The organism is Pseudomonas sp. BAV 4579 (assembly GCF_009765395.1).
Classification (GTDB): Bacteria; Pseudomonadota; Gammaproteobacteria; order Pseudomonadales; family Pseudomonadaceae; genus Chryseomonas; species Chryseomonas aestiva.
The window spans coordinates 1-55727 of sequence record NZ_WHOV01000063.1; the positions used below are offsets into that span (position 1 = coordinate 1).

The 55727-nt window shown below is 66.4% G+C and carries 54 protein-coding genes and 1 riboswitch (1 of these 55 running past the window's edge); of the genes, 19 read left to right on the plus strand and 35 right to left on the minus strand.

Annotated features, from left to right (window positions below):
• The 9 genes from GSQ95_RS13685 to GSQ95_RS13725 all read left to right on the plus strand — a co-directional run.
• Window positions 1–1813: S9 family peptidase (locus tag GSQ95_RS13685; RefSeq protein WP_158973828.1), on the plus strand; the 1813-nt coding region annotated here is incomplete at its 5' end.
• 53 nt (window positions 1814–1866) lie between these two features.
• Entirely contained in the window at window positions 1867–2622 is a 756-nt protein-coding gene (locus tag GSQ95_RS13690; protein ID WP_158895396.1) for an SRPBCC family protein, read from the plus strand.
• A gap of 215 nt (window positions 2623–2837) precedes the next feature.
• Window positions 2838–3689, plus strand: coding sequence for a MurR/RpiR family transcriptional regulator (locus GSQ95_RS13695; RefSeq protein ID WP_158895398.1), 852 nt, complete (start codon window positions 2838–2840; stop codon window positions 3687–3689).
• Window positions 3690–3730: 41 nt separating this feature from the next.
• Complete coding sequence (gene ddpX / locus GSQ95_RS13700) at window positions 3731–4306, plus strand: D-alanyl-D-alanine dipeptidase (RefSeq protein WP_158895400.1); 576 nt, start codon at window positions 3731–3733, stop codon at window positions 4304–4306.
• Between the two features lie 251 nt (window positions 4307–4557).
• Window positions 4558–6123, plus strand: a complete 1566-nt coding sequence (locus GSQ95_RS13705; protein ID WP_158895402.1) for an ABC transporter substrate-binding protein — start codon at window positions 4558–4560, stop codon at window positions 6121–6123.
• A gap of 48 nt (window positions 6124–6171) precedes the next feature.
• A complete protein-coding gene (locus tag GSQ95_RS13710; RefSeq protein ID WP_133859634.1) occupies window positions 6172–7188 on the plus strand; it encodes an ABC transporter permease in 1017 nt (338 codons plus the stop codon).
• A 1-nt stretch (window position 7189) separates the two neighbouring features.
• Window positions 7190–8065 carry a D,D-dipeptide ABC transporter permease gene (gene ddpC, locus GSQ95_RS13715; RefSeq protein ID WP_158895404.1) on the plus strand — a complete coding sequence of 292 codons (876 nt, stop codon included), beginning with the start codon at window positions 7190–7192 and terminating at the stop codon, window positions 8063–8065.
• A 1-nt stretch (window position 8066) separates the two neighbouring features.
• On the plus strand, window positions 8067–9050 hold the full coding sequence (locus GSQ95_RS13720; protein ID WP_158895406.1) for an ABC transporter ATP-binding protein: 984 nt from the start codon (window positions 8067–8069) through the stop codon (window positions 9048–9050).
• Window positions 9047–10030, plus strand: a complete 984-nt coding sequence (locus tag GSQ95_RS13725; protein WP_158895408.1) for an oligopeptide/dipeptide ABC transporter ATP-binding protein — start codon at window positions 9047–9049, stop codon at window positions 10028–10030. The genes GSQ95_RS13720 and GSQ95_RS13725 overlap by 4 nt, the downstream gene beginning before the upstream one ends.
• An 8-nt stretch (window positions 10031–10038) precedes the next feature.
• Here GSQ95_RS13725 and GSQ95_RS13730 read toward each other — a convergent pair whose 3' ends face one another.
• Window positions 10039–10488 (minus strand): YcgN family cysteine cluster protein, encoded by a 450-nt coding sequence (locus GSQ95_RS13730; protein WP_058762427.1) that lies wholly within the window; start codon window positions 10486–10488, stop codon window positions 10039–10041.
• A gap of 137 nt (window positions 10489–10625) precedes the next feature.
• Between GSQ95_RS13730 and GSQ95_RS13735 the strand changes: the two genes are divergently transcribed.
• Complete coding sequence (locus tag GSQ95_RS13735; RefSeq protein WP_158895410.1) at window positions 10626–11222, plus strand: nitroreductase family protein; 597 nt, start codon at window positions 10626–10628, stop codon at window positions 11220–11222.
• Here the strand turns inward: GSQ95_RS13735 and GSQ95_RS13740 are convergent.
• Genes GSQ95_RS13740 through rnd form a run of 3 tightly spaced genes read right to left on the minus strand, consistent with a single transcriptional unit; the run spans window position 11207 to window position 13598 of the window.
• Complete coding sequence (locus GSQ95_RS13740; RefSeq protein WP_158895412.1) at window positions 11207–12148, minus strand: D-2-hydroxyacid dehydrogenase; 942 nt, start codon at window positions 12146–12148, stop codon at window positions 11207–11209. The two genes, GSQ95_RS13735 and GSQ95_RS13740, sit on opposite strands and share 16 nt — an antisense overlap.
• Complete coding sequence (locus tag GSQ95_RS13745; RefSeq protein WP_158895414.1) at window positions 12145–12447, minus strand: YcgL domain-containing protein; 303 nt, start codon at window positions 12445–12447, stop codon at window positions 12145–12147. Before GSQ95_RS13745 ends, GSQ95_RS13740 begins: the two co-directional genes overlap by 4 nt.
• On the minus strand, window positions 12444–13598 hold the full coding sequence (rnd, locus tag GSQ95_RS13750) for a ribonuclease D (RefSeq protein WP_158895416.1): 1155 nt from the start codon (window positions 13596–13598) through the stop codon (window positions 12444–12446). The genes GSQ95_RS13745 and rnd overlap by 4 nt, the downstream gene beginning before the upstream one ends.
• A gap of 284 nt (window positions 13599–13882) precedes the next feature.
• Here rnd and GSQ95_RS13755 point away from each other — a divergent pair, with 284 nt between their 5' ends.
• Window positions 13883–15190, plus strand: a complete 1308-nt coding sequence (locus GSQ95_RS13755; RefSeq protein ID WP_158895418.1) for an OmpP1/FadL family transporter — start codon at window positions 13883–13885, stop codon at window positions 15188–15190.
• Between the two features lie 55 nt (window positions 15191–15245).
• Here the strand turns inward: GSQ95_RS13755 and GSQ95_RS13760 are convergent, their stop codons facing one another.
• Window positions 15246–16265, minus strand: coding sequence for an NAD(P)-dependent alcohol dehydrogenase (locus GSQ95_RS13760; RefSeq protein ID WP_158895420.1), 1020 nt, complete (start codon window positions 16263–16265; stop codon window positions 15246–15248).
• A gap of 102 nt (window positions 16266–16367) precedes the next feature.
• Here GSQ95_RS13760 and GSQ95_RS13765 point away from each other — a divergent pair, with 102 nt between their 5' ends.
• On the plus strand, window positions 16368–17315 hold the full coding sequence (locus GSQ95_RS13765; RefSeq protein WP_158895422.1) for a LysR family transcriptional regulator: 948 nt from the start codon (window positions 16368–16370) through the stop codon (window positions 17313–17315).
• Here GSQ95_RS13765 and GSQ95_RS13770 read toward each other — a convergent pair.
• From GSQ95_RS13770 to cobO, 11 genes are all read right to left on the minus strand, one after another.
• Window positions 17305–19458: a bifunctional diguanylate cyclase/phosphodiesterase gene (locus tag GSQ95_RS13770; protein WP_158895425.1), complete on the minus strand. Its 2154-nt coding sequence runs from the start codon at window positions 19456–19458 to the stop codon at window positions 17305–17307. The genes GSQ95_RS13765 and GSQ95_RS13770 overlap by 11 nt on opposite strands.
• Window positions 19459–19617: 159 nt before the next feature.
• Window positions 19618–20349, minus strand: a complete 732-nt coding sequence (locus GSQ95_RS13775; RefSeq protein WP_158895427.1) for an adenosylcobinamide-GDP ribazoletransferase — start codon at window positions 20347–20349, stop codon at window positions 19618–19620.
• Window positions 20349–20900 carry a histidine phosphatase family protein gene (locus GSQ95_RS13780; RefSeq protein WP_158895429.1) on the minus strand — a complete coding sequence of 184 codons (552 nt, stop codon included), beginning with the start codon at window positions 20898–20900 and terminating at the stop codon, window positions 20349–20351. Before GSQ95_RS13780 ends, GSQ95_RS13775 begins: the two co-directional genes overlap by 1 nt.
• Window positions 20893–21951 (minus strand): nicotinate-nucleotide--dimethylbenzimidazole phosphoribosyltransferase, encoded by a 1059-nt coding sequence (gene cobT, locus GSQ95_RS13785; protein ID WP_158895431.1) that lies wholly within the window; start codon window positions 21949–21951, stop codon window positions 20893–20895. Before cobT ends, GSQ95_RS13780 begins: the two co-directional genes overlap by 8 nt.
• A complete protein-coding gene (cobU, locus tag GSQ95_RS13790; protein WP_158895433.1) occupies window positions 21948–22469 on the minus strand; it encodes a bifunctional adenosylcobinamide kinase/adenosylcobinamide-phosphate guanylyltransferase in 522 nt (173 codons plus the stop codon). The genes cobT and cobU overlap by 4 nt, the downstream gene beginning before the upstream one ends.
• On the minus strand, window positions 22470–23921 hold the full coding sequence (locus GSQ95_RS13795; protein WP_158895435.1) for a cobyric acid synthase: 1452 nt from the start codon (window positions 23919–23921) through the stop codon (window positions 22470–22472). It abuts the gene before it with no gap.
• Window positions 23918–24907, minus strand: coding sequence for a threonine-phosphate decarboxylase CobD (gene cobD, locus GSQ95_RS13800; RefSeq protein WP_158895437.1), 990 nt, complete (start codon window positions 24905–24907; stop codon window positions 23918–23920). The genes GSQ95_RS13795 and cobD overlap by 4 nt, the downstream gene beginning before the upstream one ends.
• A complete protein-coding gene (gene cbiB / locus GSQ95_RS13805; RefSeq protein WP_158895439.1) occupies window positions 24900–25808 on the minus strand; it encodes an adenosylcobinamide-phosphate synthase CbiB in 909 nt (302 codons plus the stop codon). The genes cobD and cbiB overlap by 8 nt, the downstream gene beginning before the upstream one ends.
• The gene (gene bluB / locus GSQ95_RS13810) at window positions 25805–26455 is read right to left on the minus strand and encodes a 5,6-dimethylbenzimidazole synthase (protein WP_158895441.1); all 651 of its coding nucleotides are present in this window, start codon (window positions 26453–26455) and stop codon (window positions 25805–25807) included. Before bluB ends, cbiB begins: the two co-directional genes overlap by 4 nt.
• Complete coding sequence (locus GSQ95_RS13815) at window positions 26452–27750, minus strand: cobyrinate a,c-diamide synthase (protein WP_158895443.1); 1299 nt, start codon at window positions 27748–27750, stop codon at window positions 26452–26454. The genes bluB and GSQ95_RS13815 overlap by 4 nt, the downstream gene beginning before the upstream one ends.
• Window positions 27744–28370 (minus strand): cob(I)yrinic acid a,c-diamide adenosyltransferase, encoded by a 627-nt coding sequence (gene cobO, locus GSQ95_RS13820; RefSeq protein WP_158895445.1) that lies wholly within the window; start codon window positions 28368–28370, stop codon window positions 27744–27746. Before cobO ends, GSQ95_RS13815 begins: the two co-directional genes overlap by 7 nt.
• A 95-nt stretch (window positions 28371–28465) precedes the next feature.
• Window positions 28466–28661: riboswitch (cobalamin riboswitch) on the minus strand.
• 97 nt (window positions 28662–28758) lie between these two features.
• Between cobO and GSQ95_RS13825 the strand changes: the two genes are divergently transcribed.
• The 4 genes from GSQ95_RS13825 to GSQ95_RS13840 all read left to right on the plus strand — a co-directional run bounded on the left by GSQ95_RS13825 (window position 28759) and on the right by GSQ95_RS13840 (window position 31247).
• Window positions 28759–29088: a four-helix bundle copper-binding protein gene (locus tag GSQ95_RS13825; protein ID WP_158895447.1), complete on the plus strand. Its 330-nt coding sequence runs from the start codon at window positions 28759–28761 to the stop codon at window positions 29086–29088.
• A gap of 138 nt (window positions 29089–29226) precedes the next feature.
• Window positions 29227–29595 carry a YggL family protein gene (locus tag GSQ95_RS13830; protein WP_158895449.1) on the plus strand — a complete coding sequence of 123 codons (369 nt, stop codon included), beginning with the start codon at window positions 29227–29229 and terminating at the stop codon, window positions 29593–29595.
• Between the two features lie 69 nt (window positions 29596–29664).
• The gene (locus GSQ95_RS13835) at window positions 29665–30498 is read left to right on the plus strand and encodes a metallophosphoesterase (protein WP_158895451.1); all 834 of its coding nucleotides are present in this window, start codon (window positions 29665–29667) and stop codon (window positions 30496–30498) included.
• A gap of 131 nt (window positions 30499–30629) precedes the next feature.
• Window positions 30630–31247: a DedA family protein gene (locus GSQ95_RS13840; protein ID WP_158895453.1), complete on the plus strand. Its 618-nt coding sequence runs from the start codon at window positions 30630–30632 to the stop codon at window positions 31245–31247.
• On the opposite strand, the gene GSQ95_RS13845 is transcribed toward GSQ95_RS13840, so the two are convergent.
• From GSQ95_RS13845 to ttcA, 9 genes are all read right to left on the minus strand, one after another.
• Window positions 31244–33490: a molybdopterin cofactor-binding domain-containing protein gene (locus GSQ95_RS13845; protein WP_158895455.1), complete on the minus strand. Its 2247-nt coding sequence runs from the start codon at window positions 33488–33490 to the stop codon at window positions 31244–31246. The genes GSQ95_RS13840 and GSQ95_RS13845 overlap by 4 nt on opposite strands.
• Window positions 33487–33969, minus strand: a complete 483-nt coding sequence (locus GSQ95_RS13850) for a (2Fe-2S)-binding protein (RefSeq protein ID WP_158895457.1) — start codon at window positions 33967–33969, stop codon at window positions 33487–33489. Before GSQ95_RS13850 ends, GSQ95_RS13845 begins: the two co-directional genes overlap by 4 nt.
• 2 nt (window positions 33970–33971) lie before the next feature.
• Window positions 33972–35198, minus strand: coding sequence for a cytochrome c (locus tag GSQ95_RS13855; RefSeq protein WP_158895459.1), 1227 nt, complete (start codon window positions 35196–35198; stop codon window positions 33972–33974).
• Between the two features lie 277 nt (window positions 35199–35475).
• A complete protein-coding gene (locus GSQ95_RS13860; protein ID WP_133859661.1) occupies window positions 35476–35796 on the minus strand; it encodes a hypothetical protein in 321 nt (106 codons plus the stop codon).
• 54 nt (window positions 35797–35850) lie between these two features.
• Entirely contained in the window at window positions 35851–36387 is a 537-nt protein-coding gene (locus GSQ95_RS13865) for a C40 family peptidase (protein ID WP_068385323.1), read from the minus strand.
• 96 nt (window positions 36388–36483) lie between these two features.
• Window positions 36484–37122: an NlpC/P60 family protein gene (locus GSQ95_RS13870; protein ID WP_158895461.1), complete on the minus strand. Its 639-nt coding sequence runs from the start codon at window positions 37120–37122 to the stop codon at window positions 36484–36486.
• Between the two features lie 96 nt (window positions 37123–37218).
• A complete protein-coding gene (locus GSQ95_RS13875; RefSeq protein ID WP_158895463.1) occupies window positions 37219–37983 on the minus strand; it encodes an NAD-dependent protein deacylase in 765 nt (254 codons plus the stop codon).
• Window positions 37980–38651 (minus strand): DNA-3-methyladenine glycosylase I, encoded by a 672-nt coding sequence (locus tag GSQ95_RS13880; RefSeq protein WP_158895465.1) that lies wholly within the window; start codon window positions 38649–38651, stop codon window positions 37980–37982. The genes GSQ95_RS13875 and GSQ95_RS13880 overlap by 4 nt, the downstream gene beginning before the upstream one ends.
• Window positions 38651–39475 (minus strand): tRNA 2-thiocytidine(32) synthetase TtcA, encoded by an 825-nt coding sequence (gene ttcA / locus GSQ95_RS13885; protein WP_158895467.1) that lies wholly within the window; start codon window positions 39473–39475, stop codon window positions 38651–38653. The genes GSQ95_RS13880 and ttcA overlap by 1 nt, the downstream gene beginning before the upstream one ends.
• Window positions 39476–39572: 97 nt before the next feature.
• Here ttcA and GSQ95_RS13890 point away from each other — a divergent pair, with 97 nt between their 5' ends.
• On the plus strand, window positions 39573–40193 hold the full coding sequence (locus GSQ95_RS13890; RefSeq protein WP_158895469.1) for a DNA-J related domain-containing protein: 621 nt from the start codon (window positions 39573–39575) through the stop codon (window positions 40191–40193).
• Entirely contained in the window at window positions 40141–40713 is a 573-nt protein-coding gene (locus GSQ95_RS13895; protein WP_256664586.1) for a SprT family zinc-dependent metalloprotease, read from the plus strand. The genes GSQ95_RS13890 and GSQ95_RS13895 overlap by 53 nt, the downstream gene beginning before the upstream one ends.
• A gap of 43 nt (window positions 40714–40756) precedes the next feature.
• Here GSQ95_RS13895 and GSQ95_RS13900 read toward each other — a convergent pair whose 3' ends face one another.
• A complete protein-coding gene (locus GSQ95_RS13900; RefSeq protein ID WP_158895473.1) occupies window positions 40757–41494 on the minus strand; it encodes a dienelactone hydrolase family protein in 738 nt (245 codons plus the stop codon).
• 55 nt (window positions 41495–41549) lie between these two features.
• On the minus strand, window positions 41550–43454 hold the full coding sequence (htpG, locus tag GSQ95_RS13905; RefSeq protein WP_158895475.1) for a molecular chaperone HtpG: 1905 nt from the start codon (window positions 43452–43454) through the stop codon (window positions 41550–41552).
• Between the two features lie 200 nt (window positions 43455–43654).
• On the opposite strand from htpG, the gene GSQ95_RS13910 reads away from it, so the two are divergent.
• Window positions 43655–43936, plus strand: coding sequence for a hypothetical protein (locus GSQ95_RS13910; protein ID WP_007159246.1), 282 nt, complete (start codon window positions 43655–43657; stop codon window positions 43934–43936).
• 55 nt (window positions 43937–43991) lie between these two features.
• On the opposite strand, the gene brnQ is transcribed toward GSQ95_RS13910, so the two are convergent.
• From brnQ to sdhA, 8 genes are all read right to left on the minus strand, one after another.
• Complete coding sequence (brnQ, locus tag GSQ95_RS13915) at window positions 43992–45335, minus strand: branched-chain amino acid transport system II carrier protein (protein ID WP_158895477.1); 1344 nt, start codon at window positions 45333–45335, stop codon at window positions 43992–43994.
• 205 nt (window positions 45336–45540) lie between these two features.
• Window positions 45541–46428: a succinate--CoA ligase subunit alpha gene (gene sucD, locus GSQ95_RS13920; protein WP_133859671.1), complete on the minus strand. Its 888-nt coding sequence runs from the start codon at window positions 46426–46428 to the stop codon at window positions 45541–45543.
• A complete protein-coding gene (gene sucC, locus GSQ95_RS13925) occupies window positions 46428–47594 on the minus strand; it encodes an ADP-forming succinate--CoA ligase subunit beta (RefSeq protein ID WP_064306646.1) in 1167 nt (388 codons plus the stop codon). Before sucC ends, sucD begins: the two co-directional genes overlap by 1 nt.
• Before the next feature lie 207 nt (window positions 47595–47801).
• Complete coding sequence (gene lpdA / locus GSQ95_RS13930; protein WP_133859672.1) at window positions 47802–49238, minus strand: dihydrolipoyl dehydrogenase; 1437 nt, start codon at window positions 49236–49238, stop codon at window positions 47802–47804.
• 80 nt (window positions 49239–49318) lie between these two features.
• Window positions 49319–50539 (minus strand): 2-oxoglutarate dehydrogenase complex dihydrolipoyllysine-residue succinyltransferase, encoded by a 1221-nt coding sequence (gene odhB / locus GSQ95_RS13935; RefSeq protein ID WP_158895479.1) that lies wholly within the window; start codon window positions 50537–50539, stop codon window positions 49319–49321.
• 42 nt (window positions 50540–50581) lie between these two features.
• Window positions 50582–53413, minus strand: coding sequence for a 2-oxoglutarate dehydrogenase E1 component (locus GSQ95_RS13940; RefSeq protein ID WP_133859674.1), 2832 nt, complete (start codon window positions 53411–53413; stop codon window positions 50582–50584).
• Window positions 53414–53598: 185 nt separating this feature from the next.
• Window positions 53599–54303 (minus strand): succinate dehydrogenase iron-sulfur subunit, encoded by a 705-nt coding sequence (locus GSQ95_RS13945; RefSeq protein ID WP_158895481.1) that lies wholly within the window; start codon window positions 54301–54303, stop codon window positions 53599–53601.
• Between the two features lie 11 nt (window positions 54304–54314).
• Window positions 54315–55727, minus strand: the 3' portion of a protein-coding gene (gene sdhA, locus GSQ95_RS13950; RefSeq protein ID WP_133859675.1) for a succinate dehydrogenase flavoprotein subunit. The gene runs 360 nt beyond the window's last position; the window shows 1413 of its 1773 coding nt (coding positions 361–1773); its start codon lies off the right edge, out of view — the gene reads right to left on this strand; it ends in the stop codon at window positions 54315–54317.

Consider the following 55727-nt stretch of genomic DNA (forward strand, 5'->3'; position numbering starts at 1 on the left):
CCGCGACGACTATCTCTACTACCAGCGCACCCAGGCCGGCGACGAATACGGCCGCAACTATCGCTGCCGTCGCCCCGCCAATGGCGACCTGACGCCCGATCCGGCGACCGAGGAGCTGCTGTTCGACGGCAATGCCATCGCCGACGGCGGCTTTCTTTCGGTCGGCCGCTTCACCATCAGCCCGGACCAGACCCGCCTCGCCTACAGCCTCGACCAGGTCGGTGACGAGACCTACCGGCTCTATGTGAAGGAGCTGGCCACCGGCATGGTGACCGAACTGCCCTTCGAGGAGTGCGACGGCAGCCTGACCTGGGCCAACGACAGCCGCACCCTGTTCTTTGGCGAGCGCGACGAATCCCATCGTCCGCACAAGCTCTATCGCTACCACCTGGGCGATGCCGAGCCGCAATTGGTCTTCCACGAGACCGACGGGCGCTTCTTCCTCGGCTGCTATCGTTCGAGCTCCGAGCGCAAGCTGCTGCTGCTGTCGCACAGCAAGACCACCAGCGAAGCCTGGGTACTGGACGCGGATCGGCCGGACGAGGCCTTTGTCTGCCTGGCGCCCCGCGAGGAAGGTCATGAGTACTTCCCCGATCATGGCGTCGATGGCTGGTACATCCGCAGCAATCAGGACGGCATCAACTTCGCGCTCTATCAGGCCGCCGAGGACAGCCCCACGCGCGCGCACTGGCAGCCGGTGGTGCCCCATGACCCGCAGGTGATGCTGGAGGATGCCAGTCTCGGCGCCCAGGCGCTGGTGCTGAGCCTGCGCACCGCCGGCCTGCCGATTCTAGAGGTGCGGCCCTACGGCCAGGCGCCCTATCGGGTCGACCTGCCGGACGAGGTCTACAGCCTCGATGCCATGGACGTGCTGGAATTCAACAGTCCGGTCATGCGCCTGCGCTACGAAGCGCTCAATCGCCCCGCCGAGATCCGCGAACTGGACCTTGCCAGCGGTACCCAGCGGGTGCTCAAGCAGGTGCCGGTGGAAGGTCCGTTCGACGCCGATGCCTATGAAAGCCGCCGCCTGTGGGCCATCGCCGCCGATGGCACCCGCATCCCCATCAGCCTGGTCGGTCGGCGCGACCTGCCGCAAAGCGCCCCGCTCTATCTGTATGGCTACGGCGCCTATGGCCACAGTCTCGATCCCTGGTTCTCCCATGCCCGCCTGAGCCTTCTGGATCGTGGCGTGCGCTTCGCCATCGCCCATGTGCGCGGCGGCGGCGAGCTGGGTGAAGCCTGGTATCGCAGCGGCAAGCTGGAACACAAGCAGAACACCTTCGACGACTTCATCGCCTGCACCGAGCATCTGCTGGAACAGGGTCTGACGACGCCGCAACAGGTGGTCATCAGCGGCGGCAGTGCCGGCGGTCTGCTGATCGGTGCGGTGCTCAACCAGCGTCCGGACCTCTATGCCGCCGCCATTGCCGAGGTGCCCTTCGTCGATGTGCTCAACACCATGCTCAAGCCGGACCTGCCGCTGACCGTGACCGAGTACGACGAGTGGGGCGATCCGAACGAACCCGAGGTGCGCGCGCGCATCGCCAGCTACGCGCCCTACGAAAACGTCAAGGCCCAGGCCTATCCGGCCATCCTGGCGGTGGCCGGCTATCACGACACCCGGGTGCAGTACTGGGAAGCCGCCAAGTGGGTGGCGCGGCTGCGCGAGCGGCGGACCGATCAGGCGCCCCTGCTCCTGCTCAAGACCGAATTCGGCGCCGGCCACGGCGGCATGAGCGGCCGTTACCAGGCCCTGCGCGACGTGGCCCTGGAATATGCCTTCGTCTTCCGGGTACTGGGCCTGACCGGCTAGGGAACGGCGGGGGCTCTGGGCAGGTCTTTTCCACAGCTAAAGGAGAATCTGCCATGCACCTAGATGCCCCCACTCCCACTCTCGCTCCTCCGCCTCGCGACGCGGCTACCATCAAGGGCGTCGAACGCCTGGCCTCCGTGGCCGGCGGTGGCCTGCTGATCAGCCGCGGCCTGGCGCGTGGCGGTCTGCTCGGCCTGCTGACCGGCGCCACTGGCGCTTGGCTGCTGAAACGCGGCCTGCGCGGTCACTGCTCGATCAAGAGCACCCTGACCAAGGTGCGTTTCGAGCGCGACGTCCGCCGTTCGCTGGCCTGGCATTCGGCAGCCTCCCAGACCCGCCGGATCGTCATCGCCCGCCCTCGCGATGAGCTCTATCGCTTCTGGCGCGACTTCTCCAACCTGCCGATCTTCATGCGCCATATCGAACGCGTGGACGTGCTCAACGACCGCTATTCCCACTGGGTGGTCAAGGCGCCCATGGGGCGTTTCGAGTGGGACGCCGAAGTCACCGACGACGTACCGGGTCGGCTGATCGGCTGGCGCTCCTGCGGTTACGCCGGCCTTAACAACCTGGGTTGGGTCAGCTTCGCCGATGTGCCCGGTGGCACCGAGGTGACGGCAGTCATGGCCTACGAGCCGCCAGCCGGGCGCCTCGGCCATCTGTTCGCCCGCCTGCTGCGTCGCGACCCCGGTACCCGCATCGCCCAGGACCTGGCCGAGCTGAAGGTGCTGCTGGAACGCGCCCACGCGGTCGGCGATCACTATGGCGCCGTCGAGCGCACCTCGCACATGGAGTCGCCGCTGGGCTGACCTCCGGCTGTAGCGCGGCGTCTCGTCCGGGACGCCGCTACCTTCCTCCAGGCCATTCAGCCCCGATTGGCTTATCTCGTAGCGACCCCTGAATCCGCTTTGCGACACCTCGGTGACAACCGGCGTGCGACCTCTTGCGACGCCTGGAAAAGCAATGTTAGCTTTCGAACAACGGAGCTTCTAATGACAGCTCGATAACATTGCGGATCCACACCTTGACCAAGCCGCTGTTCTTCCAAGCCCTCGAAGGTGCCTTCGCCGACCTAACGCCCACCGGCAAACGCGTCGCGGGCTACCTGTTGGCCAATCCGGAGAAGCTGCCCTTCGAGACCGCCGACAGCATCGCCCAGCGCACCAACACCACCGGCATTTCCGTGGGCCGGCTGCTGCGCTCGCTGGGCTATCGCAACCTCGACGACGTCAAGCAGAGCCTGAGAGACGAAGGCCTGGAAGCCTGGCGCATCACCGACCGCTTCAGTGCCTTTCGCCAGCAGAGCGGACGCAGCGACGCCCTGGACCGCTCCCTGGCCGCCGAGCTCGCCGCCATCGAGGACGTCTACCAGCTGGCCCGTGGCCCGGTGTTCGAACAGGTGGTCCGGCAGCTGACCGGCGCCGATGCCGTGTTCATCGCCGGTATCCAGACCACCCGCGGGGTGCTCGGCAGTTTTCACAGCCTGCTGGAATACATCCGCCCCAAGGCCTTCTACGTCGACGGCCTGGCGGGCACCTACGCCGACATCTTCAACAGCGGCTTCGCCCAGCCCTACCTGGTGGTGGCCGACTTTCGCGCCTATTCCAGCGTGACCCGCAAGCTCTGCGAGAGCGCTCGCGATGCCAGGCTGCCCATGGCGCTGATCACCGACTACCACTGCCCCTGGGCGCGGGATTACCCCGCCGACCTGCTGCAACTGCGGCTGGAAGTCAACCAGTTCTGGGACTCCCTGGCGCCGCTGGCCTGCCTGCTGAACCTGCTGGTGTCGGCGGTGGCGGATCGCTCGGGCGATGCCCTGGAACAGCGTCTGGCCAGCAACCGCGCCCTGCAGCAGCGCTTCGGGCAATTCGAATGAGCCCTGGCCCTCTTCTTCACCCCAAGGAAGCACCCCGTACCGTGAACCATCCAGAACTCGTCGAGATCGACGCCGACCACTACGGCGTAGCCATCCACCTGGTCTATGCGACCGCCGACAACCTGGCCGGCAAGGTGCTCTACCAGGACGCCCACTGCCTGCTGCACCGGGATGCCGCCGTCCGCCTGCACCGCGCCAGCGCGCTGGCGCAACAGGCCGGTCTGCGCCTGCAGGTGCTGGATGCCTACCGCCCGCCCTATGCACAGCAACTGCTGTGGCGGGTGCTGCCCGACGCCCAGTACGTGAGCGATCCGGCGCAGGGTTCGCACCACAGCCGCGGCGTGGCCGTGGACGTGACCCTGCTCGACGAGGCCGGTGAGCCGCTGGACATGGGTACCGGCTTCGACGACATGCGCGAGCTGTCGCACCTGTTCAATCCGGCACTGCCCGCCGCCGCCCAGCGCAACCGCCTGCTGCTGCTGGGCATCATGCAGAGCGCCGGCTTTACCTTCATCCCCAGCGAGTGGTGGCACTTCGAACTGCCCGACGCCCGTCGTTATGCGCTGATCGACTACCACCATCTCAGTCAGGAGGAGCTCGCCGCCCTGCTGAACTGATCCTGCCGGCGACCGGGTCATTCGAATCCGGCGCCGCGAGCTCTTTGCTCGACCGCCTTGCTCACTGCCGAAACACCCTTAGAGCCTGCCCAAAGGCTGCTGTGCGTCGGCCAAACCGCGTTGAAAATGGCTTCGGAATGCTCATTTACCACTCGCAAACTCCGCTTCCTCAGCCCTTTTCACCTTGTTTGGCTCTAGCTCGCGAGACTTTGAACAGGCTCTTACAAACCCAAACAATCCGAGGTACCGGCATGTTCTCGTCTTCGCGCACCCACGTTTCATCGGCGTCCCGCGTGCTCGCCCTGGTTTCCTTGCTGGGCCTCGGCGCCTGGCAACCGGCCAGCGCCGCCACCGCGACCGACACCCTGGTCATCGGCAAGCCTGCGGATCTGCAGACCGTCGATCCGGGCGTGACCTTCGACAACAACGACTGGACCGTGACCTACCCGGCCTACCAGCGCCTGATGCGCTACAAGGTGGAAGACGGCAAGGGCAGCACCGACGTCGAAGGCGACCTGGCCAGCGGCTGGACCGTCTCCCCCGACAACCTGGTGTGGACCTTCACCCTCAAGCCCGGCAACAAGTTCGACGATGGCAGCGAGGTCACCGCCGAGGCGGTCAAGTTCTCCGTCGAGCGCCTGATGAAGCTCAAGCAGGGCCCGTCCAGCATTTTCCCGGCGGACATGACGGTGACCGTGGTGGATCCGCAGACGATCAGATTCACCCTGCAGAAGCCCTTCGCGCCCTTCCTCTTCGCCCTGGCCCACGATGGCGCCAGCGTGATCAACCCCAAGGTGGCCAGCACCCACGGCAAGGACGTGGACGCCTGGCTGGCCGGCCATACCGCCGGCTCCGGCGCCTATCGCCTGGCCGCCTGGCAGAAGGGCCAGTCGCTGACCCTGGAGCCCAACCCGCACTACGCCGGCCAGGCCCCCACGCTCAAGCAGGTGGTCATCCGCATCATCGCCGAGCCTTCGGTACGGCGCCTGCAACTGGAACAGGGCGACCTGGACATCATCGAGGACCTGCCCGAAGACCAGGTCAAGGCGCTGGCGCAGAAGTCCGGCTTCGTCACCACCGCCTACCCCTCGCTGCGGGTGACCTACCTCTACCTCAACAACAGGCGCGCGCCCCTGAACGACGTCAACGCGCGCAAGGCCGTGGTCGACTCCCTCGACTACCAGGGCATCGTCGAAGGCATCGCCATGGGCAAGGCCAAGCTCATGAACGGCCCGATCCCGGACGGCATGTGGGGCCATGATCCAAGCCTGCCAATGCCCAGGCAGGACCTGGAAGCGGCCCAGGCCGCCCTGGGCAAGGCGCCCAAGGTGCGGGAGCTGCAATTCCTCTACTCGGACAAGGATCCGGCCTGGGAACCCATCGGCCTGACCCTGCAGGCGGGCCTGGGCACCCTGGGCGTCAACCTGAAGATGGAGAAGCTGGCCAACGCCACCTTCCGCGAACGCCTGGGCAAGGGCGACTTCGATGTCGCCATCGGCAACTGGAGTCCGGACTTCGCCGACCCCTACATGTTCATGAACTTCTGGTTCGACAGCACTAATGCGGGACTGGCGGGCAACCGCGCCTTCTACAGCAATCCCAAGGTGGACCAGCTGCTGCGCGACGCCGCCAGCGTCAGCGACGTGGCCCAGCGCAAGGCGCTGTACCAGGAGGCCCAGAAGATCGTGGTGGGCGACGCCGCCTACGCCTACATCTACCAGAAGGCCTACACGGTGCCGATGCGCGCCGCGGTCAAGGGGTACGTGTTCAACCCCATGCTCGAACAGGTCTTCGATTTCGCTGCGATGTCCAAGTAAGGGCGACGGGTGCCGGCGCGCTCCGGCACCCGCCTCGCGAGGTATGCCATGGCCTTCTTCCATCTGCTGCGCAAGCAGCTGACCGATATCCTCATCGTGGTGATCGGGGTGTCCCTGATCACCTTCGTCATCTCCCACCTGATCCCGGGCGATCCGGCGCGGCTGATCGCCGGCGAGCGTGCCAGCGATGAAATCGTTGCCGGCATCCGTCAGCAACTGGGCCTGGACCTGCCGCTCTACCAGCAATACTTCCGCTACATGGGAGACCTGCTGCAGGGCGACCTGGGCCAGTCGATCCGCACTCATCGCCCGGTGCTGGAAGACTTGCAGCTGTTCTTTCCGGCCACCCTGGAGCTGGCCCTGGCCGCGCTGTTGCTGTCGATCCTCATTGGCGTGCCCCTGGGCGTGCTCTCGGCGGTCTACAACAACCGCTGGATCGATCACATCAGCCGTACCCTGGCGGTGGCCGGCATCTCCACCCCGGCCTTCTGGCTGGGCCTGGGGCTGATCGTGCTGTTCTACGGGCACCTCGGCTGGCTGCCCGGCGGCGGGCGCCTGGACCAGGGGCTGACGCCACCGCCAGCGGTGACCGGCTTCTATCTGATCGATACCCTGCTGGCGGGCGATCTCACCGGCTTCGTCAGCGCGGCCAGGCACCTGTTGCTGCCGGCGGTGACCCTGGCCTTCGTCAACCTGGGCGTCATCACCCGGCAGATCCGCGGCGCCATGCTCGAACAGCTGGGCGAGGACTATATCCGCACCGCCCGCGCCTATGGCCTGTCGCAGACCACCGTGGTGCTGCGCCATGCGCTGCCCAATGCGCTGATTCCCTCCATCACGGTGATCGGCCTGGCGCTCGGCGACCTGCTCTATGGCGCGGTGCTCACCGAGACCGTGTTCGCCTGGCCGGGCATGGGCGCCTATGTGGTCAAGTCGATCCAGGCGCTGGATTTCCCAGCGGTCATGGGCTTCGCCATCGTGGTGTCCTTCATCTACGTCCTGCTCAACCGCTTCATCGACCTGCTCTACCGGCTGGTCGATCCCCGCATCGGCAAGGTGAACTAGCATGACGACCCTGATCGCTGCGCGCCCCCGCTGGCGCGAGCAGACCGCCTGGCTGGCCTGGCGCATCCGCCGCAATCCGCTGATGCTCACGGGGCTGGTGATCACCCTGCTGGTGCTGCTGTGCATGGTCGCCGCGCCCTGGCTCGCGCCCTATCAGCCCAACGCGCTGAAACTCACCGCCCGCCTGCAGGCACCCAGCGCCCTGCACTGGTTCGGCACCGACGAGGTGGGTCGCGACCTACTCAGCCGGGTGATCTACGGCAGCCGCCAGTCGGTGGGTGTCGGCCTGTTCGTGGCCTTTGCCGCCTGCGCCAGCGGCGGCCTGCTCGGCTGCCTGTCGGGCATCGTCGGCGGCGCCTTCGATCGGCTGACGATGCGCCTGATGGACATCATCCTCTCGGTGCCTTCGCTGGTGCTGATCATGGCCCTGGCCGCCGCCCTCGGGCCGAGCCTGTTCAACGCCATGCTGGCCATCACCCTGGTGCGCATTCCCTTCTATGTGCGCCTGGCGCGCGGCCAGACCCTGAGCATCCGCCAGCTGGCCTACGTCCAGGCAGCGCGCACCTTCGGCGCCGGCAAATGGCACCTGGTGCACTGGCACGTGGCCCGCAACGCCATGCCGCCGCTGCTGGTGCAATTCAGCCTGGACATCGGCAACGCCATCCTCATGGCCTCGGCGCTGGGCTTCATCGGCCTGGGCGCCCAGCCGCCCACCGCGGAATGGGGCGTGATGGTCGCCAGCGGCCGCAATTTCATCCTCGACCAGTGGTGGTACTCGACCTTCCCGGGCCTGGCGATCCTGGTCACCGCCATCGGTTTCAACCTGCTGGGCGATGGCATCCGCGATCTGCTCGATCCTCGCCAAAAGGGCAAATGACATGGGCCAGCCCGTTCTGCACATCGACCAGTTGAATCTGGAATTCCCCGGCTTTCGCAGCAGCGCCAAGGCGCTCAACGGCGTCAGCCTGAGTGTGGCCCCCGGCGAGATCGTCGGCGTGGTGGGCGAGTCCGGTTCGGGCAAGTCGGTCACCGCCATGCTCACCCTCGGCCTGTTGCCCCCCGGCAGCTACCGGGTCACCGGCGGCAGCGTCAACCTGGTGGGCCACGACATGCTCGCCTTGAGCGAGCGCCAGCTGATGGAGGTGCGCGGCCGCGAGGCGGCGATGATCTTCCAGGAGCCGATGACCGCGCTCAATCCGACGCGGCGCATCGGTCGCCAGCTGCTGGACGTGATTCGCCGCCATACCGCGCTGGATGCCGCCCAGGCTCGCACCAAGGCAATCGAGTTGCTCAAGGACATGCACATCGCCGATCCCGAGCAGATCCTCGAACGCTATCCCTTCGAGCTGTCCGGCGGCATGCGCCAGCGCATCATGATAGCCCTGGCCTTCTCCTGCGATCCGCAGCTGCTGATCGCCGATGAGCCGACCACCGCACTGGACGTCACGGTGCAGCGCCAGGTGCTGCTCCTGCTGCGCGAGAAGGCGCGGGCCCGGGGCACCGCCATCCTGCTGATCACCCATGACATGGCCCTGGTCGCGCAATTCTGCGATCGCGTCTATGTGATGTACGCCGGCGGCATCGTCGAACAGGGGGCTACCGCGGCGGTCATGCAGGCACCCCGACATCCCTATACCCAGGGCCTGCTGGCCTGCCTGCCGGAAAAGGCGGTGCCGGGCAGCGACCTGGCCAGCATCCCCGGCCAGGTGCCCAACCTGACCCAGCTGCCTGGTGGCTGCAGCTTCAAGGATCGTTGCAGTCGGCGCCAAGAGCGCTGCGAGACGCGCCCCGCGCTGCTGCCGACGGACACCCCCGATCACCTGAGCGCCTGCTGGCTGCAGGCGGAGGACGCCCCGGCATGAACACCCTTGCTCCGCCTGCCGTACCGCTGCTGGAACTCAGCGGCGTCGAGGTGCGTTATCCGGTGGGCCGCGACTGGCTCGGGCGCACCAAGGGCCAGGCCCATGCCCTCAACGGCATCGACCTGCGGCTCTTTCCCGGTGAGACCCTGGGCGTGCTCGGTGAGTCCGGCTGCGGCAAGAGCACCCTGGCCCAGGTCCTGATGGGGCTGGTGGCGCCGGTGAGCGGCTCCCTTCGAGGCACGGCCCGTGGCGAGCGCAATATCCAGATCGTCTTCCAGGACCCCCAGTCTTCGCTGGATCCGCGCCTGCCGGTGTGGAAGCTGATCACCGAGCCGCTGGTGGTGCGGGGTCGCAGCTCCGCTGTCGAATTGCGCGCCCTGGCAGAGCGCCTGGCGCTGCAGGTCGGTATCCGTCCCGAATACCTGGATCGCTACCCGCACCAGTTTTCCGGTGGTCAGCGTCAGCGCATCGCCATCGCCCGGGCGCTGTCGTCGGACCCGGACGTCATCATTCTCGACGAACCCACCTCGGCCCTGGACATCTCGGTACAGGCCCAGATCCTCAACCTGCTGGCCCAGCTGCAACGCGATCGCGGCCTGACCTTCGTGCTGATCTCCCATAACGTCTCGGTGGTGCGCCACCTGGCCGACCGGGTGGCGGTGATGTACCTGGGGCAGATCGTCGAGCTGGGGGCGGCGGCAGAGGTGCTGGAGCAGCCCAGCCACCCCTATACCCGGCTGTTGCTGGAGGCGGTGCCGCGGCTGGATCAACCGCTCACCGGCGATGCCGCGGCGCAGCGCACCGAGTTGCCGGGCAACCGGGTGCTGCCGACGGGCTGTTTCTTTCGGGATCGCTGTCCGCAGGCGGGCGCCGGTTGCGAACGACCCCAGGCGCTATTGCCAGGTGAGTGGGCGGAGGTACGCTGCCATCGCGCAACGGGCCTGACCGCGCCGCTGCGGAGCAGCCCCGCGGTGGTCTGAAGCCGGGGTCAGCCCGCGCGAAAGATCAGATAGTCTTCCCAGTCGTCTTCGGCGACCTGGGTCTCGCTGAGCATGCGGCCGGACTGGGAGATGCCGGCCTTGTGCACCGCCTCGCGGTCGTCGCAGATCAGCGGGTGCCACTCCGGCAGATCCTTGCCTTCGGCCACCAGGCGATAGCCACAGGTGGGCGGCAGCCAGGCGAACTGGTCGGCCTGGGCCGGCGTGAGCTGGATGCAGTCGGGAACGAAGCGGGTACGCTCGGCGTAGCGGCTGCACTGGCAGGTCTTGAGATCCAGCAGCTTGCAGGCGATGCGCGTGTAGTAGACGGCGCCATCGTCCTCGTCTTCGAGTTTCTGCAGGCAGCACAGGCCACAGCCGTCGCACAGCGACTCCCACTCCTGGGCATCGAGCTGATCGAGGGTCTTGCGCTTCCAGAACGGCTGGGTGATGGCGGCCATGGCAGAGATCGTGGCAAGGAGAGGGGGCGCGCAGTCTAGTGCCGCACGCCGCGAGCGCCAAGCACCGTTCGCGCCCTTGTCGACTCCGCCCGACCGGATTACCGTGCCGGACTCCCCTTTCCTCCCGTGGTGAAGCCATGACCAGCAGCAGCCGTACGCCCCAGTATCCCGTCGATTCCCAGTTCGTCCAGCGCTGGTCGCCCCGCGCCTTCGACCCGGTCGCCATCGAGGAAGAGACACTGCTCGGCTTCATCGAGGCCGCGCGTTGGGCGCCGTCAGCCTTCAACGCCCAGCCCTGGCGCTTCCTCTATGCACGCCGCGACGACGCCCACTGGGCGCAGTTCCTGTCGCTGATCAGCGAATTCAACCGCGGCTGGGCACAACACGCCTCGGCCCTGGTGATCATCCTGTCGAAGACTACCCTGCTGCGCGCCAGCAGTGGCGAGGAAGTCCCCTTCCCCAGCCACAGCTTCGACGCCGGTGCGGCCTGGGCCTATCTGGCGCTGCAGGCGACCAATGCCGGCTGGCACGCCCACGGCATGGCCGGGATCGACCGCGAAGGCATCCAGCGTGAGTTGAAGGTGCCGGCGGCGTTCAAGGTCGAGCTGGCGGTGGCCATCGGCAAGCTGGGCGACAAGGCCAGCCTGCCGGAGTCCCTGCAGGGGCGCGAGTTACCCAGTCCACGCCTGACCGTCGAAGAGCTGGCGGTGGCCGGCCCCTATACCTTCGACTGAGCGGCCAGGTCGACGGCGCCGCGCAGGGGCTGCCCCTGTTGCAGGCACCGAAGATTGTCGAGGAACAACCGGACCGCCGCCGCCGGCGGCGTGGGTCCGGCGACATGGGCGGTGAGGTGCAGGTTGGGCGTCCGCCAGAAGGGGTGCTCGGCCGGCAACGGCTCCTGACGGAACACGTCCAGCACCGCCCCGGCCAGCCGCCCGCTCTCCAACGCGGCGATCAGCTCGGCGTCCACCACGCTGGTGCCGCGTCCGGCATTGATGAACAAGGCACCTGCAGGCAAGGCGGCGAAGAAGTCCGCATCGTAGAGATCCCGGGTGCTGCCGCTGTCCGGCAACAGATTGACCACGAAGTCCGCATCCCGCGCCGCCTGGCGCAGTTCCGCGAGCGGCACCACCCGGACAAAGCCAGGCAAGGTCCGCGCACTGCGGGCGACGCCGGTGAGGAGCATGCCGAACGGCGCGAACAGGCGGGCGATGTCCTGGCCGATGTCCCCTGCCCCGACCAGCAGCAGCCGCCGCCCGGCCAGGGTGCCTGGCGCCCGGGTATCCCAGCGTCCTTCCTGCTGACTGAGCTGCCGCGCCGCCACCTGGCGCTCAAACTGCAGCAGATAGGTCAGGACGTATTCGCCGATGCTCTGGCCGAACAAGCCCACCGCCCGGCTGAAGCGATAGTCGCAGGGCAGATCCGCCGCCAGCAGCGGTGCGTAGCCGGCCCAGGTCGATTGCAGCCAGAGCGGCTTGACGCCCTGGCGCAACAGGGCCGCGGCGCGAGCGGGCTGGCCAAGCCAGAAGCACGGCTGTTGCGCCAGACGCACGGCCGCGGCCGGGTCCGCCGGTACCTGCAGGTCCAGCTCCGGCGCCCATTGGCGCCAGGCATCGACATAGCCGGTCGGCGCGTCTTCCAGCAGCAGGACGGCGGTCATAGCGGATCGTTGAGCCGCAGCAGCTCCTCAGGCAGGTGCTCGAGGTAGTCATCGCGCTCCAGCTCCGGCGGCGGCATCTGCAGGTGATAGCCCTGCTTGGCGATGTTCTCGAGGACCTTGGCGACGTCTTCCCGGGCCAGCTTGCGTTCCGGGGTCAGCACGAACTCAAAGGCCAGCGCCGGCGGGCCGAAGACTGCGAGCAGGCCCTCGGGGACGGGTTTCAGGCCCTTGAGCTTGTCGACATAGAGGTACATTTCCGGCTTGCGCGGACTGCGGTAGATGGAGCAGAGCAGTTTCATGGGGTGTCTTCCAGGGGCGCCGGCGGGGTGCGTTGCGCCTGCAGATGATCGAGAAGGGCCTGGCCGAAGCGCTCGCGGCGCCAGCCGCGCAGATTCGCCGGCAGCTGGTAGTCGCCATCAGGCCAGCCGGTGAGCAGCAGGGCTTCGAGCACCTTCTTGCGCAGCATCAGTTCCGGCGCCATGCCCAGGGCCTCGGCATCCCGTTCGCCGATGGCGCGCAAGGCCTTGAGCAGCGGCGACGCCTCATGGGGCAAGGGTTCGGCCTGCAGCGCCGGCCATTGCTCAGCCGGGGTGGCCGCGCCTTCGGCGATCAGTTCCAGCAGGGTATCGCCATCCTGGCGCACGGTGCGCGGGTGCATGTCGTCGATGCGCGCCAGGGCCTGCTTGTCGGTGGGCTGGAAACGCGCCAGCGGCCACAGCGAGCGTTCACGCAGGACATGGTTGCGCGGCTGGTCGCGCTCGCGGGCCTTGACCTCGCGCCAGTGGCAGAGCACCCGCAGCACCGCCAGTTGCTGGCGCGACAGGCGCCAGGCCAGCTTGACGTCGCGATAGGCTTCCCAGGGATCGCTGATGCGGCGCAGATTGGCCACCAGCTCGGCGCCATCCTCCAGCAGCCAGGATCGCCGCTGGTCATCCAGGCGCGCGTCGAGATAGAGATAGACATCGACCAGATAGGTCACGTCGGCCGCCGCGTAACGCTCCTGCAGCGGCGTCAGGGGGCGTTGCAGCCAGTCGGAGCGGGTCTCGTCCTTGGGGATGTCGATATTGAGCACTTCGCCGACCAGCCGCGAATAACCCATGGAATGGGCCAGCCCCAGATAGGCCGCCGCCAGCTGGGTGTCGTACAGCGGCTGCGGCAGGCTGCCGGTCAGGCGCAGCAACACTTCCAGGTCTTCGCTGCAGGCGTGCAGCACCTTGACCACCGCCGGGTCCTCCAGCAGCGCGGCGAAGGGTGTCCAGTCACCGATGCACAGAGGATCGACCAGGTAGGCCTGTTGGCCGTCGCCGATCTGGATCAGGCCGGCCTTGGGATAGAAGGTGTCGACCCGCATGAATTCGGTGTCGAGGGCGATGAAGGGCAGGGTCTGGCACCGCGCGCAGAGGGCGGCCAGCGCCGCGTCGTCGCGGATCCAGTGAGGGGCAGAAGTCAAGGGCGCACTCCGAACAGATGAGCCGACAGTATAAGCTACCCGGGCCGCTTCTTCGGTGCCGCTTGACGCCCCTGTCATACACCGGGAAGCGTGGCACTCAGCGGCTTTCCAGGCGGGTTCGTCGGATGAACGCCTGATGACCGCCCCGAACCAAACGTGACCGAATAGTTTTTTTTGTATTCGCAGGCAGGGCCTGCTAAAAGCTGAGTGTGCGCAGGTACTCACTCGGACTTGGGAATCCGCGGAGGTAAGCGCTTCTCGCCTTTCAATGGAGCTGCAAGAGCATGAAAACAATAAAACTGACCCTACTTGCATTGGCCGTTTCGAGCGCTTCCGGCTATGCCCTGGCGAACGGTCTGGCCATCAACGAACAGAGTGTCAGCGGGATGGGTACCTCCTTCGCCGGACGCTCTTCCTCCGCGCAGGACGCTTCCACCATCTATGGCAACCCGGCCGGCATGTCGCGCCTGGGCCGCGAGGTGTCCCTGGGTGGCGCCTACATCCACGCCAAGGTCGACATCAAGGACGTCAACGCCCGTTATGCCAATGGCCAACAGGTGCCCGGCAGCAACGACGGCGACATGGTGCCCAACTCGGTGGTGCCCTTTGGTTATTTCGTAACTCCAGTGGATGACCGCCTGCACTTCGGTCTAGGCATGTACGTTCCCTATGCGCTGATCAGCAATTACGAGCACGCCTTCCAGGGCCGCTACCAGGGTCAGGCGAGCAAGGTGGAAGTGATCACCATCCAGCCCACCGTCAGCTACAAGATCACCGACAAAGTCTCCATTGGCTTCGGTCCAACCATCAACCGTCTTGAAGGCAAGCTCAACAGCAACCTAAGCGCTGGCGCGTTCGGTGGCGGCGATGCGCAGGTCAAAATCAAGGGCGACGACACTGCCTATGGTTTTAACGTCGGCGTACTTGCGGACCTCACCGATGACCTGACCTTCGGCCTGACTTATCACTCCAAGGTCAGCTACAAGCTCAAGGGCCACACTGAGGTCACTGACGCGGCAAGTGCAAACCCCACCTTTAACGCTATCCTGGGACGGCTTAATGGCAAATACGACGCCAACCTCAACATTACTCTCCCGGAAAGTAGCGACGCGTCCTTTAACTATCGTCTGAACAACGACTGGACGCTCTACGCTGGGGCTACTTGGACCCGCTGGAGTCGCTTGGACGCCATCACCGTCGAGAACGAAGGCACCCCCACCCTGCCGGTGCTAGGCAACCGCCTCGGCGAAATTACCGAAGAATTCAACTGGAAGGACACTTGGTCTTACGCGGTGGGTGCCTCCTATCAGTTGAATCCCCAGTGGGTGCTGCGCGCAGGTATGGCGCTTGACCCCTCGCCAGTGGACAACGCCGATCGCAACGTGCGCGTCCCGGTCGGCGATCGCAAAACCTTCTCCTTGGGCGCCGGTTGGTCCCCGACCAAGGAGATGACCATCGACGTCGCCTACGCGTACCTGTGGGAAGACAACGTCAAAGTCAACCGCGCCCCTGATGCCCTGCGCGGTGGCTACAGCGCCAAGTACGACAACAGCGCCCACGGCCTGGGCGCCCAGCTGACCTACCGCTTCTAAGCGCCAGGGTCCGCTAGCGGAGCCGCCGCCAGGCGGCTTCGTGCTTTCCGGGCCCTCAATCCATCCGCACCACCACCTTGCCGAAGGCGCCCCGCTCCAGATGGGCCAGCGCCGCCGGCAGTTCGGCCAGGGCGTATTCGGCCGCCAGCGTCGGCGTGATGCCGGCCTGGTCGATCCAGCGCACCAGGTCCTCCAGCGCCCGGCGACTGCCGACAGCGATGCCCTGGATGCGCGCCCGTTTCGCGAACAGCGTGGCGCAGGGAATCTGCAGCTGGAATCCTTCCAGGACGCCAACCACGGTGATCACACCGCCTGGGGCGAGGGCCTCCAGGGTTCGCCCCAGATCGCCACCCGCCACCTCCACGGCAATGTCCACGCCCCGTCCGCCCGTGGCCTGCCACGCCTGCTCGGCCCAATCCGGCTGGGTGCGATCTATCACCCGCTGAATGCCCAGGGCCCGCGCCCGCTCACGCTTGTCGGCACTGGCGCTGGTGAGGATCACCTGGGCGCCCAGGCTGAGCGCCAGCTGCGCGGCGAACAGCGAGACGCCACCGCTGCCCTGTACCAGCACCCACTGACCGGCTTGCAGCCGACCCACCTCGACCAGGCTGTGCCAGGCCGTCAGACCGGCGCACACCAGGGTACTGGCAGCGCCGTCGTCCAGGCTCTGCGGCGCGGCGACGAGATTGTCCTCGTGCACCTCGACATAGTGGCTGAGTACCCCAGGCAGGTCGGCGCTGCCGAATGCCGCATCGGCTGCCTGAGCGGGCACGGGTTGTTCGAGCCAGTCACGCCAGAAGGTGTTGATCACTCGCTGGCCAACGCCGACCCGGCTCACCCCTTCACCCACGGCCACGACCTGACCGGCCAGATCCGACCCCGGCACCAGGGGAAACCGCAGCGGACTGCCCATGCCGTCCTCCAAGATCAGGCGGTCGCGATAATTGAGTGATACCGCCCCTACCCGCACCACGACCTGATGCGGGCCAGGTCGAGAGAGGGGCGCTTCGGCCAGCCGCAGGTTGGATGAGCCGTAGTCGTGCAGTTGCCATTGCCAGGTGGTGGACGGAAGCATGGGAGGTCCTCGATGAATGCTGTCCCCCAGCTTATTGAATAGCTACCAGCTCTGGCTGCGCGATAAATTCTCCACATTGAATAGTCAGGCGCGACAATCGAGATGATCAGAGCAGATTCCCTGGGTAGCATCGCCGCCTTTGTCCAGGCCGTGCAGTCAGGCAACTTCAGCAGCGCGGCTCAACGGCTGCACCTGTCACGCTCGGCCGTTGGCAAGACGGTCGCCCGCCTGGAAGAGCAGTTGGGTGTCCCCCTGTTCCAGCGCACCACACGCAGCCAGAAACTCACCCTGGAAGGCGAGCTGTTCTATCAGCGCTGCCTGCGCATTCTGGCGGAGCTGGAGGGCGTCGAGGACGACCTCGCCCCTGGGCGCCCTACCCCACGCAGCCGACTGCGCCTGAGCATGCCGGTCCTGCTCGGTCGCCGCTGTCTGGCGCCCATCCTGCTCGAGCTGGCTGAACGCTGGCCGGATCTGCACTTCGAGTTGTCCTTCAACGATCGCAAGGTGGACCTGCTCGAAGAAGGCATCGACCTGGCGATCCGCAGTGGTCCGCTGGATGACACACCCGGCCTGCGCAGCCGGCGACTGGGCGAGGACCTCATGGTGGTCTGTGCGGCTCCCGCGTGGCTGGCCCGCCATGGGAAGCCGCGCACCCTGGATGAACTCGCCCGGCAGCCGGCCGTGCTCTACAGTCGCGGTGTCGAGGGTGCCGGTTGGGTGTTCCAGGACCCGGTGGGCCGGATACTGGAGGTGCGACCGCCCGCCCGGATCCTGCTGGACGATCTGGACGCCATGCTGCTGGCGACCTGCCGCGGCCTCGGCGTCACGCGTCTGCCGAACTGGCTGGTGGCCTCGGCCTTGCGCGAGGGTCGGCTGGTGGCGCTGAGCTTTGCCGAACGCGCCCGGCCCATCGCTTTGCAGGCGGTCTGGGCCGACACGCGCCAGCTACCCCTGCGGGTACGCCTGGTGCTGGATGCCTTGATCGAGCGGCTGCCGCCCTTGCTCGCTACACCTGGACTGGCGTGGCCCGAGCCCTCGCCTACGCCCTGAGCCCCCAGTGGCCCTGCTCCTGCTCGGCGTACCAGCGCTGGAAGTCTTCCAGCGACAGAGCGCCGGCCACCAGCTGGCCCTGGATCTGGTCGCAGCCCAGATCGGTGAGGACCTGCAGGGCCTGGGGGGTTTCCACGCCTTCGGCCACCACCCGCAACCCGCGCAACTGGCCGAGCTGGACCAGCAGCCTGATCACCTCCTGATCGCCGGACAGCTGGCAGTGTTCGATGAATTGCCGATCGATCTTCAGCTCGTCGATGGGAAAGCTGCTCAGGCAGGCGAGCGAGGAATGTCCGGCGCCGAAGTCATCCAGCGACAGTTCGAAGCCCATGGCCTTGAGCTGGCGCAGGCAGTCGAGCACCTGCACCGGATTGCTCATGGCGCGGGATTCGGTGATCTCCAGGCAGAAGCCGGCGGCGACGGCACCGGTCTCGTCCAGCAGCCGGCCGATGCGGGCGATGAAGGCCGGGTGCTCCAGGTCCAGCAGCGACAGATTGACGTTGAGCTTGAGGGCGCCCAGCTGCCGCTCGCGCTGCAGGCGCATGCAGCGCTCCAGCACCCAGAGGGTGATGTCGCAGATCTTGCGACTCTGTTCGGCGATGCCGACGAAGGCGTCCGGCTTGAGCAGCCCCAGTTCCGGATGCTGCCAGCGGATCAGGACCTCGGCGCCTTCCACGCGACCATCGGGTAGCGCGATCTTGGGTTGCAGATAGAGGCGCAGTTGATCGTGGTCCACGGCCAGGTCCAGGGCGTCGAGCATGGCGATGCTGAGCTGGCGCTGACGTTCCTGGTCCGGATCGTGGAAGGCGAAGGGCAGCTGGCGCCGGCGCGCATCCTGCAGCGCGGTCTCGGCGTTGGCCAGCAGGGCCTCGGCGCTGGCGCCATGTTCGGGGTAGCAGGCGATACCGAAGGTGATGCGCAGCGACACCCGCTGGTTGCCGCTGACGAAGGGCTTTTCCACCAGGTTGCGCAGCGACAGCAGCGCCGCCTCCGCCGCGGCGTCGTCGAACCAGGGCAGCAGCAGGACGAAGGTGTCGGCGCCGATCCGCGCCACGCCATTCTCTTCCGGCGCCGCGACCCTCAGCCGACGCGCCAGGTGGCGCAGGATCTTGTCGCCACCTTCCTGGCCGAGCAATTCGTTGATGTTGCGGAAGTTGGCCACATCCAGCAGCAGCACGGCGAAGCGCCCGGCCGCGGCCTGCTCGATGCGCTGGCGAATCTCCAGCACCAGCCGCACCTGGTTGGGCAGCCGGGTGAGCATGTCGCGAAACGCCAGTTGGCTGATGCGCCGCTCGCGCGCGGCCAGGGCGGCGCCCATCTGATTCATCGCACGGCCCAGCCGACCGACCGGATCGCGGCCTTCCTTGAGGCCCAGCTGATAGTCGCCATCGGCGATGCGTTCGGTGGCCTGGCCGAGACGAACCAGATAGCGATTGAGTGCGCCCGCCAAGATCCGGCTGACCAGAGCGCCCATCGCGAAGATGAGCGCCCCTATGAGCAGCGAATCCAGCAGAGCCGACTGCTCAGCCGCTGCTATTCCTTCCATGAACATGTCCGCCCCTATGACGACTGCTTGCCCGTTCTGTCCTGGAATGGCCAGGAACAGGGAACGGAAACTGCCAAAGTTATCCTGGTATTCCGCGAAACGCGGTTGATGATCGACAAACACCGCCGCGAGTTCCGGGGGTGCCTGATCGTAGAGCTGGCGATAGTCGCCGAAATAGCCAACGCGGATTTCCTCCTCGTTGGCCGAATCCATGATGAAGCGAAAGCTCGAGCCTTCCTTGACGAAGGCATAGAGCGAGGCCAGTCCGGCCTTGCGGGCATAGCGATCCAGGGTGATCAGGGTTCGCTGGTAGCGGTCGGCATCGGCCTGGGCCGGATCCTGCAATTGGGCGAGATAGTCCTCGCCGAGAATTTCCGGCAGCGCCAGGGCCGCGCTCATCAAGCGATAATCGATGCTCTGGCTGCTGGCTTCGCGCGCCTGGTGGTAGCTGTGCAGCGTGAACAGCAGGGTGCCCAGGGCATCCACCAGGATGAACGCCAGAAAGAACTTGGCGAACAGGCTGCGTGGCTTGAGGCGGAGCCGCGACGCGGGGGCGACTTCCCGGGGCGAGGCGGCGCTGTGAGGCGCATCGAGCATTGGGGCTCCTTGTCCAACTGACGACGACTCCCCCTGGACCCGCTCGTGCCGAGGCGGTTTCGCTGGGCGCTCAACCAGGCGCCTTCTTAACGGTTTAACCGATGTCGTTCAAGGACCGCGGTCGCAAAACCCCGGGTGTCTCACGCTTGGGCCGATTTTTTAGCCCAGTGTCAGGGCCAGCGCGACCAACACCCCGGTCTCGGTGAGTTCCAGCAGGGCTCCGGCGGTATCCCCGGTGGTGCCGCCGAGACGCTGGCGCAGGGCGCGGCGCACCAGCAGCGCGACCACTGCGGTCACCAGCAGTGCGGTCCAGCCCTGGGGCAGCAGGAGGATGGCTAGCGCACCCAGCAGCAGCACCCGAGTCAAGGTTGTCCGCGGCAGGTGGCGACTGAGCAGATCGCCCAGACCGCCAGGGCGTACATAGGGCGTGGTCAGCAACAGCCAGGGTAGCGCCAGGCGACCGGCCAGGGGCGCCAGCCACAGACAGCCCGGCGCGTGCGGCAGGAGCACCACCAGGGCGCTCCACTTGAGCAGCAGGGTCAGCAGCAGCGCCAGCACGCCCATGGGTCCGCAGGCCGGATCCTTCATGATGGCGAGGGTCCGCTCGCGATCGCCATAGCCGCCGATCCAGGCATCCACGGTGTCGGCGAGGCCATCCAGATGCAGGCCGCCGGTGAGGATCACCCAGCCGGCCAGCACCAGGGCCGCCTGCAGGAAGACGCCGCCCGCGGCGCCCAGCCAGGCGATCAGACTGAGGAGCGCCCCCAGCAGCAGGCCGACCGTCGGATACCAGAGCACCGAGCGGCCGACGGCCTCGGCGGGCGGCACGCCGGGCAGGCGGACCGGCAGGCGGGTCAGAAACTGCACGGCGATCAGCAGGGACAGCGGCATCAGCCTTCCTCCCGCGCCAGTGGCTGCAGGGTCGCGTAGGGCGCCTCGACCTGCAGCAGGTCCCTGGCTGCCAGACCCCGCTGGCGGGCCAGCAGCAGGCGGATGACGCCGCCATGGGTGACGATCAGACTGCGCCGGCCCTGCAGCCGGGGCCGCCAGCGCGTCACCGCCCCCAGGACCCGTTCGGCGAAGGCCGCCACGGGCTCGCCCTCGGGCGGGGTATAGGCATAGGGATCGGCCCAGAACCGACCCAGGGCTTCCGCCTGGTCCTGCATGAGCTCCGCGGCGCTACGGCCTTCCCAGGCGCCGAAATCCAGTTCGCGCAGATCCGCTTCAAGCACCAGCTCGGCGCCCTGCTCCGCCGCCAGCCACTCGGCGAAGCGCGCGCAGCGCTGTTGCGGCGACGTCAGGATCAGCTCGAAAGGCGGCTGCGTGGCGACGGCGGCGCGCAACTGCGCCCAGCCCTGCTCCGCCAGTGGCGGATCGAGGCGTCCGCGAAAACCTTCGGGGCCTTCGGTGACGCCATGGCGCAGCAGCCAGCAGTCAGTCATGGGCGCGGCTGGAGACGCTGGCTTCGGCGAAGGTCGCCATCTCGCTGTGCAGGCGGCAGGACAGTTGCAGCAGCGGCACGGCCAGCGCCGCACCGCTGCCTTCGCCCAGGCGCAGGCCGAGATCCAGCAGCGGCTCGCCGCCCAGCGCCAGCAGCACCGCGGCATGGCCGGGCTCGGCGCCGCAGTGGGCGAACAGCAGCCAGTCGCGGGTAGCGGGTTGCAGGCGCTGGGCGCAGAGCGCTGCCACCGAGCAGGTGAAGCCGTCCACCAGGGTCGGCAGGCCCTGCTGGGCACAGGCCAGATAGGCACCGGTCAGGGCGGCCAACTCGAAGCCGCCCAGGCGGCGCAGCAGCTCGTAGGGATCGTCCAGGGCGTCGCCATGGCGCAGCAGCGCGCGCTGGATGACCGCCACCTTGCGCGCCACCCCATCGGCGTCCAGGCCGGTACCGGGCCCGGCCAGGGCCAGCGGCGAGGTATCCAGCAGCACACTGGCAATGGCGCTGGCGGCGGTGGTGTTGCCGATGCCCATCTCGCCGCCAATGAACAGATCGGCACCCCCGGCGCAGGCGCGCAGGACGGCGTCGCGCCCGGCCTGCAGCGCGGCCTGGCACTGGTCATGGGTCATAGCCGGGGTCAGGGTGAAGTTGGCGGTACCGCGCCCCAGGGGCAGGTCGATGATCCCGGGCAGGGCTTCCAGCGGCGTGACGGTACCCAGGTTGATGACTTCCAGGGCGGCGTCCAGCTGCCGGGCGAGCACGCTGATGGCGGCTCCGCCACGCACGAAGTTGCGCACCATCTCGGCGGTCACGGATTGCGGATAGGCCGAGACGCCCTCTTCCACCACCCCGTGATCACCGGCGAAGACGGCGATGGCGGTCCGCTGCAGCAGTGGCCGCGGCGTGCCCTGAAGGGCCGCCAGCTGGATGGCCAGCACTTCCAGATCGCCAAGCGAACCGCTCGGCTTGGTCAATACCGCCTGCCGCTGGCGCGCGGCTTCGGCGGCGGCGGTATCGGGTTGGCGGCAGGGTCCTTGCCACCAGGGCATGCTCATAGCGGGGTTCCTTTGAGGGTCAGGGGGAGACCGGCGACGGTCAGCACCACGCGCTCGCAGCGCGCGGCCAGGGCCTGGTGCAATTCGCCGGCGGCATCGACATAGCGGCGCGTCAGCTCGCCCAGTGGGACGACGCCCAGACCGGTTTCGTTGCTGACGAAGATGAGGTGGCCGGGCAACTGCGGCACGACGTCGAGCAGTTCCGCGCAGGCACTGTCTAGCCGCCGGGGATCGTCGAGCAAGAGCAGATTGGTCAGCCAGAGGGTCAGGCAGTCCACCAGCAGGCAGGCATCCGGCGTCGCCAGAGCCTCCAGCCTTTCGGCCAGCGCCAGGGGTTCTTCCACCAGCGCCCAGTGCGCCGGTCGGCGGGCGGCATGGCGTTCGATGCGCCGGGCCAGTTCGGCGTCGCTGCCGCCGGCGGTGGCGATATAGGTGACGGCAAGGCCGGACTCGGCGGCCAGGCGCTCGGCCAGGGCGCTCTTGCCGGAGCGAGCGCCACCGAGGATGAGTTCGCGCATCTAGAGCTCGCAGAGGGCGCGCAGGCGCCCGGTGTCCAAATGGTGTTCGACCAGATCGGCCAGACGCTCCAGATCGCGCTCGCGCAGGGCGTGGTAGTCCAGCTGCTGCGGTTCGGCGAGACCCGCCCAACGCAGCAGGGCAACGCTGGCGGCGGGCGATTCGAACAGGCCGTGCAGGTAGGTGCCCAGCACCTGGCCGTCGTCGCTGAGGCTGCCATCGACGCGGCCATCGGCGAAGCGCAGCACCGGCCGCTCCAGGGCCGGGCCCTGGCTGACACCGGCATGGATCTCGTAGCCGGCCACCTCGGCGTCGCCGTCGCTCAGCCAGCCATGCACGTTGCGCAGCTGCTTTTCCGCCGCCAGTTCGGTGGTCATGGCCAACAGGCCCAGACCGGCGCTGTCACCCGGCGCGCCTTCCAGCCCGAGAGGATCGGCGATCCGCTCGCCGAGCATCTGGAAGCCACCACAGATGCCCAGCACTCGCCCGTCGTATCTCAGGTGGCGGGTGATGGCCGCGTCCCAGCCCTGGGCGCGCAGGAAGGCCAGGTCGCTGCGCACGCTCTTGGAGCCGCCGAGGATGATCAGGTCGGCGGCGGGCAGCTCTTCGCCCTGGCGGACGAACAGCAACTCCACCTGGGGATGCAGGCGCAGGGGATCGAAATCGGTGTGGTTGCTCAATCGCGGCATCACCGGCACCGCCACCCGCAGGCGTGGTCCCTGCTTGGCGACCTGGCCGGTGGCCAGGCGATCCTCGGCTTCCAGGTGCAGGTCGTGCAGATAGGGCAGCACGCCGAGCACCGGCTTGCCGGTACGGGCTTCGAGCCAGTCCAGCCCGGGTTGCAGCAGCGCCAGGTCACCGCGGAAGCGGTTGATGATGAAGCCGGCGACGCGCGCCTGTTCGCTGGGTTCGAGCAGGTCGAGGGTACCGACCAGATGGGCGAAGACGCCGCCGCGGTCGATGTCGGCCACCAGCAGCACCGGGCAGTCCACCGCCTCGGCGAAGCCCATGTTGGCGATATCGCCCTGGCGCAGGTTGATCTCGGCCGGCGAACCGGCGCCCTCCACCAGTACCACCTGATAGCCCGCCGAAAGGCGGGCATGGGAGGCCAGCACCGCCTCCCGGGCTATCGGCTTGTAGGCGTGATAGGCCTTGGCATCCATGCTGGTGACGGCGCGACCGTGGATGATCACCTGGGCGCCGACATCGGTGTTGGGCTTGAGCAGCACCGGATTCATGTCGGTATGGGGCGCCAGGCCACAGGCCTGGGCCTGGACCGCCTGGGCCCGGCCGATCTCGCCGCCATCGGCGGTCACGGCGCTGTTGAGCGCCATGTTCTGCGGCTTGAAGGGCACCACGGCCACGCCCTGGCGATGGAGCCAGCGGCACAGGGCGGCCACCAGGGTGCTCTTGCCGGCGTCGGAGGTGGTGCCCTGCACCATCAGCGTACTCATAGGGGACTCCGGTAGCTGGCGAGCCCCTGGTCAAGGCGCTGCCAGCCGGACTCGTCGCCGGGCAGACCGAATCTCAGGGCGCCAAGCGCGGGAAACAGGCGGGTGAGGATGGCCTGGCGGGCCAGGTGTTCGTGCAGCTCCGCGACATCCGCGCGCTGCAGCAATTGAAAGAGGGCGCAGCCACCGCTGGGCGCGAGGGCGTGCCGGGCCAGCAACGCCGCCAGGCGCTCACCGGCCTTGAGCAGCGCCTCGCGCTGACGCTGCTGGCCCGGCTGATCGGCCAGCAGTTGCCGGGCGAGATGACGACTGGGGCCGTTCACCGTCCAGGGACCCAGTTGCTCGTCCAGCTGCGCCAGCAGGCTCGGCGCCGCCAGCACGAAGCCCAGGCGCATCCCGGCCAGTCCGAAGAACTTGCCAAAGGAGCGCAGCACGATCAGCCCGGGCAGATCGCTGAAGGGTGCAAGACTCGCTGCCGGGGTGGGATCCATGAAGGCCTCGTCCACCACCAGCCAGCCACCGCGGCGTTCGAGGCGGGCGTGCCAGTCCAGCAGCCGGGCCGGCGACAGGCGCGCGCCCGTGGGATTGTTGGGATTGACCACCACCACCACGTCCAGCTGGTCGAGGTCGATCGCGATCCGGGCTTCGCCCCACTCCAGCACCTCGTGCCCGGCGCGACGCCAGGCCAGGGCGTGTTCGGCATAGCAGGGCGCCAGTACCGCGACCCGCGCGGGTGCGCGCAGGGTCGGCAGCGCCTGGATGGCGGCCTGGGAACCGGCCACCGGCAGCAGCGCGCTGGCCCGGTAACAGGCACCGGCAGCCTCCACCAGGCCGTCATCGGGCTCCGGCAGCCGGGCCCAGGCGCTGGCCGGAATCTCCGGCAGCGGCCAGGGCCAGGGGGCCAGGCCGGTGGACAGGTCCAGCCAGTCGCCCAGGGGAATGTCGTAGCTGCGCGCCGCGCGCCGCAGTCGACCGCCATGCTCAAGCAAGCAGCAGTCCTCCCAGGGCGATCAGCGCGGTCCATAACCAGGCGCCACGGCGCACCAGTTTCAGGGCACGGGTGATGGCCAGGAAGGTCGGCGCCGGACCGCGGCCCAGCAGCGGACGCTCGTGCCATTCGCCGTGGTAGCGAGCCGGGCCGCCCAGGCTCACGCCCAGGGCGCCGGCACCGGCCGCCATCACCGGACCGGCGTTGGGGCTGTCCCACAGCGGTGCCTGGGTGCGCCAGCTTTCGATGGCGCTCCAGAAGCGGCCGAGACCGGCATAGGTCAGGGCCACCAGGCGCGCGGGAATATAGTTGAGGACATCGTCCAGGCGCGCCGCGGCCCAGCCGAAACGCTCCAGGCGCGGCGTGCGATAGCCCCACATGGCGTCCAGGGTATTGGCCAGGCGATAGAGCACCACGCCCGGGGCACCCAGCAGGGCGAACCAGAACAGCGCGGCGAAGACGGCATCGCTGCCATTCTCCAGCACCGATTCGGTGGCGGCGCGGGCCACGGCGGTCTCGTCCAGTTCGCTGGTTTCGCGACTGACCAGGTAGCCGACCCGGCGCCGTGCCTCGGGCAGGTTGTTGCGTTGCAGGGCGCGCGCCACCGGCTCGGCGTGCTCGCCGAGGCTGCGCAGTCCCACGGCCAGATACAGCGCCAGGGGCTGGATGATCCAGGCCAGCCAGTCGAGCTGGCAGAGCAAGGCGGTGAGCAGCACCCAGGGCAGCACGGCCAGGCTCCAGGCCACCACGCCATGGCTGCGCCAGCCACGGCCACCGGGATTGAAGCGGGCTTCGAGGCTGTCGGCCAGGCGCCCGAACAGCACCAGGGGGTGGGCGCGGCGGGGTTCGCCGAACAGCAGGTCGAGCAGCATGCCGCTGACGACCGCGAAGGCCAGCATCATGGTTTCTGGCCCCAGCGATTCTCGAAGACCAGCTCCTCCAGCGGCCGCCCCTGGCGCCAGCCCTCCTCTTCCAGCATCGGGCGCGGATAGAAGGCTTCCACCGGTCCCAGGCAGAGGATGGCCGCCGGCTGCGAGCCTTCCGGCATCTCCAGCAGGCTGCGCACGGCTTCCGGCTCGAACAGCGACACCCAGCCCATGCCCAGGCCTTCGCAGCGCGCCGCCAGCCAGAGATTCTGGATGGCGCAGGACAGCGAGGCGAGGTCCATCTCCGGCAGGGTACGGCGGCCGAAGACGTGGGCTTCGCGGCCGTCCATGAGCGCGGCCACCAGCACCTCGGCGCAATCGAGGATGCCCTGCACCTTGAGCTTCATGAAGTCGTCGCTGCGCTCGCCGAGGGCGTCGGCGGTGGCGCAGCGCTCTTCTTCCACCAGCTCGTGCAGGCGCTGGCGCAGGGCCGGATCGCTGATGCGCAGGAAGCGCCAGGGCTGCATCAGCCCGACGCTGGGCGCCTGGTGGGCGGCACCGAGCAGGCGGGCCAGTTGCTCGGGGGGCACCTCGCCACCGCAGAAGTGGCGCATGTCGCGGCGCTCGGCGATGGCTCGGTAGACGGCGGCTTGTTCGGCGGGGGTATAGGGGGTCGTGGTCACGGCTTGAGCATCGCGGCGGCCGCGGCGGGTGCCGACGGCATGTAGAAGTGAATATAGCTGGCGGTGAGGCGACCGTCGCGGTAGACCGCCTCGGCCACCGCCTTGCCGTTGGGGCACAGCCCGCGCGCCCAGGGAACCTCGGGTGACTCCAGGGCCGAGTGATGATAGGTGTGGCCACGCAGGGTGCCCTGCGCGAACTCCACCGACTGCAAGGCCAGGGCGGTGAGGCGCGCCTGCATCCGCGCGCTGCCCGACAGCAGGCCGAGCAGGCTGGCGGATTCGCCGGCCTTGTCGGTCAGTTCGTCGAGCAGGTAGAGCATGCCGCCGCACTCGGCGAGGATCGGCTTGCCGGCCGCATGGTGGGCGCGAATGGCCGCACGCATGCCCAGGTTGTTGGACAGCGTCTGCAGGTGCAGCTCGGGATAGCCGCCGGGCAGATAGAGGCTGTCCACCGCCGGCAGCGCCGTGTCGGTGAGCACGGAAAAGAACTGCAGCTCGGCGCCCAGGGCGCGCAGCAGATCGAGATTGGCCTGGTAGATGAAGGCCAGCGCCGCATCCCGGGCCACGCCGATTCGCACCCCCGCCAGCAGCGGCTCGACCACGGTCGGCGGCGGTGCGGCAAAGGCCACCGGCGGCGGCACTTCGAGGGTGGAACTGGCGCCCAGGGCATCGGCCGCCGTGTCCAGGCGACGATCCAGGTCGGTGACCTCGTCGGCCTGGATCAGCCCCAGATGACGACTGGGCAACTCGATGCCGACATCGCGCGGCAGGCTGCCAAAGAAGGTCATGCCCGCCGGCAGGCTGCCGCGGATCAGCTGCGTCTGCCGCGGACTGCCACTGCGATTGGCCAGCACCCCGGCGAAGGGCAGGCCCGGCCGATAGTGGGCCAGGCCATAGGCCAGGGCGCCAAAGGTCTGCGCCAGGCCGGCGGCGTCGATCACTCCCAGCACCGGTACGCCAAAGCGCTCGGCCAGGTCGGCCGCCGAGGGCTGGCCGTCGAACAGGCCCATGACGCCTTCGATGAGGATGAGATCGGCCTCCCCCGCCGCTTCCCACAGCAGGCGCCGGCTCTCGGCCTCGCCGATCATCCACAGATCGAGCTGGTAGACGGGTGCGCCGCTGGCGCGGGCGAGGATCATCGGATCGAGAAAGTCCGGACCGCACTTGAACACCCGTACCCGCCGCCCCTGGCGGGCGTGCAACCGGGCCATGGCGGCGGTGACGCTGGTCTTGCCCTGACCGGAGGCCGGAGCGGCGATCAGCAGCGCCGGGCAAAGCCGCGTCTTGCCTACCATTCGATGCCCTGCTGGGCGCGGACGCCGGCCTGGAAGGCATGCTTGACCAGACTCATGTCGGTCACGGTATCGGCCGCCTCGACCAGCGCCGGCGGCGCACCGCGGCCCGTCACCACCACGTGCTGATGGGCCGGACGCCCGGCCAGATCGGCCAGCACCTGGTCGACGTCCAGATAGCCGTGCTTGAAGGCGATGTTGAGTTCGTCCAGCAGCACCAGGCCGATGGCCGGATCGCGCAGCAGCTCGACCGCCACCGCCCAGGCCGCGGCAGCCGACTGCAGGTCGCGGGCCCGGTCCTGGGTATCCCAGGTGAAGCCCTCGCCCATGACGTGGTAGCGCACCTCGTCCGGGAAGCGCCTGAAGAAGAGTTGCTCGCCGGTGTCGCGGCGGCCCTTGATGAATTGCACCACGCCCACCTTCATGCCGTGGCCGAGGGCACGCGCCGCCATGCCGAAGGCCGAGCTGCTCTTGCCCTTGCCGATGCCGGTGTGGACCAGCAGCAGGCCGCGCTCGTCCTGGGCTTCGGCGATGCGGGCGTCGATCACCGCCTTCTTGCGCACCATGCGCGCACGGTGGCGCTCGTCGCGCTCGGGGCTGGTCGAATCGGGGCTATCGGTCATGGGTGGTTCTCCGGGTGCGGGCGCGGCGGAGAAACGGGCAGAGACGCCGCCCGCGCAAGGCAGGTGGCGACGCCGCGCGACGCCCTCCGCATCGCCGAGATGAACGCAAGCGTGGCCGGTCTCCGGGCTGGTGAGCCGATGCCCTGGGGACATCCGCTGCGCCCCTTCCCGGCCAGGGCCAGTGGGTCTCGCGCAGCTACTGCTCAACTACCGTTGCGGGGGCAGCGCCGGCTCGACCGGCTTCCCTGTTTCACCCCGGCGAGGCGGGGCACCACGTGCAAGGGCGCAGGGTACGGACTACCCGGGAGAGCGTCAATCGATCGCACCGGCCGAACTCGGCGCCAGCCGACCGGGTCCACCCTAGGCACCCCTCACCAGGAGCTACCGGATGAACGATGCCACCCTCGCCGCCTGTATCAAGGCCTGTCTCGATTGCGCCGCCGCTTGTGAAAGCTGTGCCAGCGCCTGCCTGGGCGAAGCCAATCTGGACATGATGCGCGACTGCGTCCGCCTGGACCGCGACTGCGCCGATGCCTGCCGCCTGGCCGCCACCTTCATGCAGCGTAATAGCGACCGCATCGCCGAAGCCTGCGCTCTGTGCCTGGCCACCTGCCGCGCCTGCGCCGCCGAATGCGGCAAGCACAAGGCCGATCACTGCCAGGCCTGCGCCCGGGCCTGCGAAGCCTGCGCCGATGCCTGCGCGGCCATGGCGGCCTGAGCAGGTCTTTCCGCTACTGCGCGCTCCGGTCGCAGGTAAAATGGCCCGGCCGACCCACCGCTGGAGCGGTCGGCATTGGCATTACCCGTCGACGCCAGGGATAATGCCCGCCCTTTAATCGATATCCAGGCCTTCGCCATGACCGATACCAACCAAGATCCCCGTTTGAGCCGCATGAAGCGTCGCCTGCGCAAGAAGCAGTACCTGGGCGAGTTCCAGGAACTGGCCTTTGAAATCAAGGTGAACTTCAAGAACGAACTCAGCGAAGACGATCTGGACACCTTCCTGGGCGACTTCATCGACTACGTCGAAGAGCGCAAGCTGGACTACATCGGCGGCTTCGACAACGCCTGGGTCGAAGGCACCATCATGGCCAACAAGCGCTACACCTCGCCCACCGCGGAAGACCGTACCGCCCTGCTGGACTGGCTCAAGGCCCGCACCGAAGTCGGCGAAGCCAACGCCTCCGAGCTGCATGACGCCTGGCACCACGACGGCGAAGTCTAACTAGCTTTTGCCGGATAGCTTGGCGCCCGTTGCGGTCGTAAAGGGGAATCCGTTGGAAACCAGGTCCTCATGACGACCCTCCTGCAAATCTCCGATACCCACTTTGGCACCGAGCAACCCGCCGTGGTCGCGGCTCTGGAAGCCCATGTCCGCGAACACGGCGCCGATGTCCTCATCCTCTCCGGGGATATCACCCAGCGCGCCCGGCGCGAACAATTCGCCGCCGCCAAGACTTTTGTCGAACGCCTGGAAAGCCATGGCATTCCGCAAACCCTGGTGATCCCGGGCAATCACGACCTGCCGCTGTACAACGTCTTCGCGCGTTTCCTGACGCCCTATGGCAACTATCGCCGCCATTTCGGCCAGGATCTGGAGCCCAGTTTCGAAAACGACGAGCTGTTGCTGGTCGGGCTCAACACCACCGCCCCCCAACGCCACAAGGATGGCGCGGTAAGTACCGAGCAGATCGAGCGGGTGGCTGAGCGCCTGCGCCGCGCCGGTCCGGGCAAGCTGCGCATCGTCATCGCCCACCAGCCCTTCGGCGCCCTCGAACTCAGTGACCTGAGCAATCTGCAGCACAACGCCGATCACGCCCTGGCCACCTGGGCCGACGCCGGACTGGATCTGGTGATGGGGGGGCATATCCACCTGCCCTATGTGCTGCCGCTGAGTCGCCAGTACCCCACCCTGCCCCGCGAGGTCTGGATCGTCCAGGCTGGCACCGCCCTCTCCTCTCGCGTGCGCGGCACCTCGCCCAACTCCTTCAATCGCCTGCTGGTCGGCGAAGGGGCGGAAAAGACCGTGGACGTGGAACGCTGGGACTTTCAGGGCGATCGTTTCGTCGTCGGCGAGCGCCACGCACTGCGCTGGCAGGCTGCTCAGGAGGCTCTGGCGAAAAGCTGAGGCGTTCAGTCGGGGGCGCCGATGCGCGCTCCTGCGCACTTTCAGCAATGCAAATTGATTCAAGCTGTTGAAACGGCTGGCAGGCCACGGGCGCCACGTAGTCTTAGGACTTTCGGCAAGAGTGGCCTCCCATGGAATCCCTGACGCAATCGCTGCTTGGCTTTATCGAAACCCACCAGGCCTGGGCGCCGCTGCTCGTCGGCCTGCTCGCCTTTGGCGAATCCCTGGTGCTGCTGGGCGTCTTCATTCCGGCCACGGCCCTGCTGCTGGTGGTCGGCGGCCTGGCCGGCTCAGGGGTGCTCTCGCCGGTGCCGCTGGTGCTGGCCGCCATCGTCGGCGCCATTCTCGGCGACATCTGCTCCTACATCATCGGCCGCTGGCTCGGTCCCAGTATCGTCCACCGCCCGCCCTTTCGCCGCTATCGCAAGCAGGTGGCCAGGACCCGACTGTTCTTTCGCCGCTATGGCTTCTTCGCGGTATTCGGCGGACGCTTCCTGACCATGATCCGCAACACCGTGCCCCTAGTGGCCGGGATGATGGCGATGAACCAGCTGCGCTTCCAGTCGGCCAATGTGCTTTCGGCCATCGTCTGGGCGCCGCTGATGATGGGCCCGGGTTATCTGGCGGCCAAGGGCGCCAACCACTTCAGCTTCGCCGGCAACGAGTCGCTGTGGATCGGCGCGGCAATCATCGCCGTGCTGGGCGCCGGCGCCGCGCTGTTCCTCAAGCAGCGGCTGAAACGCGTCTAGCGGCTAGCGGCCAGCGCCTCGCGCAGACGCTGGCGATTCAGCGGTACCTCGCGCAGGCGCAGACCGGTCGCCGCCGCCACGGCATTGGCGATGGCCGCGGGGATGGCCGCGGTGGTGGCTTCCCCGGCCCCCACCGCCGGTTCTTCCGGCCGATCGATCAGCTCCAGTTCCAGCTCGGGCAATTCGTTGAAGGTCAGCGGCGGATAGGCACCCCACTCCAGGCTGGTCACTCCCTGGTGATCGAAACGCACCGCCTGCTTGAGGGTCCGGGCGATGCCCTGGATCACGCAGCCTTCCAGCTGATTGCGCAGGCCATCCGGATTGACGATCAGACCGCAGTCATGGGCCACCACCACGCGGGTGACCCGGATCCCCGTCGCCTCGCTCACCGCCACCTCGACCACCGCGGCCACATAGGCGTTCTCGTTTTCGTAGTGCAGGAAGGCCAGCCCCTGCCCTTTCGCCAGGGCACCGTTCCAGGCCTTTTCCTGCCGGGTGGGTGATTGCCAACCGGCCTTGGCGGTGGCGGCCTGCAGCACCGCCCGTGCGCGAGGGTCTTGCAGATAGCGCAGGCGGAATTCCAGCGGATCGACCCCGGCGGCCAGGGCCAGCTCGTCCATGAAGGATTCGTTGGCAAAGGTATTGCCGACCGCTCCCAGGGCGCGCAGGGCCGAGGGTCGCAGCGGCGAATCCCCGGCTTCCAGCCAATGGGTCGCCACCTGGACGTTGAGCAGGTCGTAGTCCAGCGGCGCATTGCGATTGCCACCGCCCCGCCCACCCTTGAGGGGCAGGTTGTAGGCCAGCTGCCCGGCGAGCAGCGCCGCCTTGCCGGTCTGGCCATTGGGTCGGGTCAGGTGGGTAGGCGTCCAGTTGGCGAAGCGCCAGGCGAGCAGATCACCAGCCGCGCTCAGGCCACCCGCCAGACGCAGCAGCATGGCCGGGCCCTTGGGATTCCAGCCGTGCTCGTCGGCCCGACTCCACTGCACCCGCACCGGACGGCCGCACAGCTTGGAGAGCAGCGCCGCATCGGCCGCCGCGTCATCGGCGCCGTTATGGCCATAGCAACCCGAAGCCTGCTGATAGATGACATGGATGCTGTCTTCCGGCAGCGCCAGCAGATCCGCCAGTGCTGCGCGGAGCTGATAGACACCCTGGGTACCGCTCCAGACCGTGGCGCCGTCGGCACGCACATCCGCCACCGCGCAGGAGGGACCGATGGAGTCATGGTTCTGATAGGGCCAGCGATACTCGGCGTCCAGCCGCTGCGCGGCATTCGCCAATTCGCCTTCAACGTCACCGGCCTCCTGCTGGATGTCGGCCGGTCCGGCCTTGGCTTCCAACCGGGCATAGAGTTCGCCCGGCAGCGGCAGGTCCGGCACCAGGCTCCAGTCCACCCGCAGCGCCGCCGCGCCCTGCCGCGCCAGCCAGGGCTGCTCGGCCACCACCGCGACGAAGGCGCCCTCGTACACCAGCCGAGCGCCAGCCGGCAGAGCACTGGCATCGATACCGCGCAGGCTCACCCCCGCCAACCGCGCCGAACCGGTGCAGGGTGGCCGTACCATGCAGCCGTGCAGCATGCCGGGCAGGCGCAGGTCATGGACATAGTCGAAGCTGCCAAACAGCTTGGCGGGGATATCCTCGCGCGGCACCGAGGTGCCGACCAGGCGGTAATCCTTGACGGCGCGGGTACGCACGGCCTGATTGACCAATCGTCCCAGGGGCCGTCCACCCACCAGTTCGCCATAGCTGACAGAGCGCCCGGTGGGGTCGCCGCGATAGACCACGCGACCATCCACCGTGTCCACCACCGCCAGATCCAGCCCCAGGCGCCGCGACCCTTCCAGGAACAGGAATTGCCGTGCACTGGCGGCGGCCTTGCGCAACTGGGCGCCACCCACCTGCAGACTCTTGCTGCCGGCGGTGATGCCCTGGTCCGGGGTCAGCCGGGTATCGCCCTGGATCAACCGGGTGGCGGCAAAGGCCACGCAAAGCTCCTCGGCCACGATCTGCCGCAGCGCCGTGCCGACCCCGGTACCCAATTCCACCTTGCCGCTGTAGACGGTGACCTGGCCCTGGGCATCCACCGCCAGCCAGGCGTCCAGCTGGCGCTGATCGAGGGTCTTGGCCAGGTCAGCCGGGTCAGCCGGTGTGGGCAGCACCTGGGCGGCGATCGGCCGCTGCAGGCTGAAGCCCAGCAGCAGCACTGCGCTGCCGCCGAGAAAGGTGCGGCGTGACAGCGTCATGCCGGAGCCTGCCCGTCGCGCAGGAGCACTGCCGCCCGCTTGACCGCCCGCAGGATGCGATAGTGGGTACCGCAGCCACAGAAGTTTGCCGCCAGCGCCTGGCGGATCTGCGCATCGCTGGGATCGGGCACGCGTTCGAGCAGCGCCCGGGCGGTCATCACCATGCCGGGGATGCAATAGCCGCACTGCGCCGCCTGTTCCTCGATAAAGGCCCGCTGCACCGCATGGGGCGCCTCAGGCGTACCCAGACCTTCCAGGGTCAGCAGCTCACGACCGGCAAAGGAGACTGCCGGCAGCAGACAGGCACGCACCGGCTTGCCATCCGCCAGCACCGTACAGGCGCCACACTCGCCCAGGCCGCAGCCGAACTTCGGCCCCTTGAGACCCAGTTCGTCACGCAAGGCCTCCAGCAAGGGCATGCGCGGATCGACGTCGAGTTGTCGCTGCTCGCCATTGACCTTCAATTCGATGGCCGCCACCGCTATTTCTCTCCTTCGCGCGCAGCCGCCACGTCCGCAGCACGGATGTCGGCGGCGTGGCCGACAAAGCGGCGGCCGATGTAGGTGGCCAGATCGGCCAGTTGCTGATCGCTGAGCACGTCCCGATAGGCTGGCATGAAGGCGTGCTCGGTCCGCCCCTGGCGATCGAGGCCGTCGAGCAGGACGCGTACAAGGTTGGTCCCCGCGGGATCGCGCACCGCCGAATAGTTGCTGAAGGAGCGCGGATAGGGACCGGCCGGCCCCCGGTCGTCCGGGGCATGACAGCTGGCGCAGGCGGATTGCAGCAAGGCCGCGCTTTCCGCCTCGGCAGCGGTGAGCGGCCCAGTTTCCCCGGGCGGCTGCACCTCGGCCCGCGCCGGCACCGCTCCGGGCTGCGCCGGCACGGTCCGCAGATAGGCGATCAGGGCGCCGAGGTCCGCATCGTTCAGATGACGGGTACCGCCACTCACCACCTCGGCCATGGGTCCCGCTGCCACGGCTTCGCCACGCTGATGCCCTTCGCGCAGATAGCTGGCCAGCTTGGCATCGCTCCAGCCGCCAAGGCCGCGGGCATCCGCGGTGAGATTCCAGGCCGTCCAGCCCTGCTGGGTCGCGCCGGCATAGGCCCGACCGCTGTCGAGACCCTGGCTCCAGGTCCGCGGCGTATGGCACTCCTGGCAGTGTCCCACCGCCTCCGCCAGGTAGGCGCCCCGCGCCACCTGAGCGTCCGCCACGGCGGGCAGCGGACCCTGACGGAAGTTCAGCCATTTCCAGCCACGGATCAGCGCGCGCTGATCGAAGGGAAAGCGCAGCGCGTTGGCCGGCGGTGCATAGGGTACGGGGCGCTGGACCTGTAGATAGGCGAAGATGGCCGCGACGTCCTCGTCGCTCAAGCGGGTAAAGGCCGTATAGAGAAAGGCGGGATAGAGCTGCTCACCCTCGCGCCCGATACCTTCATGCAAGGCCCGGCGAAAGTCGTCTGCCGTCCAGTTACCCAGCCCGTGCTCGCGATCCGGGGTGATGTTGCTCGAATAGAGACGCCCGAAAGGCGTTTCGAAGGCGACGCCCCCGGCGAAGGGCGCGCCATCGGGACGGGTATGGCAGCCCTGGCAATTGCCCAGGCGGGTCAGATATTCGCCACGCGCCAGGTTTGCCTCGTCGGCGCGGACCAGCGCGCTGGTGGACAGGAGCAGCATCCCCGCCAGCAGGGGCAGGGCCAGGGATCTCATCAGCTCTCCTCGTGAAGTCGAACCGGACTGGCCGATTCCGCCGTGGCTTTGCCTTCATCCTAATCGCAGCGGCAAGCCGCCGTGACGTTCGCCCCCGGAGGTGAGATGCAGGCGACAGTTTCGACCCGCACCTTGACGACGGCCTTTACATTCCCACCCTGGTCCGACTGCGTCCTGATGCGTGCCCTGGAACGCTGCCCGCCTCGGACCCTGATTACCCACCCTTCGCATAGGAAGGAAGCCCTCAAACCGCACCACACTATAGGGGTGGTATTACTCAACGCTTGGGCACGAAGCCATCGGGCTTGGCCGCCAGCCAGTCGACGAACTGGCGAATGCGCGGATCGCTGAGCAGCAATTCGCGGCTGTTGTATTCCAGCGCCAGGGTCTTTTCGTCGAAGGTCTGGTGGATATGGTTGTGGCAGGGTCGGCAGACCCAGAGGGTGGCGGTGATCCGGCTGATGCGGTCGAATCTCTTGCGCACGTAGGCCTTGTCGTGCAGCGAGCGAGGGATCAGATGATGGCGGGTGAGCGGCGCCGCCCGACCGCACAGCTCGCAGCGAGCCGGCTGGGGCGGCAGACGTATCGCCTGGGGCATGATGGGCTCCGCACGGGCTGGATACCCATTCGAGCGGCCCGGGCGAAACGGGGTTCAATAGCCGCCGGCGAGACTCGGCGTGACCAGCACGCGCTTGGCCTGCAGATAGCTGTTCTGCCAGTAGGGCTTGGCAAGGCTGTCCAGGCGCACGGTACCGCCGGTACGCGGCGCATGGACGAAGCGCCCCTCCCCGACATAGATACCGGCATGGCTGACCTGACGGCCACCGGCGGTGGCGAAGAAGATCAGATCACCGGGCTGCAGGGCGTTGCGCGCCACATTGGGCGAGCCGAGGGTGATCATCTCGCGGGTCGAGCGCGGCAGGGTCACGCCAGCCGCATCGCGATAGACGTAGCCGATCAGACCGCTGCAGTCAAAGCCACCGGCCGGGGTGTTGCCGCCGTAGCGATAGGGGGTGCCGACCAGGCCGATGGCCCGAAAGAGTACATCGTTGGCCGCCTGGGCCTGGCTTTCCAGCAGGGGACGGGAGACGACCGGGGCGGCCGGAGCGGGGGCCTGGGGCGGCCTGCCGGCACAGGCGGCCAGCAGTACAAAGGCGCAATACAATCCGAGGCGAGCCGCATGCGGCATTGGCGACATCCTTAGTTATCCATCGATCACCGTCGGCCTGCCACGCAGCCTCGACGGGTCCTCGAAGCGCACCGGCGAAGATCGCGGCGATACGCCTCAGCGCAATACGCGCTTGCCTTCCAGGAAACTCACCTTCCAGTACTGGTCGTTCAGGCTGTCCACCCGCACCCCGCCGCTACGACGACTGGAGGAATGGATGAACTTGCCTTCGCCCATGTAGATACCGGTGTGACTGACCCGACCACGGCCGTTGCTATTGAACAGCAACAGATCGCCAGGTTCCAGATCGTTCTTGCTGACTACCGGCACTTCGAGATCGATGATCTCGCGGGTGGAGCGCGGCAGGGTCATGCCGGCGCGCTCACGAAAGACGTAATTGACGAAACCGCTGCAGTCGAAACCGGCCAGGGTGCTGCCGCCACGGCGATAGGGCGTCCCCACCAGCTGGGTGGCACGATTGAGGATCTGGTCCGCCAGATTCGGCAGCGCCTGGCGCGGGCCGACCTCGCGCTCCCAGTCGAGCTGATGCGGCGACTGGGTATGGGGAAAGACCGGACGCTGCTGAGCACCCTCGGCCTCCACAGGCGCGGAGCCGTTGCCAGCGCTACCCAGGCCATGCAGCGAAGCGGTCTGGAACGTCCGGGAAGTATTGGAAGAATCCTGGCTAACGACGGCATCGGGACTTTGCGGCGCACTCGCACAGGCGGCGAGCAGACAGACAAAAGACAGGGGCACGAGGGGTGCGAGGCGGTTCCTTGGCATGGGCACGACCGTGTCGTTTTTTCAAAGTTTCGACACCTTGCCGACCTGGATCACAGATGGCAAGTTTTTTTAGCGCTCGATGTGACTCAAAAGCCGAGGAAGGACGTCTACGGCCCTTTTTTCCAGTTGAACGGTCGCCAGGCCACTCAGCGACGAACGGTCCGGGTTGATCTCGATGAGGTCACCACCCTGCGCTAGGGTCTGCCCGATCGGCGCCTGGATATAGCCGAAGGCAGCCGTGGTGCCGACGGCGATCACCAGGTCGAAGCCCTCCTCCACCGCCTCCTGCAGACGCTGCAGTTCGGTGACCGGCAAGGCTTCCTCGAACAGCACCACGGGTGGCCGCAACATGCCGCCGCAGGAGGGACACCGCGGCGGCAACGGACCGGCCAGGTAATCCTGAGCCTCCTCCACGGCCTGCGCGCAACTCATGCAGGCGAGCGGCTCCAGTTGTCCGTGAATCTCGATCAGCCGCTCCGATGGAAAACCCGACTGGCGATGAAAGCCGTCGATGTTCTGTGTCAGTACCCAGCTGCCGGGATGTCGAACGCCGAAATCGGTGATCGCCTGGTGCGCCGCATTGGGCACGGCCGCGGCGCAGGCGCGGCCGAGTTGCGCCAGATAGCGCCAGCAGAGCTCCGGACGCTGCCGGAGCATGCTGCCGGACAGCGCCGCCTCGATGGGGATGCCTTCCTCGGTGAGGCCATTGTACAGCCCGCCGAGGCCGCGATAGGTCGGCAGTCCGGAGTCGGCGGAAAGCCCAGCCCCGGTGATGAACAGCATCCGCCCGGCCCGCGCGAGCAGACCCCGGGCGCGGGCCAGGGCGTCAGTCAATGATTCACCGTCAGGGCCAGCATCACCGACAGCTGGCAGAGCGGACGCCCGCTCTGTTCCTGCCAGAGATTGAAGGCCTCCTGCATCTTCTGCCGATCACGCTTGGCGGAGGGCGCCTTGTCGAGGATGTTCTGCGCCTTGAGCGCCGTCACCACATCGTCGGTCGCCAGGAAGGTGTCCTTGCCGGCCATGCGCAGGAAGCGCTGCGCCGACAGGCCGCCCAGCTGGTTGCCACGCTTGGTCAGCAGCTCCCACAGGCCAACGATGTCCTCTGTCGGCCATTCGGCCAGCAACTGACCGAAGCTGCCGTGGCTGCGCTGGAAGTCGAGCACCATCTGGGCGTTGATCGGCACGCTGCGCAACTTGCCCAGGTGGCGGATCAGCCGTGCATCCTGCATCAGTCGCTCCAGGCGTTCGCCACCCATGAGCACCACCTTCTCCGGATCGAAACCGAAGAAGACCTCCTCGAAGGCCGGCCACTTGGCATCCACCAGGCTGTGCTTGAGTCCGGCGCGAAAGATGCGGCGGGTCAGCAGCGACAGATAGCGGTCATCGCCCACGGACCTCAGGGTCGCGGCGTCCACCGGTTGCGGCAGGCGCGCTTCCAGGGCCGCGCGCGAGCCACAGCGGTTGAGGGCGTATTCGAGCAGCCAGGCGTAGTCCCGCATCAGAGATTCATCACCTGGACGAAGCGCGGCGTCGCGCTGTCATCGATCTTGAGACTGGCGAAGTCGAACAGCTCGCGATCGGCCAGCTGCGAGGGCACCACGTTCTGCAGGGCGCGGAACATGATCTCGGTGCGCCCCGGCGTCTTGCGCTCCCACTCCAGCAGCATCTCCTTGACCACCTTGCGCTGCAGGTTTTCCTGGGAGCCGCAAAGGTTGCAGGGAATGATGGGGAATTCGCGCAGGACGGCGTAGGCCTCGATGTCCTTCTCGTTGCAGTAGGCGAGCGGGCGGATCACCACATTGCGGCCGTCATCGGCGCGCAACTTGGGCGGCATGGCCTTGAGGGTGCCGCCATGGAACAAATTGAGGAAGAAGGTTTCTACCATGTCATCACGATGATGGCCGAGCGCCATCTTCGTCGCGCCGATCTCGTCGGCGAAGGTATAGAGGATGCCCCGGCGCAGGCGCGAGCACAGCGAACAGGTGGTCTTGCCCTCGGGGATCTTTTCCTTCACCACGGAATAGGTATCACGTTCCAGAACGTGGTACTCGACCCCCAGTTCCTGCAGATACTGGGGTAAAACGTGTTCAGGAAAGCCCGGCTGCTTCTGGTCGAGGTTGACCGCCACGATCTCGAAGCGAATCGGCGCGACCTTCTGCAGATAGAGCAGCATGTCGAGCAGGGTGTAGCTGTCCTTGCCACCGGACAGGCAGACCATGACCTTGTCGCCGTCCTCGATCATGTTGTAGTCGGCGATGGCTTCGCCGGTAAGACGGCGCAGGCGTTTTTGCAGCTTGTTCTGGTTGACCGAAAGGGTGCCCATGGATGAATCCGCGAAAGGAAAAAACGAAAGGCCGGCATTTTACGCGCAAAGCTTCCGCCGCCCTACCCCGAACGTCAGTCCGCGGCGACCGGCAGCCATGAGCGCAACCCAGGCGCTCATGACGGCGCTCCATCAGGAACTGCTCGGGGCCCAGACCAGCCTGTCGGAGTACGAGTTGCTGCAGGCCTTGCGCCGGGCGGGTTCGCCCCTGGTGCCGCCGCGCCCGGTGACCGACAACTACGAACTCTTCCGCCTGCATTTCCGCGTCTTCAACGCCCTCTACCAGCTGCGCGACCAGTTGCGTGCCGAACAGCGCGCCGAACTGATCATCAGCGCCCTGCGCATCGAACTGCGGCCCTATCTGCGCGCCCGGCCCGGGCTGATCGTGGCCGATCCGCTGCGCGCCTATTACCTGGATCTCACCCAGCTGGAGACCACCACGCCGGAAGACGTGGCCAACCTGCTCAATCACTTCTGGGCACTGGTCAATGGCGAGTCCGAACTGCTGGAAGCCCTGCGCCTGCTCGGCCTGGATCGTTCGGCGGACTACGGCCAGATCCGCCGCCGCTATCGCCAGCTCGCCAGTCGGCACCATCCGGATCGTGGCGGCAGCACCGGTCGGCTGCAGACCATCAACGCGGCCATGGATACGCTGAGGCGGCACTATGGGCATCAGCCGACCGCGGACGCTAGGGCGCAGGCACCAGCTTCGGCATAATCACCCGCCTCGCCAGAGGTTGCCCATGCCTGAACAACTCCACGCCCGGGTCGAAGACTGCTATCGGCAGGCCGAGGCCTTCTTCAAACGTCGCTTCCCGCGCCCTGACGTCGGCCTGGCCCTGCGCGGCCAGCGCGCCGGCGTCGCCCATCTCACCGAGAACCGCTTGAGATTCAACGGGCAGCTCTATCAGCAAAATCGCGCTCACTTCCTCGAACAGACCGTGGCCCACGAGGTTGCGCATCTGGTGGCGCACCAGTTGTTTGGTGGCAGCATCAGGCCCCATGGCGAGGAGTGGCAGCTGATCATGCGCGGCGTCTATGGCCTGCCGCCGGATCGCTGCCATACCTACGAATTGCCGCAACGGGCTCGTACCCTGTACCTGTATCGCTGCAACTGTCCGGACGGTCGCTTCGAATTCACCGCCCAGCGTCACGCCCTGGTGCGCAAGGGACGGCGCTATCTGTGCCGCCGCTGCCGCGGCCCCCTGGATTTCACCCAGGAAGTCATCCGCGGCTGAGCCTGCCGGGCCCGACCCGGGCTCCGGCAGACAGCGAAAGCCGTCAACCCTGGGCGAAGACTTCGTCGAACAGGTTGTGCATCGCCAGGAAGGCACGCTTGGCCACCACCGGGTGATACTGCTGCTTGCCCGGATTGTTGGCTTCGGGATCGGTGAAGGAATGCACCGCGCCGCCATAGCTCAGCAGTTGCCAATCCACCTGGGCGGCATCCATCTCCTGGCGGAAGCCGGTGACTTGCTCGTCCGGCACCATGGGATCGGCGGCGCCGTGCAGCACCAGCACCGGACCGGTGATACGGGCCGCATCGGCCGGGCTGGGCGTATCCAGATTGGCGTGGAAGGTCACCACGGCGCTCAGCGGCGCCCCATCGCGCGCCAGTTCCAGCGCCGCGCAGCCGCCAAAACAGAAGCCGATGGCAGCGATCTGGTGGACGTCCACCGCCGCTGTCTCGGCCTGGGCGACCAGCGCCGCATGAGCCGCCTGCATGCGCTGGCGCAACAGCGCGCGATCACCGCGGATCGGCGTCATGGCCGCCAGGGCCTCGTCGGCGCTCTGCGGGCGCACATTGCGACCGTAGAAATCCACGACCAGGTAAGCCAGGCCGTCGGCCTCGGCCAGCGCCTTGGCCTGGTCGACGGCGCCATGGGACACCCCCATCCAGTTGGGCGCGAAGAGCACGCCCGGACGGGTCGGATTACCGCTGGTGGCGTACACCAGCTGGCTCTCGAACGGCTGACCATCGATTTCGTAGGCAACGGGTTTTACAGTGACTTCGACCATGGGGCCCTCCAAAGGGTAGATAAGAAAAAGCCCGCCGAGGCGGGCTTCTCCATCTTCAAGCGGACAATTCCACCAGCAGTTTGTTTAACCGGCGGACATAGGCGGCGGGATCCTTGAGGCTGTCGCCCGCGGCCAGCGCAGCCTGATCGAACAGGATGTGCGACAGGTCGGCGAAGCGGTCCTCGTCGGGCTCGCCATCGAGTTTCTCGATCAGCGGGTGCTGCGGATTGATCTCGAAGATCGGCTTGGAATCCGGCGCTTTCTGACCACTGGCTTCCAGGATGCGGCGCATCTGCATGCCGAGATCCTGCTCGCCGATGGCCAGGATCGCCGGCGAATCGGTCAGGCGATGGGACACGCGGACTTCGCTGACCTGGGTATCCAGGGCCTGCTTGAGGCGCTCCACCAGGCCTTCCTTGGTCTTGGCGACCTCTTCCTGAGCCTGCTTGTCTTCTTCGCTGTCGAGCTTGCCGAGATCCAGATCGCCACGGGCGACATCGACGAAGTGCTTGCCGTCGAATTCGGTGAGATAGCTCATCAGCCACTCGTCGATGCGATCGGTCAGCAGCAGCACCTCGACACCCTTCTTGCGGAAGACTTCCAGGTGCGGGCTGTTCTTGATCTGGGCATGGCTCTCGCCGGTCAGGTAGTAGATCTTGTCCTGACCTTCCTTCATCCGGCCGATGTAGTCGGCCAGGGACACGTTCTGGGCATCGTCTCCATTGTAGGTCGAGGCGAAACGCAGCAGACCGGCGATCTTCTCGCGGTTGGCGAAGTCTTCCGCCGGACCTTCCTTGAGCACCTGGCCGAAGTGGCCCCAGAACGACTGGTACTTCTCCGGCTCGCTCTTGGCCAGCTTCTCGAGCATGTCCACCACGCGCTTGGTCAGCGCCGATTTCATGGAGTCGATCACCGGATCCTTCTGCAGGATCTCGCGGGACACATTCAGCGACAGGTCGTTGGAATCCACCACACCCTTGATGAATCTCAGGTACAGCGGCAGGAACTGGTCGGCCTGGTCCATGATGAAGACGCGCTGCACATAGAGCTTCAGGCCCTTGGGCGCTTCACGCTGGTAGAGATCGAAGGGCGCACGGGCCGGCACGTACAGCAGCGAGGTGTATTCGAGCTTGCCCTCGACCTTGTTATGGCTCCAGGTCAGGGGATTCTCGAAGTCATGGCCGACGTGCTTGTAGAACTCCTGGTAGTCCTCGTCCTTGAGTTCGGTACGCGGACGGGTCCAGAGCGCGCTGGCACGGTTGACGGTCTCCCATTCGGCGGCGACCGACTGCTCGTCCTCGCCACCCTGCTGCTCCTTGGGCAGCTCGATGGGCAGGCCGATGTGGTCGGAGTACTTCTTGACCACGTTGCGCAGGCGCCAGCCATCGGCGAATTCGGTTTCCTCGGGCTTGAGGTGCAGCACGATGCGAGTACCGCGCTCGGGCTTGTCGATGTTGGCGACCTCGAACTCCCCTTCCCCCTTCGACGACCAGTGCACGCCTTCGGCAGCGGGCTGGCCGGCACGGCGGGTGTAGACGTCGACCTGATCGGCGACGATGAACGCCGAGTAGAAGCCCACGCCGAACTGACCGATGAGGTTGGAATCCTTCTTCTGGTCGCCGCTGAGATTCTTCAGGAAATCGGCGGTACCGGACTTGGCGATGGTGCCGAGGTGGGCGATCACCTCTTCGCGGCTCATGCCGATGCCGTTGTCTTCGAGGGTGACCGTGCCGGCCTCCTTGTCGAAGCTCAGGCGAATCTTCAGCGTATCCCCGCCTTCGAGCAGTTCGGGCTTGGACAAGGCCTCGAATCTGAGCTTGTCGGCCGCGTCGGAGGCGTTGGAAATCAATTCGCGCAGGAAGATTTCCTTGTTGGAATACAGCGAGTGAATCATCAGGTGAAGCAGCTGCTTCACTTCGGTCTGGAAGCCTAGGGTTTCCTTTTGAGTCTCCACACTCATGCTACGAACTCCGCTATCGATAGGTACGCACCAGATGCCTGGCGATGTCGCGGAGATGGGGGCGCCCGATGACATTTCAACCTTGGCGCGCTCGGTTCGCGACGCAAGTAGGAATTTGCGCGATGCCTGGGCTAGACGCGGAACTTAACTTTTAATGGGGCGCTCGAACGGCTGTCGTGTAGTTCATAAGGAGAAAACACATGAAAAAGCCCTTCGCTATTGCCCTGCTCTTCACTGCCGCCTTCGGCCTCGCCGCCTGTGACAAGCCTTCCGAAAACAAGGCTCAGGATGCTGCCAAGACCGAACAGAAAGCCCAGGAAAACCTGAACAAAGCCGCTGAGCAGAGCAACAAGGCCGCTGAGCAGCGCAACGAAGCCGCCAACGAGGCTGCCAAGGAACAATCCAAAGGCGAAGCCACCTCGGTCAGCCCGGCCACCGGTACCGCCAACGGCAACGCGCCGGCTACCCAGCCCAAGCCGTAAGCTGTCTAGATACGAAAAAAGCCCGCTTAGGCGGGCTTTTTTGTGGGCGGCTGATTCAGGAGCGCGAGGGATCCGGTTCGGCTTCACCCTCAGGCGCACGTCCGCCACGCTTCAGACTTACCAGCGTCAGGGCGACCAGGCCCACCACCACGGCCGGCAACAGCCAGCCCAGCCCCGAGTCGGCCAGCGGCAGCCACTGTACGGCACCGCTCAGATAGGGCACCGTCAGGTGCGCCGCCTGCAGGCCATCGAGGATGCCGAAGGCCAGAGCCACCAGCAGCACCGGCCCGAGGATGCGCCCGGGCGCCGCCCAGCGGGCGGTGAAGAAGCTCATCACCACCAGGGCGATGCAGGGCGGATAGATGGCGGTCAGGATCGGCACCGAGATCTGGATCAGCTGGGTCAGTCCCAGGTTGGACACCAGCAGCGAGAACGCCGCCAGCAGGACCACCAGACTGCGATAGCTGAACGGCAGGAATTCGCTGAAGAACTCCGCACAGGCGCAGGTCAGGCCCACCGCCGTCACCAGGCAGGCCAGGGTGATCAGCACCGCGAGGAAGTCGCTGCCGACACTGCCGAAGGTGTGCTGCACATAGGCATGCAGAACCTCGGCGCCGTTGCTGGCATGGGGCACCAGCACCCCGCTGCCGGCGCCGAGCTGGAACAGACTCAGGTAGACCAGCACCAGCCCTGCCCCGGCGATGAGGCCGGCGATGATGGTGTAGCGCGTCAGCAGCTGCGGCGCCGTCACGCCACGGGCACGAATGGCGTTGGCGATGACGATGCCGAATACCAGGGCACCCAGGGTATCCATGGTCAGGTAGCCGTTGACGAAGCCCTGGGACAGCGCCCGCGAGGCGTAGTCCGGTGCCGCCGTGGCAGGACCGCCAGCCGGCCAGAACAGCGCGGCGCCGCCCAGCACTGCCAGCGCCAGAATCTTCAGCGGACCAAGAAAGCGCCCCACGGTGTCGAGCAGGCGTCCCGGATAGAGCGAGACCACCAGCACCACCAGGAAATAGGCCAGGCTGTAGAGGAACAGCGGTATGGGTCCGTTACCGAGCAGCGGCGCGACGCCGACCTCGAAGGACACGGTAGCGGTGCGCGGCGTGGCAAACAGCGGACCCACCGACAGGTAGCAGACGATGGCCAGGGTGCGGGCGGCGGTCTGGCCGAGCGGTTTGCTCAGGGCGTCCATGCCACCCCCGACCCGCGCCAGGGCGATCAGCGTCAGCACCGGCAGGCCGACGGCGGTCAGCAGAAAGCCCAGGGCGGCGCTCCAGACGTGCTCGCCCGCCTGCAGACCGACGATCGGGGGAAAGATGATGTTGCCCGCGCCGACGAACAACGCGAACGTCATGAATCCAAGGGCCAGGACATCCCGGCTTTGCAAAGCTTTCATGGAAGGCAGTACCAGCAATGAGGAAAACAAGGCAGCCCGCCCTCATGGGAGCAGGTCTTGGTGGGGCCACGGCGTGGCCGTTGGAGCGGAAGGTTGCCATCCTAACGAATTGCCGGCGAAAAGGCAGCCGGCAGCTGATGAGGCGTCATGGTCGCGCCCATGAAAAAGGCCGCCCGAAGGCGGCCTTTTCTATCGTCAGTCAGGCTCAGGCCTTCTTGACTTCCCAACCGGTCAGCTCGGCCAGGGCCTTGCCGATGTCAGCCAGGGAACGCACGGTCTTCACACCCGCATCCTGCAGGGCGGCGAACTTCTCGTCCGCAGTACCCTTGCCGCCGGAGATGATGGCGCCAGCGTGGCCCATGCGCTTGCCGGGCGGTGCGGTGACACCGGCGATGTAGGACACCACCGGCTTGGTCACGTTGGCCTTGATGTAGGCCGCGGCTTCTTCTTCAGCGCTGCCGCCGATCTCGCCGATCATTACGATGGCTTCGGTCTGCGGATCTTCCTGGAACAGCTTCAGGATATCGATGAAGTTCGAACCCGGGATGGGGTCGCCGCCGATGCCCACGCAGGTGGACTGGCCGAAGCCGGCGTCGGTGGTCTGCTTCACGGCTTCATAGGTCAGGGTGCCGGAACGCGACACGATACCGACCTTGCCCGGCAGGTGGATGTGACCGGGCATGATGCCGATCTTGCACTCGCCGGGAGTGATGACGCCGGGGCAGTTCGGGCCGATCAGGCGTACGCCCAGCTCGTCGCACTTCACCTTGGCATCCAGCATGTCGAGGGTGGGGATACCCTCCGTGATGCAGACGATCAGCTTGATGCCGCCCAGCGCCGCTTCCATGATGGAGTCTTTGCAGAAGGGAGCCGGCACATAGATCACCGAAGCGTCGGCGCCAGTGGCTTCGACGGCCTCACGCACGGTGTTGAACACCGGCAGACCCAGGTGGGTGGAGCCGCCCTTGCCGGGGGTCACGCCGCCAACCATCTGGGTGCCGTAGGCGATGGCCTGTTCGGAGTGGAAGGTACCCTGGCTACCGGTGAAGCCCTGGCAGATGACCTTGGTGTCTTTGTTGATCAGGACGCTCATTACTTACCCTCCGCGGCCTTGACGACCTGCTGGGCAGCGTCGGTCAGGCTGGTTGCCGCGATGATGTTCAGGCCGCTTTCGGCCAGGACCTTGGCACCGAGTTCGGCGTTGTTGCCTTCCAGGCGAACCACGACCGGCACCTTCACGCCAACTTCTTTCACAGCGCCGATAATGCCTTCGGCGATCATGTCGCAGCGCACGATGCCGCCGAAGATGTTGACCAGAACGGCCTTCACGTTGCTGTCGGACAGGATGATCTTGAACGCCTCGGTCACGCGCTCTTTGGTCGCGCCACCGCCAACGTCCAGGAAGTTGGCCGGCTTGCCGCCGTGCAGGTTGACGATGTCCATGGTACCCATGGCCAGACCGGCACCATTGACCATGCAGCCGATGCTGCCTTCCAGGGCCACGTAGTTCAGTTCCCACTTCTGCGCATGGGCTTCACGGGCGTCGTCCTGCGACGGGTCGTGGAAGGCGCGCAGCTTGGGCTGACGGTAGATGGCGTTGCTGTCGATGTTGATCTTGGCATCCAGGCAGTGCAGGTTGCCGTCCTTCTTGATCACCAGCGGGTTCACTTCCAGCAGCGCCAGGTCGTAGTCCTGGAACAGCTTGGCCAGACCGACGAAGATCTGGGTGAACTGCTTGATCTGGTCACCTTTCAGGCCCAGCTGGAAAGCCAGGTCGCGACCCTGGTAGGGCTGAGCGCCCACCAGCGGATCGATGGTGGCCTTGAGAATCTTTTCCGGAGTGTCGTGAGCGACTTTCTCGATGTCCACGCCACCTTCGGTGGACGCCATGAACACGATACGGCGGCTGGAACGATCGACCACGGCGCCCAGATAGAGCTCCTGATCGATGTCGGTGCAGGATTCAACCAGGATCTTGGTGACCGGCTGACCGTTGGCGTCGGTCTGGTAGGTCACCAGACGCTGGCCCAGCCACTTGGCGGCGAATTCCTTGGCTTCTTCCTTGCTCTTGACCAGCTTCACACCACCGGCCTTGCCACGGCCACCGGCATGTACCTGGGCCTTGACGACCCACTCGTCGCCGCCGATACGGCCGCAAGCCTCGTAGGCCTCCTGGGGGGTGTCGACAGCGTAGCCTTTGGAAACGGGCAGGCCGTATTCAGCGAACAGCTGCTTACCCTGATACTCGTGGAGATTCATGCTTGTCTACCGTCTTCGTTGGGTATTGCGCATTCGACGCTGTGCGTTCTCCGAGCCGTCCTCCGGACGGTCGCGGGCACCGCGCCACCTGTGACCCCTGCCCTAGTGGGGTGTCTCACACCCCACTAACAAGAGTCCGAGGTGCCTTCCTGCGGTGGAGCCCTGAGGCTCCACGGCGGTCGGCAACCCCGTGGTTCCGTAAATCTCTTACCGCTTCTTGCGATTCACTGCGTGGATCGCATGACCGTTCACCGCCAGGGCCGCTTCGTGCAGCGCCTCGGACAGCGTCGGGTGCGAGAACACCATCATGCCCAGGTCTTCGGCGCTGGAGCCGAATTCCATGGCGATGGCGCCTTGCTGCACCAGCTCCGCCGCGCTCGGGCCGACCACATGGACGCCCAGGACGCGATCGGTCTTGGCATCCGCCACCACCTTGACGAAGCCGGCGGTGTCGTTGGCCGCCAGGGCACGACCGCTGACCGCGAAAGGGAAGGTGCCGACATTGACTTCGACGCCTTCGGCCTTCAGGGCCTGCTCGGTCTTGCCGACCCACGCGATTTCCGGGTGGGTGTAGATCACCGAGGGGACCAGATCATAGTTCATCTGGGCCTTGTGACCGGCGATGCGCTCGGCAACCATCACGCCCTCTTCCGAGGCCTTGTGGGCCAGCATCAGACCACGCACGCAGTCACCGATGGCGAACACGCCCGGCACGCTGGTAGCGCAATGGTCGTCGACGTAGATGTAGCCACGCTCGTCGCTTTCCACGCCGCTGTCGGATGCCAGCAGGTCGGTGGTGACCGGACGACGGCCCACGGCGACGATCAGGCGATCGAAGGTGATCTGCTTCTCTTCACCGGCTTCGGTGTAGTTGACGGTGACTTCTTCGCCGTTGACCTGGGAGCCGGTCACGCGAGCACCCATGCGAATGTTCAGACCCTGCTTGGAGAGGATCTTGTAGGCCTCCTTGGACACCTGCTCATCGGCAGCGACCAGGAACTTGTCCAGGGCTTCCAGCACGGTGACTTCGGCGCCCAGACGGGCCCAGACCGAACCCAGCTCCAGGCCGATGACGCCGGCACCGATCACGCCCAGACGCTTGGGCACGCTCTGGAATTCCAGGGCGCCGGTGGAATCGACGATGACCTTCTGGTCCACCGGAGCCGGCGGGATGTCGATGGGACGCGAGCCGGACGCCAGGATGACGTTCTCGGCCTCGACCACCTGGACGTTGCCGTCCAGCCCGGTGACTTCGACCTTCTTGCCGGACAGCAGCTTGCCGTTGCCTTCCAGCAGGGTCACGCCGTTCGCCTTGAACAGGGTGGCCACGCCGCCGGTGAGGTTCTTCACGATCTGGTCCTTGCGGCCGATCATGGTGGGCACGTCGATGGTGACGTTCGGCGCGTCGATGCCGTGGACCTTAAAGCCCTCGTGGGCCTCGTGGTACTTGTAGGAGCTGTCCAGCAGCGCCTTGGAGGGAATGCAACCCACGTTCAGGCAGGTGCCGCCCAGGGCGACCTTGCCTTCCTTGCCCTTGTAGCGCTCGACACAGGCCGTCTTCAGACCGAGCTGCGCGGCGCGGATGGCGGCCACGTAGCCACCAGGGCCTGCGCCGATCACCACTACGTCGAATTTGTCGCTCATACACTAATCCCCTTGGAGCAGCTTCAGGCAGGAAAACTTGAAGCGGTGCGTGGCCCCTGCCCCGCACCGCGAGAGCCGGATCAGATGTCCAGCAGCAGACGAGCCGGGTCTTCCAGCAGGTCCTTCATGGTGACCAGGAAGGTCACGGCTTCCTTGCCATCGATCAGGCGATGGTCGTAGGACAGCGCAAGATACATCATCGGCAGGATCACGACCTGGCCATTCACCGCCATGGGGCGCTCCTGGATCTTGTGCATGCCCAGGATCGCGGTCTGCGGCGGGTTGACGATGGGGGTGGACAGCAGCGAACCGAAGACACCACCGTTGGAGATGGTGAAGGTACCGCCCTGCATGTCGTCCATGGTCAGCTTGCCGGCCTTGGCCTTCTTGCCGAAGTCGGCGATGGTGCCTTCCACTTCCGCCAGGCTCATGAACTCGGCGTTGCGCAGCACCGGAACCACCAGGCCGCGGTCGCTGGACACGGCCACGCCGATGTCCTGATAACCGTGGTAGACGATGTCGTTGCCGTCGATGGAGGCATTGACGCCCGGCTGACGCTTGAGCGCCTCGGTGGCGGCCTTGACGAAGAAGGACATGAAGCCCAGGCGCACGCCATTGTGCTTCTTCTCGAACATGTCCTTGTACTTGGAGCGCAGGTCCATGATCGGCTTCATGTTGACCTCGTTGAAGGTCGTCAGCATGGCCATGCTGGACTGGGCTTCCACCAGGCGCTCGGCGACCTTGGCCCGCAGGCGGGTCATGGGCACGCGCTTCTCGGTACGGTCACCAGCGGCGGTCACCACCGGAGCGGCGGCGGCAGCGGGCTTGGCAGCCGGAGCGGCGGCGCCGGACTTCTTGGCCTCGACGGCGGCGACGGCGTCTTCCTTGGTGATGCGACCGCCCTTGCCGGTGCCAACCAGGGTAGCCGGATCGATGCCGTTCTCTTCGGCGATCTTGCGTGCGGCAGGAGCGAGGATCGGGTCCTCTTCACCACCGGCGGCCGGCGCGGCGGCCGGAGCGCTGGCAGCGGTCGGCTGGGCAGCAGGAGTGGCGGCGGCAGTGGCACCCTCTTCCACGCGAGCGATGACTTCTTCGCTCAGCACGGTATCGCCTTCGTTCTTCACGATTTCGGCCAGGACGCCATCGGCGGGCGCCACGACTTCCAGCACGACCTTGTCGGTCTCGATGTCAACCAGCAATTCGTCACGCTTGACCGCTTCGCCCGGCTTCTTGTGCCAGGTGGCGACGGTGCCGTCAGCGACCGATTCCGGGAAGGTAGGGGCTTTGATCTCGATAGCCATTCTATGAATTTCCTTAGTGATCTCTAGTAGTCGCGTGACGAATCAAACGGAGAAAGCATCGTTCAGCAGTTTTTCCTGCTGCTCGGCGTGCATGGAGGCATAGCCACAGGCCGGTGCGGCGGACGCATCGCGACCGGCGTATTCCAGGCCCAAGCCCTGCTTGTAGGCGGACACCGCGCGGCGCATGTGATGCTGGCTGCAGTACCATGCACCCTGGTTCATCGGCTCTTCCTGGCACCAGACCACGCGCTCGAGGTTCGGGTAGCCCGCCAGTACCTCGGCCAGGTCGTCTTCCGGGAACGGGTAGAGCTGTTCCAGGCGCACGATGGCGATGTCCTGGCGATTCTCACTGCGGCGCTTTTCCAGCAGGTCGTAGTAGACCTTGCCGCTGCACAGGACCAGGCGCTTCACCTGCTGGGCATCGATCTGATCCAGCTCGTTGATCACGGTCTGGAAAGAACCATGGGCGAGGTCTTCCAGGGTCGAGATGGCCAGCTTGTGGCGCAGCAGCGACTTGGGCGTGAGCACCACCAGCGGCTTGCGTAGCGGGCGGATCACCTGGCGACGCAGCAGGTGATAGATCTGCGCCGGCGTGGTCGGTACGCAGACCTGGATGTTCTGCTCGGCGCAGAGCTGCAGGTAACGCTCCAGACGAGCCGACGAGTGCTCCGGACCCTGGCCTTCGTAGCCATGGGGCAGCAGCATGGTCAGGCCGCACAGACGACCCCACTTGATCTCGCCGCTGGTGATGAACTGGTCGATGACCACCTGGGCACCGTTGGCGAAGTCACCGAACTGGGCCTCCCAGACCACCAGCGCATTGGGCGTGGTGGTGGCATAACCGTATTCGAAGCCCAGCACCGCTTCCTCGGAGAGGAAGGAGTCGTAGATCTCGAACGACGGCTGGTCTTCGGCCAGATGCTGCAAGGGCACGTAGGGCACGGCGTCCTTCTGGTTGTGCAGCACCGCGTGACGGTGCGAGAAGGTGCCACGGCCGACGTCCTGACCGGTGATGCGGATCGGATGGCCTTCGTGCAACAGGGTGGCGTAGGCCATGGTCTCGGCGAAGCCCCAGTTCAGGGGCAGGCCGCCAGCAGTCATCTTCTGGCGGTCTTCGAGGATCTTGCCGACCTGACGCTGGACCACGACGCCTTCCGGAACCTGCAGCAGCTTGTTGGCCAGGTCCTGCAGGGTCTTGAGGTCGAAGCCGGTGTCGTGCCGGGCGGTCCAGGCATGGCCAAGGTAGGGTTTCCAGTCGACGAACAGGTCGCGATTGGGCTCCTTGACCAGGCTGGCAACCACGTGACGGCCCTCGTCGAGGGCGCCGCGATAGGCTTCGAACTGTGCCTGGACCTGCTCGGCAGTGACGACACCGGCCTGGGTCAGGGCGTCCGCATAGAGATCGCGGGTGGTGCGCTGCTTGGCGATCTGCTGGTACATCAGCGGCTGGGTGCCGCTCGGCTCGTCGGCCTCGTTGTGGCCGCGACGGCGGTAGCACACCAGGTCGATGACGATGTCACGCTTGAACTGCATGCGGTAGTCGACCGCCAGCTGGGTGACGAACAGCACCGCTTCGGGATCATCGCCGTTCACGTGGAAGATCGGCGCCTGGATCATCTTGGCGACGTCGGTGGCGTACTCGGTGGAGCGCGCGTCTTCCTGGCGGTTGGTGGTGAAGCCGACCTGGTTGTTGATGACGAGGTGCAGAGTGCCGCCGGTCTTGTAGGCCCGGGTCTGCGACATCTGGAAGGTTTCCATGACCACGCCCTGGCCCGCGAAGGCCGCGTCGCCGTGGATGGCGACGGGCACGACCTTGTCGCCGGAGCGATCGCCGCGGCGATCCTGGCGGGCACGTACCGAACCTTCCACCACCGGCGAGACGATCTCCAGGTGCGAAGGGTTGAACGCCAGCGCCAGGTGGACTTCGCCGCCCTGGGTCATGACGTTGGAGGAGAAGCCCTGGTGATACTTGACGTCACCAGAGCCCAGCTCGACCAGCTTCTTGCCTTCGAACTCGTCGAACAGGTCGCGCGGGTTCTTGCCCAGGGTGTTGACCAGTACGTTCAGGCGGCCACGGTGGGCCATGCCGATCACCAGCTCCTTGACGCCATAGGAGCCGGAACGCTGGATGATCTCGTCGATCAGCGGAATCAGGCTCTCGCCCCCTTCCAGACCGAAACGCTTGGTGCCCGGGTACTTGGTGCCCAGGTACTTTTCCAGGCCCTCGGCGGCGGTCAGGCGCTCCAGCAGATGGGTGCGGACTTCAGGGGAATACTGCGGGCGGCCACGGACGCTTTCCAGGCGCTGCAGGAACCAGCGGCGCTCTTCGGAATCGACGATGTGCATGAACTCCGCACCGACCGTGCGGCAATATGTCTCTTGCAGCGCATCCCTGATTTCGCGGAGAGTTGCCTCCTCTTTGCCGATGAACAATTCACCGGTGCGGAAGGTGGTATCCAGATCGGCGTCGGTCAACCCATAGTGGTTGAGCAGCAGATCGGCAGGCGGCTGACGCTTCCACAGACCCAGGGGGTCGAGCTGGGCAGCCTGATGACCCTGCAGACGATACGCCTGGATCAGACGCAGGACTTCGACCTGCTTCTTCTCGTGTTCGGAACTGACGGTACCGGCCGAGACCGGTTGAGCTCGCCGCTGGTTCTTGCCCAACAGCACGAAATGGTCACGGATCGCGGAATGCGCGACGTCCGGCGAATTGCCAGTGACCGCAGGCAGCTTCTGGAAGTAGGTGCGCCACTCTTCCGGCACAGCGTTGGCATCGTGCAGAAACAGCTCATAGAGCTCTTCCACATAGGCAGCGTTACTGCCGGACAGGTGAGCGCTGTCCCACAGTTGCTGCATCTGACTTTCGTGCATCTAGTTCACCCCTTCGGCAGAGATAGCATCAGCCGATGACCAGTCTCGACGCGAGACCTGGCCTCCCTACGGCTGCGCCAATGCCCGGATGCTGCTCCGGGTATCCCTGAATGGACATTGGTTGAATCAAGCTATCGAGGTCGCTAACGAACCCGCCCGGCACAACGGGCCGGGCGGGACGTGGATCAGGTACCGCTCTGCAGCAGCATCGCCCGCACATGGCCGATGGCCTTGGTCGGGTTCAGCCCCTTGGGACAGACCGCCACGCAGTTCATGATCGACCGGCAGCGGAATACGCTGAACGGATCGTCCATCGCCGCCAGGCGTTCCTGGGTCTTGGTGTCACGGCTGTCGGCCAGGAAGCGATAGGCCTGCAGCAGCGCGGCGGGGCCGAGGAACTTGTCGGGGTTCCACCAGAAGGACGGGCAGGACGTCGAGCAGCAGGCACACAGGATGCACTCGTACAGACCGTCGATCTTCTCGCGGTCTTCCGGGCTCTGCAGGCGCTCGATGGCCGGGGCCGGAGTCTCGTTCTGCAGGAACGGCTTCACCTTCTCGTACTGCTTGTAGAAGATGCTCATGTCGACGACCAGGTCACGGATGACCGGCAGGCCGGGCAGCGGGCGCACGACCAGCTTGTCGTTCTTGACCACGGCCGACAGCGGCGTGATGCACGCCAGGCCGTTCTTGCCGTTGATGTTCATGCCGTCGGAGCCGCACACGCCTTCGCGGCAGGAACGACGGTAGGAGAAGCCTTCATCCTGCTCTTTGATCAGAGCCAGGACGTCCAGCACCATGAGATCCTTCCCACCGGTATCGACCTGGAACTCCTGCATGGACGGCGCGCCGTCCTGATCCGGGTTGTAACGATAAACGCTGACTTTCAACATGGTGGTCACCTTTAGTAAGTCCGAACCTTGGGTTCGAACATCGGTACGGTCTTGGGCGCGAAGTTGACTCCACGCTTACTGACCCGCTTTTCACCGGGGAAATAGAGGGTGTGGCACAGCCAGTTCTCGTCGTCACGCTCTTCGAAGTCTTCACGGGCGTGAGCACCACGGGACTCCTTGCGGTTCTCGGCGGCGATGGCGGTCGCTTCGGCCACTTCCAGCAGGTTCTGCAACTCGAGCGCCTCGATACGGGCGGTGTTGAAGCCCTGGCTCTTGTCGTTGATCTTGACCTTGGCGATGCGCTCGCGCAGATCGGCCAGCTCGGCGATGCCCTTCTGCATGTACTCGCCGGTGCGGAACACCCCGAAGTAGTTCTGCATGCAGGTCTGCAGCTGCTTGCGCAGCGTGGCGACGTCGTCGCCGGTGGTCCGCTCGTTGACGCCGGACAGACGCTGCAGCGAGGCTTCCAGGTCGCTTTCCGAAGCACCACGGTGCTCGATGCCGTCCTTGAGCGCCTTCTCCAGGTGCAGACCGGCCGCACGACCGAAGACCACCAGGTCCAGCAGCGAGTTGCCACCCAGGCGGTTGGCGCCGTGCACGGACACGCAAGCCACTTCGCCCACGGCGAACAGGCCTTCGATGATCCTGTCGTTGCCGTTGGCGTCCTGAGTGATGGCCTGACCATGAATGTTGGTGGCGATGCCGCCCATCATATAGTGGCAGGTGGGGATCACGGGCACTGGTGCGACGACCGGGTCGACGTGGGCGAAGGTCTTGGACAGTTCGCAGATGCCGGGCAGACGGCTGTGCAGCACGTCTTCACCCAGGTGGTCCAGCTTCAGCAGCACGTGGTCGCCATCCGGACCGCAACCGTTGCCGGCCAGCACTTCCTTGACCATGGAACGGGCGACCACGTCGCGACCGGCCAGGTCCTTGGCGTTGGGCGCATAGCGCTCCATGAAGCGCTCGCCGTGCTTGTTGATCAGATAGCCACCCTCACCGCGGCAACCCTCGGTGACCAGCACCCCGGCGCCGGCGATGCCGGTGGGGTGGAACTGCCACATCTCGATGTCCTGCACCGGCACACCGGCGCGCAGCGCCATGCCGACGCCGTCACCGGTGTTGATCAGGGCGTTGGTGGTGGAGGCATAGATACGGCCCGCGCCGCCGGTGGCCAGCACGGTGGCCTTGGCCTTGACGTAGACGGTCTCGCCGGTCTCGATGCAGATGGCGATGACCCCGACGATGACGCCGTCCTGGTTCTTCACCAGATCCACGGCGTACCACTCGTTGAGGAATACCGTGTTGTTCTTCAGGTTGCCCTGATAGAGGGTGTGCAGCAGGGCGTGACCGGTACGGTCGGCAGCGGCGCAGGTCCGCGCGGCCTGGCCGCCCTTGCCGTAGTCCTTGGACTGGCCGCCGAA

Bases quoted from the DNA above. Each gene is read 5' to 3' on its own strand.
- GSQ95_RS13690 (WP_158895396.1), top strand. From the start codon at position 1,867: ATGCACCTAGATGCCCCCACTCCCACTCTCGCTCCTCCGCCTCGCGAC.
- GSQ95_RS13705 (WP_158895402.1), top strand. From the start codon at position 4,558: ATGTTCTCGTCTTCGCGCACCCACGTTTCATCGGCGTCCCGCGTGCTC.
- GSQ95_RS13710 (WP_133859634.1), top strand. From the start codon at position 6,172: ATGGCCTTCTTCCATCTGCTGCGCAAGCAGCTGACCGATATCCTCATC.
- ddpC (WP_158895404.1), top strand. From the start codon at position 7,190: ATGACGACCCTGATCGCTGCGCGCCCCCGCTGGCGCGAGCAGACCGCC.
- GSQ95_RS13720 (WP_158895406.1), top strand. From the start codon at position 8,067: ATGGGCCAGCCCGTTCTGCACATCGACCAGTTGAATCTGGAATTCCCC.
- GSQ95_RS13725 (WP_158895408.1), top strand. From the start codon at position 9,047: ATGAACACCCTTGCTCCGCCTGCCGTACCGCTGCTGGAACTCAGCGGC.
- GSQ95_RS13730 (WP_058762427.1), bottom strand. From the start codon at position 10,488: ATGGCCGCCATCACCCAGCCGTTCTGGAAGCGCAAGACCCTCGATCAG.
- GSQ95_RS13735 (WP_158895410.1), top strand. From the start codon at position 10,626: ATGACCAGCAGCAGCCGTACGCCCCAGTATCCCGTCGATTCCCAGTTC.
- GSQ95_RS13740 (WP_158895412.1), bottom strand. From the start codon at position 12,148: ATGACCGCCGTCCTGCTGCTGGAAGACGCGCCGACCGGCTATGTCGAT.
- GSQ95_RS13745 (WP_158895414.1), bottom strand. From the start codon at position 12,447: ATGAAACTGCTCTGCTCCATCTACCGCAGTCCGCGCAAGCCGGAAATG.
- GSQ95_RS13755 (WP_158895418.1), top strand. From the start codon at position 13,883: ATGAAAACAATAAAACTGACCCTACTTGCATTGGCCGTTTCGAGCGCT.
- GSQ95_RS13760 (WP_158895420.1), bottom strand. From the start codon at position 16,265: ATGCTTCCGTCCACCACCTGGCAATGGCAACTGCACGACTACGGCTCA.
- GSQ95_RS13765 (WP_158895422.1), top strand. From the start codon at position 16,368: ATGATCAGAGCAGATTCCCTGGGTAGCATCGCCGCCTTTGTCCAGGCC.
- GSQ95_RS13770 (WP_158895425.1), bottom strand. From the start codon at position 19,458: ATGCTCGATGCGCCTCACAGCGCCGCCTCGCCCCGGGAAGTCGCCCCC.
- GSQ95_RS13775 (WP_158895427.1), bottom strand. From the start codon at position 20,349: ATGCCGCTGTCCCTGCTGATCGCCGTGCAGTTTCTGACCCGCCTGCCG.
- GSQ95_RS13780 (WP_158895429.1), bottom strand. From the start codon at position 20,900: ATGACTGACTGCTGGCTGCTGCGCCATGGCGTCACCGAAGGCCCCGAA.
- cobT (WP_158895431.1), bottom strand. From the start codon at position 21,951: ATGAGCATGCCCTGGTGGCAAGGACCCTGCCGCCAACCCGATACCGCC.
- cobU (WP_158895433.1), bottom strand. From the start codon at position 22,469: ATGCGCGAACTCATCCTCGGTGGCGCTCGCTCCGGCAAGAGCGCCCTG.
- GSQ95_RS13795 (WP_158895435.1), bottom strand. From the start codon at position 23,921: ATGAGTACGCTGATGGTGCAGGGCACCACCTCCGACGCCGGCAAGAGC.
- cbiB (WP_158895439.1), bottom strand. From the start codon at position 25,808: ATGATGCTGGCCTTCGCGGTCGTCAGCGGCATGCTGCTCGACCTGCTG.
- GSQ95_RS13815 (WP_158895443.1), bottom strand. From the start codon at position 27,750: ATGGTAGGCAAGACGCGGCTTTGCCCGGCGCTGCTGATCGCCGCTCCG.
- cobO (WP_158895445.1), bottom strand. From the start codon at position 28,370: ATGACCGATAGCCCCGATTCGACCAGCCCCGAGCGCGACGAGCGCCAC.
- GSQ95_RS13825 (WP_158895447.1), top strand. From the start codon at position 28,759: ATGAACGATGCCACCCTCGCCGCCTGTATCAAGGCCTGTCTCGATTGC.
- GSQ95_RS13830 (WP_158895449.1), top strand. From the start codon at position 29,227: ATGACCGATACCAACCAAGATCCCCGTTTGAGCCGCATGAAGCGTCGC.
- GSQ95_RS13835 (WP_158895451.1), top strand. From the start codon at position 29,665: ATGACGACCCTCCTGCAAATCTCCGATACCCACTTTGGCACCGAGCAA.
- GSQ95_RS13840 (WP_158895453.1), top strand. From the start codon at position 30,630: ATGGAATCCCTGACGCAATCGCTGCTTGGCTTTATCGAAACCCACCAG.
- GSQ95_RS13845 (WP_158895455.1), bottom strand. From the start codon at position 33,490: ATGACGCTGTCACGCCGCACCTTTCTCGGCGGCAGCGCAGTGCTGCTG.
- GSQ95_RS13855 (WP_158895459.1), bottom strand. From the start codon at position 35,198: ATGAGATCCCTGGCCCTGCCCCTGCTGGCGGGGATGCTGCTCCTGTCC.
- GSQ95_RS13860 (WP_133859661.1), bottom strand. From the start codon at position 35,796: ATGCCCCAGGCGATACGTCTGCCGCCCCAGCCGGCTCGCTGCGAGCTG.
- GSQ95_RS13865 (WP_068385323.1), bottom strand. From the start codon at position 36,387: ATGCCGCATGCGGCTCGCCTCGGATTGTATTGCGCCTTTGTACTGCTG.
- GSQ95_RS13880 (WP_158895465.1), bottom strand. From the start codon at position 38,651: ATGCGGGACTACGCCTGGCTGCTCGAATACGCCCTCAACCGCTGTGGC.
- ttcA (WP_158895467.1), bottom strand. From the start codon at position 39,475: ATGGGCACCCTTTCGGTCAACCAGAACAAGCTGCAAAAACGCCTGCGC.
- GSQ95_RS13890 (WP_158895469.1), top strand. From the start codon at position 39,573: ATGAGCGCAACCCAGGCGCTCATGACGGCGCTCCATCAGGAACTGCTC.
- GSQ95_RS13895 (WP_256664586.1), top strand. From the start codon at position 40,141: ATGGGCATCAGCCGACCGCGGACGCTAGGGCGCAGGCACCAGCTTCGG.
- GSQ95_RS13900 (WP_158895473.1), bottom strand. From the start codon at position 41,494: ATGGTCGAAGTCACTGTAAAACCCGTTGCCTACGAAATCGATGGTCAG.
- htpG (WP_158895475.1), bottom strand. From the start codon at position 43,454: ATGAGTGTGGAGACTCAAAAGGAAACCCTAGGCTTCCAGACCGAAGTG.
- GSQ95_RS13910 (WP_007159246.1), top strand. From the start codon at position 43,655: ATGAAAAAGCCCTTCGCTATTGCCCTGCTCTTCACTGCCGCCTTCGGC.
- brnQ (WP_158895477.1), bottom strand. From the start codon at position 45,335: ATGAAAGCTTTGCAAAGCCGGGATGTCCTGGCCCTTGGATTCATGACG.
- sucD (WP_133859671.1), bottom strand. From the start codon at position 46,428: ATGAGCGTCCTGATCAACAAAGACACCAAGGTCATCTGCCAGGGCTTC.
- sucC (WP_064306646.1), bottom strand. From the start codon at position 47,594: ATGAATCTCCACGAGTATCAGGGTAAGCAGCTGTTCGCTGAATACGGC.
- lpdA (WP_133859672.1), bottom strand. From the start codon at position 49,238: ATGAGCGACAAATTCGACGTAGTGGTGATCGGCGCAGGCCCTGGTGGC.
- odhB (WP_158895479.1), bottom strand. From the start codon at position 50,539: ATGGCTATCGAGATCAAAGCCCCTACCTTCCCGGAATCGGTCGCTGAC.
- GSQ95_RS13940 (WP_133859674.1), bottom strand. From the start codon at position 53,413: ATGCACGAAAGTCAGATGCAGCAACTGTGGGACAGCGCTCACCTGTCC.
- GSQ95_RS13945 (WP_158895481.1), bottom strand. From the start codon at position 54,303: ATGTTGAAAGTCAGCGTTTATCGTTACAACCCGGATCAGGACGGCGCG.